The following is a 57,671-nucleotide window of genomic DNA, read 5'->3' on the forward strand; positions in this document are numbered from 1 at the left end:
GCTTCAAGGAACGCATGAGCTCGCCGCAATGGCAGACTCGCATGAAGGAATTGGTTCCCTCCTATGGCCAATCCCTGATCGATGACGCTGCGCTGCTGAAAACGGTCCGTGATCGCACGTTGAGCACACTCAATCTGCGCGGCGACTGATCCCAGCCGATAGCTACTGGCAGGCGGACTGCATTACCGCCTGCCTTGCAGCGAAACTACTGCTTCGTCACATCCAGTTCGACTCCCTGCGCCCGTAAACGGTCAAACGCAGCGTCCAGATCAGTCTGTAACTGTTCAGCAAAGCCCGAATGACGGGATAGCACCAGACGCATGGGTTGCATCGCGACCTCAATATGCTCCAGCCTGACCCCGTCCAGCTCCTCCAGCACGACATCCACCTGCGCCCGATAATCCAGCAGGTAGTCCCCGCGCCCGCGCCGCAACATCTCCACCGCTCCCCTGTGCGAGTTGCTTTTATATAGAGTCAGGTCCAGCTCCGGATTCTGCACGGTATCGTTCAGGGCATTGGTATAGGTGAAGTTGGTGATCATGATGACACTACGGCCGCGCAGCCCCTCCGGCCAATCGGGCGCGGGCTGGCCCGGCAGGTAATACAGATTGATATTCACCTGCCCCAGGTCCCGACCGGTCAGCAGCGTATGCTCGTCGAGCCCAGGCTTATTCAATACCCCAGGCCAGAGATGCACGTCGCCGCTCTCGAGCCCCAACCAGATGCGCGCCGCAGGCAAAATCCGTATCCGGGCATCATAGCCAGCTTCATTCAGCAACTTGCGCACCAGCTCGACCGCCTTGCCTGTGGCCCGGCCGGACTCGTCCAGCTGCGAATATCCGGGAAAGTCCATGAAGGCAACCTGCACCACCGGCTTGCTGTTGGCCAGCATCGCGCTGCTCCAGCACATCAATAGCAAGATCAACCACCTCGCCGTTCCTTTGATCAGCATCACTCCCTCCCCTCGCCTGGGTAATTGGCAACCAGCGTAATGACCTACCGGCATAATGCAATAAAAAACCCCTTGCCGGACATCCGGCAAGGGGTTCGATTACCACATGCAACTCTCAGTCACGATAGACCGGCAGGCGGGCGCAAATGGCCTTGACCTGTTCACGGACACGATCGATGACCGACTCGTCGCCCATGTTGTCCAGAATGTCACAGATCCAGCCGGCCAGTTCGCGGCACTCGGTTTCCTGGAAGCCGCGGGTGGTCACCGCCGGAGTGCCCAGGCGCAGGCCGGAGGTCACGAATGGCGAGCGCGGATCGTTCGGCACCGCATTCTTGTTCACGGTAATGAAGGCGCGACCCAACGCAGCATCCGCGTCCTTGCCGGTGATGTCCTGCTTGATCAGCGACAGCAGGAACAGGTGGTTCTGAGTGCCACCGGAAACCACGTCGAAGCCGCGCTCGATGAACACACCGGCCATGGCCTGAGCATTCTTCACCACTTGCTGCTGGTAGGCCTTGAACTCGTCGCTCATGGCTTCCTTGAAGCAGATTGCCTTGGCGGCGATCACGTGCATCAGCGGGCCGCCCTGACCACCGGGGAATACCGCTGAATTCAGCTTCTTCTCCAGTTCTTCGTTGGCACGGGCCAGGATCAGACCACCGCGCGGACCACGCAGGGTCTTGTGGGTAGTGGTGGTGACCACGTCAGCGTAGGGTACCGGGTTCGGATAGACGCCAGCGGCGACCAGACCGGCAACGTGGGCCATGTCGACGAACAGATAGGCACCGACCTTATCGGCAATCTCGCGAAAACGCGGGAAGTCCAGGATCTGAGAGTAGGCGGAGAAACCGGCAACGATCATTTTCGGCTTGTGCTCGACAGCCAGACGCTCCAGCTCATCGTAGTCGATCAGCCCGGTCGCGGTGTCGATGCCATACTGCACGGCGTTGTACATCTTGCCGGAGAAGTTGACCGAAGCGCCGTGAGTCAGGTGGCCGCCGTGGGCCAGACTCATACCCAACACGGTGTCACCGGGCTTTACCAGCGCCTGGAATACCGCGCTGTTGGCCTGGGAACCAGCGTGCGGCTGAACGTTGGCGTAACCGGCACCGAACAGTTCCTTGGCGCGGTCGATGGCCAGTTGCTCGGCCACATCGACGAATTCGCAGCCGCCATAGTAACGCTTGCCCGGGTAACCTTCAGCATACTTGTTGGTGAGCACCGAACCTTGAGCCTGCATGACCGCAGGACTGGTGTAGTTCTCGGATGCGATCAACTCGATGTGCTCTTCCTGACGCTGTGCTTCCTGCTGCATCGCTGCCCACAGCTCGGCGTCGAAAGTGGCAATATCGTTGGAACGGCTAAACATGTCACGGCCCTCTGCCAGAGATGTACAAATAAAAAAGAGGCCGCATTTTACCTCAACCGGGGCAAACTGGCACATGAAAAGCATTCAGCCGGTCGGATCGGAGATTTCAAGTGCCTGAGCTGGGACCTGCCAAGTGCTGCTGGCGCCGGTGCGCACCGCTCACATGGACTACGCATGCCCAATTGCAGCAGCTGCGAGACCAGCCAGCCGCCAGGTTTGCCCTAACCCACACTTTGGGCTAGCCTTGCCCCCCATTCCGCACCCGTTCCAGGTGCCATTTCCTCTATTCAATTATCAAGGTTGTATCCACATGGCCCAATACGTTTACAGCATGCACCGGGTGAGCAAGGTTGTGCCCCCGAAGCGGCAGATCCTCAAGGACATCTCCCTGTCATTTTTCCCTGGCGCCAAGATCGGCGTGCTGGGTCTGAACGGCGCAGGTAAATCCACCCTGCTGCGCATCATGGCCGGTGTAGACAAGGAATTTGACGGCGAAGCCCGGCCCATGCCCGGCATCAATGTCGGCTACCTGCCTCAGGAGCCGCAGCTGGACGCAGATAAAACCGTCCGCGAGATCGTGGAAGAAGCGGTCAGCAATATCAAGGACGCTCAGGCTCGCCTGGACGAGGTCTATGCTGCCTACGCCGAGCCGGATGCCGACTTCGACGCGCTGGCCGCCGAGCAGGCCAAACTGGAGGCCATCCTGCAGGCCGCCGATGGTCACAACCTGGACCGCCAGCTGGAAGTCGCCGCCGATGCGCTGCGCCTGCCGCCATGGGATGCGCAGATCGGCCATTTGTCTGGCGGCGAAAAGCGCCGGGTTGCCCTGTGCCGCCTGCTGCTGTCGGCCCCCGACATGCTGCTGCTGGACGAGCCGACCAACCATCTGGATGCCGACTCGGTAGCCTGGCTGGAGCGCTTCCTGCATGACTTCCCCGGCACCGTGGTGGCCATCACCCACGACCGCTATTTCCTCGACAATGTCGCCGGCTGGATTCTGGAACTGGACCGCGGTCACGGCATCCCGTTCGAGGGCAACTATTCGCAGTGGCTGGAATCCAAGGCCAACCGCCTGGCTACCGAAGCCAAGCAGGAAGCCTCCCATGCGAAAGCAATGAAGGCCGAACTGGAGTGGGTTCGCCAGGGTGCCAAGGGCCGCCAGGCAAAATCCAAGGCGCGTCTGCAGCGTTTCGAGGAAATGCAATCCCAGGAATTCCAGAAACGCAGTGAAACCAACGAGATCTACATCCCGGCCGGCCAGCGCCTGGGTGACCAGGTTATCGAACTGCATAATGTCGCCAAGGGCTATGGTGACAGGGTCCTGATCGACGATTTGTCGCTGACCATTCCCAAGGGCGCCATCGTTGGTGTCATCGGCGGCAACGGCGCGGGCAAGTCCACGCTGTTCCGCATGCTGACCGGCAAGGAGCAACCTGACAGCGGCAAGATCGTCATCGGCGAAAGCGTGCAGATCGCCAGTGTCGACCAGAGCCGTGATGACCTGGATGGGAACAAGACTGTCTGGGAGCAGGTGTCCGACGGCTTCGACATGATCAAGGTCGGCAACTATGAAGTCCCTTCGCGCGGCTATGTTGGCCGTTTCAACTTCAAGGGCGCGGATCAGCAGAAGTTCGTCAAGGACCTGTCCGGCGGTGAGCGTGGCCGTCTGCACCTGGCGCTGACGCTGAAACAGGGCGCCAACGTACTGCTGCTCGACGAACCGTCCAACGACCTCGACGTCGAAACGCTGCGCGCCCTGGAGGAAGCCTTGCTGGACTTCCCTGGCTCGGCCATTGTGATTTCCCACGATCGCTGGTTCCTGGACCGCATCGCCACCCACATTCTGTCTTATGAGGATGATGCAAAGGTGGTATTCTTCGAGGGCAATTACACCGAGTTTGAAGCAGACCGCAAGAAACGCCTGGGCGAAGCCGCAGCTCAGCCGCACCGTGTCCGCTATAAAAAACTGGCTTGAGTCAAAAAAGTCACATTTTTCTGGAACTTTTTCGACCCGCTGCATGCGACCAAAGCGCGCATGCAGCGGAGCCTCGAACAAAGTCCATAAAACGCTTTAAAATCAATCATCTACAACAGAACTTTGCGCACCTGCGCGATGCCCGTTGCGGTGCTGCAAAGTGCCTTTCACCTTCATTCCCGCGCGTTTTTTTTTGTGAAACGCTATTTCAGAGCGTGCTCACCTCTGATAAATTTGCGCCATTACGTCTTAAACTTGCAAAAAAGAGACTTCCATGACTGATACTCTGACCTCCTGCCTGGCGCATCTCAAACTGCGCGATCCAGAGCAACCCGAATTCCACCAGGCAGCCGAAGAAGTGCTGAGCACGCTGTGGCCCTTTCTGCAGGAGAACCCGAAGTATCTCAAGGCCGGCATCATTGAACGCCTGATCGAGCCCGAGCGGGTGATCATGTTCCGCGTGCCGTGGATGGACGATAACGGCCAGGTCCATGTGAACCGCGGCTTCCGCGTACAGATGAACAGCGCCATTGGCCCCTACAAGGGCGGCCTGCGCTTCCACCCCTCGGTCAATCTGGGCGTGCTCAAGTTCCTGGCCTTCGAACAGGTGTTCAAGAACGCGCTCACCACCCTGCCCATGGGCGGCGGCAAAGGCGGTTCCGATTTCGATCCCAAGGGCAAGAGCAACGCTGAAGTGATGCGCTTCTGCCAATCCTTCATGACCGAACTGTCCCGCCATATCGGCGAGAACCTGGATATCCCCGCTGGTGATATCGGTGTCGGTGCGCGGGAAATAGGCTACATGTATGGCCAGTACAAGCGCCTGCGCAACGAGTTCACCTCGGTGCTGACCGGCAAGGGCCTGACCTACGGCGGCAGCCTGATCCGCCCTGAAGCTACCGGCTACGGTTGCGTCTACTTCACCGAAGAAATGCTCAAGGAACGCGGCCGCAGCCTGGAAGGTCAGCGCGTTGCTGTATCCGGCTCCGGCAATGTGGCTCAGTATGCTGCGCTCAAGGCGATGGATCTGGGCGCCGTGGTGATCTCGGTTTCCGATTCCGGCGGCACCCTGTACTTCCCCGAGGGCATGACCACTGAACAGTGGCATTACCTGATGGACCTGAAGAACGAGCGTCGCGGCCGCCTGCAGGAAATGGCTACCGAGTTCAATCTGGAAATGCTGACCAACCGCACGCCGTGGCACCTGCCCTGCGATATCGCGCTGCCCTGCGCAACCCAGAATGAGCTTAACGGCGACGATGCCCGCACGCTGATCGCCAATGGCTGCTACTGCGTGGCCGAAGGTGCCAACATGCCGTCCACTCTGGAAGCCCTGGACGTGTTCCTGGAGAACCGCGTCCTGTTCGCTCCGGGCAAAGCAGCCAATGCCGGTGGCGTCGCGGTGAGCGGGCTGGAGATGAGCCAGAACGCCATGCGTATGCAGTGGACCGATGGCGAGGTAGACACCAAACTGCACGCCATCATGCAGTCGATCCACTCTGCCTGCGAACGCTACGGCAAAGAAGAAGACGGCTATATCAACTACGTCAAGGGCGCCAACATCGCCGGCTTCGTCAAGGTCGCCGACGCCATGCTCGCCCAAGGCGTGGTCTGAGTTGACGATTCGATCTGCCGCAGGTCAACCTGCGGCAGATCGCCCTCAGTAGAGTCTTCGCGCAGCAGCTATAATGATGGCATCTTGAACCCGACCTATCGGGGGCCGTCATGTCAGACCATCACTTCTCTTCCCCTGCCCTTTTCGACGCGACCGTCAGGCTCCAGCAGGATGCCTGGACCCACTCTGCCCCGTTGCTGGATATCTCCCTGGCAGGCCTGTTGATCAGCCGACCGGACACCTGGTCACTGGCCGACGCTGATGCCCACTTGGAAACGATCATCGAGCTGACTAGCGGCGATCACATCCGCCTGGAAGCACAACTGGCCTTCAGCCGTGGCGACGTGCTCGCTCTGGCCTGTCGGCATCTCGATCTGGATTCCATCGCCCAGTTGAAAGCATTGATCAGCGCGACGCTGGGCGACCCGTCGCTGGCAGAACGCGAGCTGACCGAACTGGGTCGCTGACGCCTGAGCAGACAACGGAGCGCAGCTCACTCGAACAGCATGCCCAGGGCTTCATCCAGCCGGGTCACCGGCACTACCTGCATGCCCTTGGGTGATTCCTTGGGCGCGTTGGCCTTGGGTACGATGGCGCGGGTAAAGCCATGCTTGGCGGCTTCCTTCAGCCGCTCCTGACCGCTGGGTACCGGGCGAATCTCGCCCGACAGACCGAGTTCGCCGAACACCATCAGGTCCATCGGCAGCGGGCGGTTGCGCAGGCTGGAGATCACCGCGGCCAGCAGCGCCAGATCGGCCGCGGTTTCCAGCACCTTGACCCCGCCGACCACGTTGACGAACACGTCCTGGTCATAGGTGGGCACGCCTCCATGACGATGCAGTACCGCCAGCAGCATAGCCAGACGGTTCTGATCCAACCCCAGGGTTACCCGCCGGGGATTGCCCAGGTGGCTGGTGTCTACCAGCGCCTGCACTTCCACCAGCATCGGCCTCGACCCTTCCCAGGTAGACATCACCACACTGCCGGGAATGGGTGCGTCATAACGTGACAGGAAAATCGCCGAGGGGTTGGCGACTTCCTTGAGGCCCTTGTCGGTCATGGCGAATACGCCAAGCTCGTTGACCGCACCAAAACGGTTCTTCACCGCTCGCAGCATGCGCAGCCGGCCATCGGACTCACCTTCGAAATACAACACGGTGTCGACCATATGTTCGAGTACCCGCGGCCCGGCCAGCGAACCCTCCTTGGTCACATGGCCAACCAGGAAAATGGCGGTACCGCTCTGCTTGGCAAAACGCACCAGGAGCGCGGCGCTTTCCCGTACCTGGGCGACACCGCCGGGGGCTGATTGCAGTTGCTCGGTGAAGATGGTCTGAATGGAGTCCACCACCATTACCTTGGGTTGCTCCCGCCGGGCAGTGGCAACGATGCTTTCAATGCAGGTTTCAGTCATGACCTTGAGCTGGTCCTTCGGCAGGCCAAGCCGGTCGGCACGCATCGCTACCTGCTGCTGGGACTCTTCACCGGTGATATACAGCGCGGGCATGTTCTGCGCCAGTCGGCACAGGGTCTGCAGCAGAATGGTGGATTTGCCGATACCCGGATCACCGCCGATCAAGACTACTGAGCCGCTGACCAGCCCACCACCCAATACCCGGTCCAGCTCCGACGAACCGCTGGGCTGGCGGGGCATTTCTTCAGTGGATACCTCGGCGAGGGTTTTTACCTGGGCCATTTCTCCTGCCCAGTTGCTGCTGCGCGAACCGCCACCGCTGCCGCCCGTCGGGGTGGTATCTATCACGGTTTCAATCAGGGTGTTCCAGGCCTGGCATTCACCACACTGCCCTGCCCATTTGGTGAAGGTAGCGCCGCACTCAGTGCAGCCATAGAGTCGTTTGTTCTTCGCCATTGCGATCCCATGAAACTGAAGAAATTCTCAAGCAGTTACTATACTGATCGAGCGCGGATAAATCCTGACGGAACAATGAAAGTGCCCGAACACAGCACCAACAAAAAAAGCTATAAACGGCAGCGACGGAAACTCACCGAGGCTCTGCTCGAAGCCCAGTATGCCCTGCGCAAAGCGAAGAAGGGGCCGGTGCTGGTGCTGATCAGCGGTAATGACGAGGCCGGCAAGGCCGAGGCTATTTATGGCTTCTACAATACGCTGGACAACCGCTACCTGAATACCCGAGCCTTTGCCCTGCCCCAGGGCGTCGAGCAGCAGATGCCTCACCTCTGGCGCTACTGGATCAGCCTGCCCAAACCAGCCCGGCTCGGTTTCTACCTGGGCTCCTGGTATCACCAACCACAGATCCGCTATTGCCGGGGCGAGATCGACCTGCCGGCGCTGCGCAGGCAGATGGAGGAAGTTGCCCGCTTCGAACGCCTGCTGACCGGTGAGGGCATAGCCCTGGTCAAGCTGTGGCTGCAGGTCGAGGGTCCGGTAAAACCAGCAGGAAGATTTGCCAGCGGCGAACAGACCGTCGCCATGCGTGAATGGGGTAGTTTCAGCGACGCCGACTATGCCTGCGTCCAGGATTCATTTCAGTTGATCAGCACCCTGACCTCGACCGAGGCAGCCCCCTGGATCACCGTATCCGGCGACGATGAGCATGAGCGGGATATCCGCGTCGGCCAGATCGTGCTGCAGCGGACCCAGCAGTTGCTGGAGGCCGGCCCCGGCAAGATGCCGACCGCCTCCTGGCAACCCGCCCCGCTGACCCAGTTGCAACAACTGGATTACGACCGCAAGCTGGACAAGGCCCGCTACAAGGAGCGGCTCGCGCACTACCAGGCCCGGTTGCGCGAGCTGGTACGCCATCCAGCGTTTGCCGGGCGCAGCCTGCTGCTGGTCTTCGAAGGGACCGATGCCGCTGGCAAGGGCGGGGCCATCCGCCGTATCAGCCAATGTCTGGACCCGCGCTATATGCGCGTTCATGGCACCCGCGCGCCGACCAGCGAAGAACGCCGTCAGCCTTATCTGCTGCGGTTCTGGAAACGCGTGCCATTGCCCGGGCGTGTCGCCATCTTCGACCGCAGCTACTATGGCCGCGTTCTGGTCGAGCGGGTCGAAGGCTTCTGCACCCGCCGGGAATGGCAGCGCGCCTATGATGAAATCAATGATTTCGAGGCGCAATTACAGGCCGCCGGCACCCTGGTGCTGAAGTTCTGGCTGGCAATTACCCCCGAGGAACAACTACGGCGATTTCAGGCTCGCGCCGAATCGCCGCTCAAACGCCACAAGCTTTCCGATGAGGACTGGCGAAATCGGGATCAATGGCCACAATATGAGCAGGCGCTGAACGATATGGTCGAACGCACCAGCACCGCCACTGCGCCCTGGCATGTCATTCCCGCAGAAGACAAGCGCCATGCGCGCATCCAGACTCTGGAGATCGTCTGCACGGAATTGCAGAATGCGTTGAAATAAAAAGTAAAAAAATATCAAATAAGCTCGCCATTCGGGCATACAGGAGTAGGTAGAACATGAGTCTGATTCAGGAATTCAAGTCATTCGCCATGCGCGGCAATGTCATCGACATGGCTGTGGGTATCATTATCGGTGCTGCCTTCGGCAAGGTGGTGTCCTCCTTTGTGGATAACATCGTCATGCCCCCCCTGGGGCTCGCTATCGGGGGCGTGGATTTCAGCGATCTGGCCGTGGTGCTCCGCGAGGCGCAGGGCGATCTGGCAGCGGTTACCCTGGGCTACGGCGCCTTCATCCAGAGCATCGTGGATTTCCTGATCATTGCCGCGGCCATTTTTGTTGCTATCAAGGTGATGAACAATCTCAAGCGCAAGGAAGAAGAAGCTCCCGCCGCGCCGCCAGCGCCGAGCAAGGAAGAAGTGCTGCTGACCGATATCCGCGACCTGCTCAAGCAGCAGGCCGAGAAGTAAGCAGCAGGACCGCACTCTGCGCTCCCCGGGTCCTGCGAACGACAGCTCGCTCGCAGGGCCTCACCAGAGAACCTGAACCGCCGGACCGGCTGCGCTATACTGCCCGCCCTGACTCGTTTTCCGGCCCGCCCATGCAACGTTGCGATACCTCTTTCGGTAGTCTCCGACTCGACCGCTACCCGCCAACCCGTAATCCGACACTGCAACCTTTCGATGCAGCTGACCTGTATCTGCTGCAGGAGCAGGCGCGCCTGTCGGAAGGCTCGGCCACGGGTTCGGTACTGGTGGTCAACGATCAATTCGGTACCCTGGCCTGCGCCTTGGCCCTGACGGGCATCCCGGTGATGAGCTGGGGCGACTCGCATCTGGCCGAGCGCGCGCTGCAGGATAATCTTCGCCATAATCAGCTATCAGCGCAGGCGGTCACCTTTGTCGATAGCCAGCGCTTGCCCAACGGCCCGATAAGCCACGTGCTGCTGCGCATCCCGAAAAGCCTGGCACTGCTCGAAGACCAGCTCAGTCGTCTGCGGCCGCTGCTATCAGCCGACGCCGTCGTAATCGCCGGCGCCATGCTCAAGCACCTGCCGCCCAGCGCTGGGGATCTATTGGCCAGGTATGTGGGCCCATACCAGGCGTCCCTCGCCTGGAAGAAGGCCCGTTTGCTGACCGCACGATTCGACTCCGACCTGACACCGGCGATACCGCAGCTCGACACCCGCTATGCCCTGCCCGAAAGCGGCCCTCAACTGACCAACTTGCCCGGCGTGTTCTCACGGGATCGCCTGGATATTGGTACCCGGGTCATGCTGCCCTGCATCCCGCCGACCGCAGGTCCTGCGCGCATTGTTGACCTGGGTTGCGGCAACGGCGCCCTGGGCATCCAGGCGGCACTGCTCAACTCCCAGGCGCAGCTGAGCTTCATTGATGAGTCTTACGCAGCGGTCACCTCGGCACGGCAGAATTTCACCGCTGCCTGCCCCGGACGCGACGCCTGCTTCACCGTCAGCGACGGCCTGGTTGATGCCGAGGCCGCCAGCGCTGATCTGGTGCTGTGCAATCCGCCGTTTCATCAGCAACAGGTGATCGGCGACGAGATTGCCCTGCGCCTGTTTCAGCAGAGCCGCACTGCTCTGGCACCCAATGGCGCCCTGCTGGTGGTCGGCAACCGCCACCTGGCTTACCACGTCAAGTTACGGCGCTTCTTCAGCCAGGTGGAGCAGGTCGGTGGCAACAGCAAGTTTGTGGTGTTGCGGGCCAGCCAGTAATAAAACCGGTTGTACACACATTCTGTGGATAACTCTGTGTACAGGCTTGTGGCAAATGCCGCTGGGCCATATCGCCTCAGGTACTGGCGCAAATAGTTCAAAAAACGACCAACGTGACCAACGGGTCATTTTTTGGCAGACCACCGCCCTGTAGGTGGCATGATGCCGCACCTTCGGCCTTGACGCAGGGGATAAATTGTTATCCGGTCAGCATTCCCGAAAACGGGTTATTGACAATGCCTTGGGATAATGAATCGTGGAAAGTCCTCCACACATTCTGTGGATAACTCTGTAGACAATACCGGGAAAGCTCGCTCAAGGGCATGCCGGACCTGGGGTCCGGCATGCTGTTCATTGTTTGACCAGCGGCGCGGCCTCTTCCTCATCGCCCGACCCGGCCCGCGTATCAGAGTCGTCGTTGTGCTGGCCACGGTTATTGATGGTCTTCAGCCGCTGCACTGCCCGGGCATTGATCGACCCTTCAGGAAAGTTGCCTGCGGCATCCGGTGTGCCGGCATCCTCACCGGCCAGCAGACTCAACGCCTGGTCGACATTCTCCACCGCATAGATATGGAACAGACCAGCCTTGGCTGCATCCAGCACCGTCTGGTGCAGCATCAGGTTGGGCACATTGGAACGGGGAATGATCACGCCCTGCTCCCCGGTCAGGCCACGCGCTTCACATAGCCGAAAGAACCCCTCGATCTTCACGTTGACCCCACCGACCGCCTGCACTTCGCCGAACTGGTTGATCGAGCCGGTGATCGCAAAACCCTGTTTCAGCGGCACCCGCGACAGGGCGGAGATCAGTGCACAGACCTCACCCAGCGAGGCGCTATCGCCATCGATATAGCCATAGGACTGTTCCAGAGCGATGCTGGCGGAAATCTCCAGCTGATGGTCCTGCGCATACCGACTGCCGAGATAGCCAGTGAGGATCATCACGCCCTTGGAGTGGATCGACTGACCCAGACTGACCTCACGTTCGATATCCACGATGCCGCTGCTGCCGGGATAGACAGTGGCGCTGATCCGCGCCGGCACCCCAAATACCGAATCGCCGATAGCCAGCACCGTCAGCCCGTTGCACTTACCGACCGCCGCACCGGCGGTATCGATCAGGATCACCCCCGACAGCATATCCTCACGGATACGCGCGCTGGCGCGGCCGGTGCGCGCCTCCTTGGCCTGCAAGGCACGCTCGATGTGGCCGGTGTCGGTCACTCTGTCACCGGCCAGCTGACGAGTGAGGTCAGCCTCGGCAACCAGCTGGAAGATATCACTGATACTGGCGGACAGATGCTGCTGATGCTCGGCCAGGCGCGCGCTGTAGGTCAGTATCCGCGCCACGGCGGCGACACTCAGCGGCGCCATGCCCTCCTCATCGACCCGGGTCTTGAGCAACTGCGCCATGCCATCGATGCTGTCCGGCGTGCGCGGCAGGTAATCGTCGAAATCCACCAGTACGCGAAACAATTCCTGGAAGTCAGGATCATGGTCCTGCAAGGTGTAATAGATCCGGCGCGAACCGATCAACACCACTTTGACCGACAGCGGAATGACCTCCGGCGTCAGCGTTACCGTGGTCAGCCGGCCGAGGTCAGCCCAGGGCGATTCGATTTTCAGCTCACGCGACTGCAGGGCGCGTTTGAGCGCCTCCCAGACGAAAGGCTCGCTCAACAGTTTTTCCGCCTCCAGCACCAGGTAGCCATGGTTGGCGCGGTGCAGCGCACCGGAGCGGATATGGCGGTAGCTGGTGAGCAGAGCGCCCTGTTCGGAGCTGTATTCCACTCGCCCGAACAGGTTGTCGTAGGAAGGATGCGGTTCATGCACCACGGGCGCGCCCCGGGAGCCCGGATGTTCAATGACGGGGTTGGGGCTGTACCGTTCGATCAGCGCTGCCTTCTTGACCGCCTCGGGGCGTGCATCGGTAGCGCGCTCATCGGCGATCAGCTCGATCACGATCTTCAGTAGATCCTGATGCATCGCCTGGATGTACTGGCATACGCCGGGGTTGTCGCAGTAACGCTCGGTCAACGGTTGCAGCAGCGGCTGCAGCGCATCGGTGATGGTCTGCTCGTTCAGCTCGCGCAATTCGTTGCTGGACTCGCGCTTCCATTGCGGCAGGCTGGACAGCGCCTCGTTGAGCACCTCTTCCAGATCCGAGATATCAGCATGGAAGCGCTCGCGTTCGGCTTCCGGCAGCCGGGTAAACTCCGCCTCATCCAGCCCCTTACCGTCGCGCATGGGGGTAAAGGCCAGATTCTGTCCCTCCCGGTACAGTGCAATGTTGCGCTCCAGCGCCTTGCGTTCGACGGTATCGATGGCGCTGTCATAACGCTTATTGAAGCGCCGATCGATCGCACTCTTCTTCTGCTGGAAGGCCGGATGTTCGAATACCGCCGGGAAGGTCGCCAGCAGGTTGTCGATCAGATGGTCAATGTCTTCGATGAAGGCGGCTGCTATGCCCGGTGCCATGTGCAGCGCTCTGGGCTCGCGGGGCTCATCGAAATTATTGACGTAGATGCAGTCCTGCGGGGTCGCCATGCGTTTGGCCTCGGCCTGCAGATAGCGCATGGCATAGGAGAATCGCCCCGTGCCCGGCTCGCCCATGACGAACATGTTGTAGCCGGGCCGGCGCATGGCGACACCAAAATGCATCGCCTCGACGGCCCGGTCCTGGCCCAGGATGCCCTTGAACGGTTCCAGATCATCCGTAGACGTGAATCCCAGACTTTCGAGGTCAATCGGGACGGTCAGTTGTTCTGGCGACAGCGGTGTCGGGCCGGCTTTGCTCATCAAACTTGCCTTGTGAAACAGTGAAAATTCAGTGTAAACCATTGCCCGGGCTTGTGCCCCCGAACTCCCGGACCAGTTCGCGCACCAGCGGCTTCATGAAGAAACTGCTCGGCGGCATCAAGTCGACCCGCAGACCACGCTCCTGCAATTCGCCGGCAACCACCGGCCCCACGGCGGCGATCTTGAGGCCCGCGAGAATCTCTTTCAGCCGCTGCTCCCCTACCGAGCGCCGGCCGATCTGAAACAGCCGCCGCACCTGGGTGCCACTGGTAAAGGCAATGGCATCCAGCCGGCCGGCGGCCAGCTCGGCAATCAGCGCATCAACCTGGGCATTCTCGACATCGTCGGCATAGACATAGGGCCATACCGGGGCCACTTGCGCCCCGGCCTGCTGCAAGAAACTCATCAGCAATTGGTTTGGATCGGTGCCATAGAGTTGCACGGCGATCCGCCGGCCGCGCAGGTCCTCGGCCTGCAGGGTGCTGATGATACCGGCCGTGGTCGGCTCTACAGCAGTCACTTCGGCTTTGAGGCCAACGGCACGGAGGGCCGCGCCCGGCTTGGGTCCGCGAACGATCTTGCGTACCTGTCCGAGTCGGGTGATGAAATCCTCTCGTACTGTGCCTCCGGCCCGTTCAGCAGCCGTGAGGAGCCGGCGCATGCCTTCGCCGGTCAGCATGATGAAGTCGTCCCAGGGCTGACTGATAAAAGCCTCCAGCCAATCCCGTATCGGTTGCTGGTCCGGCGCGTCATGGATGGCCACCAACGGGCAGCGCAGTACTTCTGCGCCGCGCTTGAGGAGCATGTCCGCAAACAAATCCAGTTCGCGGCTTTCAGGCAAGGCGATACGGCGGCCCACCAAGGGAAGATCAGACATGGGAGGACCCTTTACCAGAGGAAAGCCGCATTGTGCGGCCAGATCCCGCCGAGCTTCAAGCGCGCCGGGCCTGGCGCCAGCTCACTACTGGTGTTGAACAAGCGCCGGGGCGGGCGTATCGAGGTGGGGCGCCAGCACTGGCGCCATGCTTTTCAATACCTGCGCCGGCAGCGCTGAGGTGAAGTGAAAGGCACCGGCATCGGCGCCCGGCACGAATGCCGTCAGGGTGCCGAAGTGGTTGGGACCAAGGAAGAATACAAAGGTCGCCGTGCGGTTCAACACCTCGCTGGAAAGGATTCGGCCATCAGCGGCCATGATATGGCTGCGGTTGTCGCCGGTTCCGGTCTTGCCCCCAACCGCCAGCGGCTCGCCGGCAGCAGTGATGAATACGCCCTGCAGCCGCCGGCCGGTGCCGTCGAGTACCACGGCCGACAGCGCATTGCGCAGCGCCGTCGCCACCTCGGGCTGGAGCACTTGGCGCGCCTCTACTGACAGCGGCTCGAAGCGGGTTTCCCAGGGGGTCGCCGCAGCAAAATGCAGGTTGTTGATGCGCCGTACCGGCTGTCGCTTGCCGTCGTTGAGGATGATGCCCATCAACTCGGCCAAGGCGCTGGGCCGATCGCCGGAGCTGCCCAGCGCCGTCCCCAGAGATGGCACCAGGTGCGGAAAGGGATAACCGACCCGCTGCCAGCGCTGATGCAGATCGTCGAAGGCCTCGCGTTCGAGCATGCTGCGGATGCGCACATTGCGTGCACCGGCGTGCCGGGTGCGGAACAGCCAGCCGTAGACTTCCTGCCGCTGAACCGCGCTGGCTGAAAGCACCTCGTTTAGCGTGGCCTGGGGATGGCGGCGCAAGTATTCCAGCAGCCACAACTCCAGCGGATGCACCTGGGCGATATAACCCTGGTCGGTCAGGTCATACTTGCCCGGGCGGTAGGTGTGGTACAGACGTTCGATGCGATCCGGTTTCTGCGGCACCCGCACCCATTCCTGCAGAAAGGCACTGAAATTGTCGAAATCGGCTTCGGGGTAGAGCATGCGATAGACCACCGAAAGCCGGGCAGCAATAGGTTGCACATGCTGCAGCAGACGCTCGAAGCGCTGCTGCTCATCCATCCCGGCATAACGGCGCCAGAAGCGCTGCAGGTAGACTCGCCCTTCCCGGTCGGCAAACGTTTGCAGCCAGGCCTGGCGGCGCGGATCGCGATCATTGGTCAACAGGCTGCTGGCGTCCTCCACGCTGTGGTGCAGGCTGTAGCGGACAACATCACGCAATAGACGGACGAAAGGCAGGTTGATGGATTCCTGCAGCGCCTCCTGAACGGTTGGTCGCCGACGGTCATCCTCCTTGCGGTAGTTGGAAAAGCGCTGTAGTCCACCCCCGGTTGGAAACCGCTCCCAGGGCGAAGCGGAATAGCGCCGCTGCAAAGCCGCTTCAAGCATGGCTGGCAAGTCGCTGTCGGGGTGGGTGCGCAGGTAGCCTGCTGCCCATTGGCTGAGCGGATCCTGCGCCTGGGCCTCGGCAGCGCGCAGAGCGACCGCGTCGGTATCGGCCAGCGCGGCGTGCAGTTCGGCGATGATTTCAAGATAGCTGGTCAGCACCCGCAGCTTGGCGGTGGACCCCAGCTCCAGCTTGCTGCCCTGGTTCAGGTCGAACGGCTGGCCAGTGGTATCGGTCTGCACCCGCACCTGGTTGCCGGTCGCGGTGCGCTCCATGAGCGTGAAGCTGTAATGCACCTCCGGCGCCTGTTTGCCGGACAGCAGCGTCTCGCCCAGCAATCCGTTCTGGCGAGCGATCCCCTCGTCGGCCAGACTGTGCAAAAACGCGCTGACGGAACGCTGCAACTCCACATCCAGACTGCTGCTGGCACTCAGATCAAGTCGATCCAGATCATAGATCGACTGGCCAAGCAGCGATGCCAACTGGCTGCGGGTCACCCGGATCGCCTTATCCATGTCGATGGTCTCGTCCAGAGGCTGAGTCTGCCAGTCCCGGAATACCAGCGGGCTGGCCAACGCCGCCTCGGCCAACGGCAGATCGATGCGCTGCTCGCTCGCCAACAGCCGCAAATGACTGTCGACCAGTTCCTGCAGCTCAGCCCGACCGTTCAACAGGTACCAGCTGGGCCGCCGCTGGGCGATGATCAGCGATAAGCCCTGGCGCAGCGCCACTGCCTGCGCCTGCAATCCGCGTTCGCCGTTGAGGCTGGCGCTGAAGCCGGCGATATCCGTGGCAAACCAGACCCACAAGGCATCACCGAAACCATGTACTTCGCCATGCCCGGGCGCGGCCGTCAGTGGCACGCTGTTGAGATAATCCAGCACCAGCTGGCGGCGGGCAGTCATGGTCTGCGGTCCACCGCTGTAGGCTCTGATGCTGGCCGACGCCATCTGCCGCAGCTTGTCCATGGGAGATTGGGTGCGGCCTTGCAGGGAGTGGCGGTATTTTTCGATCTGGGTCGCCAGCGTGCTGGCGCCATGGCTATACCCCTCCCCGCCCAGAGTGCCGACGACCATGGCCAGTGAAGCGTTGACCAGCCGTGGCCAATCCACGGCGGGGTTGGCATGTTCCAGGCTCGGGTCCAGCAAGTGGCGGTTCTCGATGAAGAGCAACGCCTCCACCAGTAATGGCGGAATATCGTCAAACTCAGCAAAACCGAAGCGGGGATAGGTAAACCGATAGATGGGCTGGCCGTGATGATCGGCTATCTGCAGGCCCGCCTGGGTTTTCTCCCGATAGGGCAAGAACAAACCATGATCGGCAAAATTCACCAGTTCATCGGAAAAGCGCACCTGTTGACTGATACCGTAGCCGCGCTGTTGCAGCCGTGTTTGCAAGTCGGGAATCAGACTGTACCCCAGACGCTGATTGAAAGGACCCGCCTCGGGAAAGCGGATCGCCTCACTCGCGCCCTCATCGAGCTGGTAATGAAGTCTGCTGGCGTAATCGCTGAACCACTGCGACTGTAGCCAGGCGTAACGAAACTCAAAGCCTGCGACACAGAGCAGTATCAGCGACACGACGCCCGTCACAATCCATATCCGCAGCCTCATAGCCCCCTCGTTCACTGGTTCGCTTTCAGTCTAGTTCAGGGCTGGCATTCCATCAGTGGATGCAGGGTATTTTTCGAATGGGTTTGGTCAGATCAAGAAAAAGGCCGGGGTTTTCCCGGCCTTCATCGCGCGCCACGGCGATCAGCCGCCGGCACCCGCGCCAGCGCCACTGGCGCCTCCAGATCCGGCACCGCCGGTTCCAGCGCCAGTGCTGCCAGCACCACCACTGGTGCCGGTGCCGGCACCGCTGCCAGTACCTGTGCCGGTGCCACTACCGGTGCCAGACCCTTCTGGGCCAGACGGATTATCCGGGCTGGTAGGCGGTGCATCGCCATTGTCACCAGTCGCGTTGTAGGCACCTGAGTCCTGACGTTGCTCCTGCATGCGGTCATCGTCGTCATGCTTGTCGCCGGCGGCCACCGCCAGCGGGGCAGCAGAGCCCAAAGCAAAGGTAAATAATGCCGTATAGATCAATTGCTGTTTCATGTTTTCCACCTCCGGCTGTATTTGGGGGGACTACATGGAAATAGAATTGCACCGGCGCCAATGGTTCAAACAGAAAAATGTGTCAACGGTAACGACTGGCATCGGTGCGTCACCGCCAACCGAGGGTGGTGGCGCCGTGATTTGTCATCAGCATCGGTCAAGCCAGGTGGCTGACCAGATCCCGATGCAGTGCGGCAATCACGTCGGTCTGGGTTACCAACCCGACCAGACGGCCATTGTCGAGCACCGGCAGACAATGCAGTCCCTGGTTCGACATCAGCGGAATCATGTCCACCACATGGGTCTGCCCGTCCACGGTAACCACTGGCGTGGTCATCACTTTGTGCAAGGGCTGGTCGCGCCACAAGTTGATACGCGTCGGCAGGATACGACCCAGCGGCAGGTCCAGCTGCGCCAGCAGATCACTCAGGCTGGTGATGCCCTGCACCACCCCATCGCTGTCCACCACCGGCAGGGTCTTGACGTGATGATGACGGAACAGGCGGACGGCCTGCATCACCGTGGTATCCGGGCCGACGGTGCGGATATCCCGTGACATGATCTGCTCGGCGCGGATATCACCCATCTTGCGCCGCAAGGCCGAGCTTTCGGTATCGCGGATAATCTGTTCCAGGTCGTGCCGGGTGATGTCGACGAAGGCGCCGTGCTTCTCCAGGGCCCGATCCAGATCCTCTTCGGTGAAGCCGACCCGCTGCCCCGGAAGAATGTCCCGGGTGTGGTGCAGATCGCCCCGCGGCGCCTGCTTCGGATAACGCACACCGGTGAGGTTGTTGTACAGCGTGGCGCAGAACAGCAGACAGCAGGCGTTGAGCATGACCGGCAATACCAGCCAGCCGCCCAGCGGCGATAACAGGTCACCGGCCAGCAGTATCACCACTACCATGGCGCTCGCCGGTGGGTGCAGGCAGCGCAGCACCGACATGCCCAGCACTACCGCGCCCACGCCGGTCACAAGGTGCCAGCCGAGAATCATCTCGGGTAACGGCAAATGCAGCATGGCCAGGCCAACCAGTGCTGCCAGCAGGTAACTGCCCAGTACCGGCCAGGGTTGTGCCAGCGCACCCGAGGAAACGACAAACAACAGCACCGCCGAAGCCCCAGCCGGACCCAGCAGAATCATCGCCGTGGTTGACCCATAGAGCAGGCTGGACAACCAGAAGGTGCAGGCCACCGCGCCGGCAACACCCATGGCGGCACGCAGCCACTCACCGGGCCGGGTTTGCACCGTGCGCGGCAACCAACCGAATAACAGATGGGCAAGGGCCAGCAACTGACCGGACATAATATGCTCCTGCCGGCAGTAGGTGACGGCCAGGTAAAGCACATCAGAAACCGGAACTTTGCAAAAGGGGAAATCAAGGGCCAGCTATTCTGACCCTCGAAACCACAACAGACAATTCAATAATTATTGATATCTGGTGCAATTATTTTTATGCAACTCAATGACTTGAGATAACGACCGACGCTCAGGAAGGGGCCCCTATCAGCTCGCCCCCGCGTGCCGTCTCCCCTGCCCCACGGATGGTCATCGCGCAATTGAAGGCCATCAGCACCATCCCCGCAGCGAAGATGCCGCCCCCGATCATCCGCACGATATAACCCGGATGGCTGGCCTCCAGTGCCTCGACGAAGGCGTAGGTCAGAGTGCCATCGACGTTGACCGCGCGCCACATCAGGCCCTGGGTGATGCCATTGACCCACATGGCAACGATATAGAGCACGGTCCCCATGCTGGCCATCCAGAAATGCAGGTTGATCAACTGGATGCTGTACATGCCGTCACGCCCCCAGAGTCGCGGCACCATGTGATAGAGCGCACCGATGCTGATCATCGCCACCCAGCCCAAGGCCCCGGCATGCACGTGGCCGATGGTCCAGTCGGTGTAGTGCGACAGGGCATTCACCGTCTTGATCGCCATCATCGGGCCTTCGAAAGTGGACATGCCGTAGAACGCCAGCGCCACCACCAGAAAACGCAGGACCGGGTCGGTGCGCAGTTTGTGCCAGGCGCCGGACAGGGTCATCATGCCGTTGATCATGCCGCCCCAGCTCGGCGCCAGCAGGATGATCGACATCACCATGCCCAGGGTCTGCGCCCAATCCGGTAGCGCGGTGTAATGCAGGTGGTGCGGACCGGCCCAGATATACAACGCGATCACCGCCCAGAAATGCACGATCGACAGGCGGTAGGAATAGATCGGCCGCCCCGCCTGCTTGGGTACGTAGTAGTACATCAGACCGAGAAAGCCGACCGACAGGATGAAGCCCACCACGCTGTGCCCATACCACCACTGGATCATGGCATCGGCGGCGCCGGCATAGATGGGGTAGGACTTGAACAGCGAGACCGGCACATCAACGTGGTTCACCACATGCACCAGTCCGGTCACTATGATGAAGGCGCCGTAGAACCAGTTACCCACATAGATGTGTTTGACCTTGCGCCGGGCGATGGTGCCGAAGAACAGGTAGCCGTAGGCGAGCCAGGCTACCGTGATCAGCGTGGCGATCGGCCAGATCATCTCGGCGTATTCCTTGCTGGTGGTGAGGCCATTGGCATAGCTGAGAATGATCGCGACGATGATCGTTTGCCAGCCCCAGAACACGAAGTCCGCCAGCTTGTCCGACACCAAGCGTACCCGGCTGGTGCGCTGTACCACGTACAGCGAGGTGGCGAACAGGGCGCCGCCACCGAAGGCGAAAATCACCAGGTTGGTATGGATAGGACGGATGCGCCCGAAGCTGAACCAGGGCAGATCGAAATTCAGCGCCGGCCAGACCAATTGCGCGGCCAGGACCACGCCCATGGCCATACCCAGCACACCCCAGACCAATGTCATGATGGTGAATTTGCGGACCACGTCATAGTTGTAGCTGGGCTCCGAAGAGCCCGCAGAAGCAGAGGGAAGATGCATGATGACTCCGAGATGCAAGGCGGGCGAAAACGTAAATAGTGTGCGCCTCACATTGAATATAGACAAACCGATAATAACTAACACTTAATTCAATATTATTTATTATAAGACCCGCTTCATGCGCCTGTATTGCCCGCTCATTGACAGCCCGCCGGCCCCTGCTAGTTTGAACATAGTCACAGAACAGAATAACAAGGTGACATATGAATCAATCCGGTCTGAATTTTGCCTTGGGGGATACCCTCAACCTGCTGCGCGAGCAGGTGCGTGGCTTCGTCGATCGCGAGCTGGCACCCCGTGCCGCGGCCATCGACAGTGACAATCAGTTTCCCATGGACATGTGGCGCAAATTGGGCGACATGGGCCTGCTCGGCATCACCGCCGGAGAAGAGTACGGCGGGGCCGGTCAGGGCTACCTGGCCCATGCCCTGGTGATGGAAGAGATCAGCCGCGCCTCGGCGTCCGTGGCTCTGTCCTACGGCGCCCACTCCAATCTTTGTGTCAATCAGATCAGCCGCAACGGCAGCGACGAACAGAAAGCGCGCTACCTGCCCGGGCTGATTTCCGGTGAACGCGTCGGCGCCCTGGCGATGAGCGAGCCCAACGCCGGCTCGGACGTTGTCAGCATGCAACTGCGCGCCGAACGGCGCGGCGATCACTTTGTGCTCAATGGCAGCAAGATGTGGATCACCAACGGTCCGGATGCAGATGTCTATGTGATCTATGGCAAGACCGAACCTGACCGCGGCGCCCACGGGCTGACTGCGTTCATTCTCGAAGGTGACAGCCCCGGCTTCTCCCGCGGGCCGAAGCTCGACAAGCTGGGCATGCGCGGCTCCAATACTTGTGCGCTGTTCTTTGATGATGTGCAGGTACCGCTGGGTAATGTGCTGGGCGAGGTCAACGGCGGGGCCCGGGTGCTGATGAGCGGCCTGGATTATGAACGGGTGGTGCTGGCCGCCGGTCCGGTGGGCATCATGCAGGCCTGCCTGGATGTGGTACTGCCCTACATTCATGACCGGCGCCAGTTCGGCCGCAGCATCGGCGAATTCCAACTGATCCAGGGCAAGGTCGCCGACCTGTACACCAGCCTGAATGCCAGCCGCGCCTATCTCTATGCGGTAGCGCGCAGCTGTGATCTGGGACAGGCCAGCCGCCAGGACGCCGCTGGGGTAATCCTGTACACCGCCGAACAGGCCACCCGCGCCGCGCTGGACGCCATCCAGATTCTCGGCGGCAACGGCTATATCAACGACTACCCCACCGGCCGGCTACTGCGTGACGCCAAGCTCTATGAGATCGGCGCCGGCACCAGTGAAATCCGCCGGATGCTGATCGGCCGGGAATTGTTCGAGCAGAGCCGCTAACGTCAGCAGACAAACTGTTTCGTGGGAGCGGCCAAGGCCGCTCCCACAGGAAGTTCCTGCCAGCATGGGCACAGCGAGCGGTAATTGAAGCGTCAAGCCGGAACGGAAGGAGAAAATGGCCATATTCAACACCGAGATCAACACCCACTCGCCGGAGTTCACCACCAATCGCAGCGCCATGCTCCAGCAACTGGCAGAACTGAGAACCTTGTTGGTGCAGATCGCCCAGGGAGGCGGCGAACAGGCCCAGGCGCGCCATTGCGCCCGGGGCAAACTGCTGCCACGCGAGCGCATCGATACCCTGCTGGATATCGGTTCGCCGTTTCTGGAAATCAGCCCATTGGCAGCCCATGCCGTGTATGACGAAGAAGTGCCCGCCGCCGGGTTGATTGCCGGAATCGGCCGGGTAGCAGGCGTCGAATGCATGATCATCGCCAACGATGCCACGGTGAAGGGCGGCAGCTACTACCCGCTGACGGTAAAGAAACACCTGCGCGCCCAGGCCATCGCCGAGCAGAACCGCCTGCCCTGCCTGTATCTGGTGGATTCCGGCGGAGCCAACCTGCCGCGTCAGGACGAAGTCTTCCCCGACCGCGAACATTTCGGGCGCATCTTCTTCAATCAGGCGCGGATGAGCGCCCAGGGTATCGCCCAGATCGCGGTGGTGATGGGCTCCTGTACCGCCGGTGGCGCCTATGTGCCGGCCATGGCCGAGGAAACCATCATGGTGCGTAACCAGGCGACCATTTTTCTCGCCGGGCCGCCACTGGTACGGGCCGCCACCGGCGAGGTGGTCAGTGCCGAGGAACTGGGCGGCGCCGATGTGCATTGCCGCACCTCGGGCGTGGCCGATCATTATGCCGAGAATGACGAGCATGCCCTGGCGCTGGCCCGGCGCTGCGTCGCCAATCTCAACTGGCGCAAACTGGGCCAGGTGCAGACCCGCCCGCCGCAGCCACCGCGCTACCCCACCGAGGAGTTGTACGGCATCATTCCGGCACAGGCGAAACAGCCTTATGACGTGCGCGAAGTGATCGCCCGGCTGGTGGACGGCAGTGAGTTCGATGAATTCAAGGCGCTGTTCGGTACCACCCTGGTATGTGGATTCGCCCATCTGCACGGCTATCCGCTGGCGATTCTCGCCAACAACGGCATCCTGTTTTCCGAAGCAGCGCAGAAAGGCGCCCACTTCATCGAGTTGGCCTGCCAGCGCGGCATTCCCCTGCTGTTTCTGCAGAACATTACCGGCTTCATGGTTGGCCAGAAATACGAAGCTGGCGGCATCGCCAAGCACGGCTCCAAGCTGGTGACCGCCGTGGCGTGCGCCCGGGTACCCAAGTTCACCGTGATCATCGGCGGCAGTTTCGGCGCCGGCAACTACGGCATGTGCGGGCGCGCCTATGACCCGCATTTTCTGTGGATGTGGCCCAATGCACGTATCGGGGTCATGGGCGGCGAGCAGGCCGCAGGCGTACTGGTGCAGGTCAAGCGCGAACAGGCCGAACGCCGCGGTGAGGTCTTTTCGGAGCAGGACGAGCAACAGCTCAGGCAGCCAATACTGGATCAGTATGAACACCAGGGCCACCCCTGGTATTCCAGTGCGCGTCTGTGGGATGACGGGGTGATCGATCCGGCACAGACCCGGGATATTCTGGGTCTGGCAATGTCAGCCAGTCTGAATGCACCGATGAAGGAGACGCGGTTTGGGGTGTTCAGGATGTAAGAAATCCCCCTCTCCCGTTGCGGGAGAGGGGCAGAGGGGGAACATGCAGTGCATTTCAACACCATCGAACTGGAGCGCGACGCGAGGGGCTTCGCCACTCTCTGGCTGAACCGCCCGGATAAGAACAATGCCTTCAATGCCGGCATGATCCAGGAATTGTTGCAGGCCCTTGATCAACTGCAGGCGGACACCAACCTGCGCTTTGTCCTGCTGCGCGGCCGGGGGCGGCATTTTTCGGCGGGCGCTGATATCAACTGGATGCAGGAGTCGAGCAAGCTGGACTTCGATGCCAATCTGGTCGATGCCCAGGCGCTGGCGGAACTGATGTACCGCCTCTATGCCCTGCCCCAACCGACCCTGGCGGTGGTACAGGGCGCCGCGTTCGGTGGTGCTATAGGACTGATCGCCTGCTGCGACATGGCCATCGGCACCGAGGACGTCCAGTTGGCATTGTCCGAAGTGCGTATCGGCCTGGTGCCAGCGGTGATCAGTCCGTTCGTGGTCAAGGCCATTGGCGAACGGGCGACCCGCCGCTATGCCATCAGCGGCGAACGATTCACCGGCACCCAGGCTCGAGAACTGGGGCTGCTGGCGGAGGTCTGCCCAGCAGCGGCACTGGCGGACCGGGTCGCTGGCTGGATCGACACCCTGCTGTTGAACAGCCCCCAAGCCATGCGCATCAGCAAGCAATTGGTACAGGAGGCAGCTCACCAGACCCTGAGCCCCGCCCTGCGCCAGCATACCGAACAGGCCATCGCCCAGATCCGCGTCAGCGCCGAAGGCCAGGAAGGACTGCGGGCCTTTCTGGATAAACGCCGCCCCAGCTGGTTACCGGAGCCCAGATCATGATCACCTCCCTGCTGGTTGCCAATCGCGGCGAGATCGCCTGCCGGGTCATGCGCACGGCCAAGGCCATGGGCCTGACCACCGTAGCCGTACACAGCGCCGTAGATCACGACGCCCGCCATGTTCACGCGGCGGACCGGCGCGTCGACCTGGGAGGCGCCAAGCCTGCCGACAGCTACCTGGCGATCGACAAGCTGATCGACGCCGCCTTGACCACCTGCGCCCAGGCGGTCCATCCAGGCTATGGCTTTCTTTCCGAGAATGCCGACTTCGCCCGCGCCGTCGAGGCCGCCGGACTGATCTTCATCGGCCCACCCGCCGCCGCCATTGAGGCGATGGGCAGCAAGTCCGCTGCCAAGGCGCTGATGGAGCAGGCCGGTGTGCCGCTGGTCCCCGGTTACCATGGCGCAGACCAGAGCCCGGAGAGTTTCCGCGTTGCCGCCCAGGGCATCGGTTATCCAGTGCTGCTCAAGGCGAGCGCCGGCGGTGGCGGCAAGGGCATGAAGGTGGTACAGCACGAGGCAGAGCTGACCGACGCGCTGCTATCGGCCCGGCGTGAGGCCCAGGCGGCCTTTGGTGATGACCGGCTGCTGCTGGAAAAGTACCTGCTCAAACCTCGCCATGTGGAGATCCAGATATTCGCCGATCAGCACGGCAACTGCCTGTACCTGCATGAGCGGGACTGCTCGATTCAGCGCCGGCACCAGAAGGTCGTCGAGGAGGCACCGGCGCCCGGACTGACGGACCAGACTCGCCGAGCCATGGGCGAGGCGGCCGTACGGGCCGCGCAGACGATCGGCTATGTCGGCGCTGGCACCGTGGAATTTCTGCTCGATGAGAGAGGCGAATTCTTCTTCATGGAGATGAATACCCGGCTGCAGGTGGAGCACCCGGTGACCGAGGCCATCACCGGCCTGGATCTGGTGGCATGGCAGATTCGCGTGGCCGGTGGCGAGCCGCTGCCGATCAGTCAATCACAGGTACCATTGCTCGGTCATGCCATCGAGGTACGGTTGTATGCCGAAGATCCGGACCAGGACTTTCTGCCCGCCAGTGGTCGGCTGGACCTCTATCGCGAGCCGGCGCTGACAGCAGGACAACGTATCGATAGTGGCGTGAACGAGGGCGACCTCATCTCCCCTTTCTACGATCCCATGCTGGGTAAACTGGTTGCCTGGGGCGAGAATCGGGAGCAGGCCCGGCTGCGGCTGCTGGATCTGCTGCGCAAGACTTTTGTTGGCGGCGTGCGCACCAACTGCGCCTTTCTATGCCGGATACTCGAGCATCCAGCTTTCGCCGCCGCCGAACTGGATACCGTTTTCATTCCACGCCACGCCGCGCATCTGCTGCGCCCGAGCAATCCCTTGCCCGATGAGTTCTGGCAGCAGGCTGCCATAGCGTTCTTGCACAGCGAGCCGGCGGAGCGGCGTGCAGACGATCCCGATTCGCCCTGGGCTGACCGCAGCGGCCAGCGCTTCGGCTTGCCGGCGAGCTGTCGTCTGCATTTGCACTGCAACGGTGAGCAGCGTGTCGTGCGGCTGGATCCGCGCCTGACCGTTGCGGATAACCGAGCAGCCATCCGCAACGGCGCCACACTGTATCTGTCCTGGGATGATGAGCTGCTGGAGGTAACCCGCTTCGACCCCATCGCCGCGGCCGATACTCGACCGCAGCCGGAAGGCGGTCTGATCGCACCCATGAATGGCAGTATCGTGCAGGTGCTGGTCAAACCCGGTCAGGCAGTGGCGGCCGGCACGCCACTCATTGTGCTCGAAGCCATGAAGATGGAACACAGCATCCGCGCCCGTCGATCCGGAGTGGTCAAACAGCTGTGCTGCAGCGAAGGCGATATGGTCAGCGAAGGCGCGGCGCTGGTGGAGATGGAGCCACACACCACCCTGGCTGGTGAGGCTGCCGAGAGGGGGTCAGTTCAATGAAACAAGCGGGTGCTCAGTTCCTTGCTCGCTTCCAGCAACACCGGCAGAAAACGGGTTTCCAGTTCTCCCCGCGTTATCCGGCTAACGGAGGTGCCGACATTGAGTGCAGCGAGCACCTGACCGGCAGGGTCGCGCAGCGGCACTGCCAGTGAGCGCAGGCCGAGTTCCAGCTCCTGATCGCTGACCACCCAACCGCGCTGACGAGTTTCCAGCAGTGCTTCACGCAGCGTTTCGGGTGTGCGCAGCGTTCGGCTGGTCCTGACCTGCAAATTGACCTGCGCCAGGTACTCCTCCAGCGCCGCATCATCCAGTGCGGCGAGCAGAATCTGTCCCATGGAAGTGCAGTAGGCCGGCAGACGGCTGCCGACACTGAGGTTGATGGATATCAGCCGCAGCGGTATGGAAGAGCGCGCCACATAGAGAATCTCGTCACCCTCCAGCGTGGCCATGGAAAAGGCTTCGCTCATCTGATCGCTGAGGCGATCAAGGATCGGTTGGGCGGCCACCGCCATCGGCGTCGAGGACAAGTAGGCATGCCCGAGCGTCAGTACCTTGGGCAGCAAGGAAAAAGTGCGCCCGTCGGTGGTGGCATAGCCGAGCTTGATCAGGGTGTGCAGGCAGCGGCGCACCGAGGCCCGTGGAATGCCGGTACGGTGAGCGATCTGGGCAATAGTCAGATGGCGCGTGCGCTCCTGGAAAGCATGAATCACTGCCAAACCGCGCGCCAGCGAGGTCATGAAGTCGGGATGCCCGGTGAAGGCCTCGATGCGCTTGGCCGGTGAGGCGATGATGGCCGGGGCCACCGGCACGCCGCCGGGGCGGGATTCGTCAGACATGGCAAGCAACCTTATTGCATACGCGGCGTTCGATCATCGCCCATTGACGCGCCGGGCGCAAAGGCGCGCGCAGCGCGCCGATGCAGGCTGACCTACAACAGGTTCCAGGTGTAATTGAAGATCAGCCGGTTCTCGTCGATATCGGTGCGGTAGTTGGAGCGTGCCGTGACGTTACGCACCCGGATGCCGAGATTCTTCAACACTCCGCTTTGCACGGTATAGCCGATATCCAGATCACGCTCCCACTCTCGGCCCTCATAGCCCAGCCCGGTGTCCACATTATCGCCGCGAATATAGCGCACCGTTGTCACCAGACCGGGCAGCCCCAGGGCGGCAAAATTGTAATCGTGTCGCAGCTGCCAGGAACGCTCATCGGCTCCGGCGAACTCGTAGGTGGGCACCTCGTTACCCAGTGGCGTGATGTTATTGAACACCCGCGGAAAGGCATCATCACCGAACATGGCCTGATATCCGAGCAGGAACGTGTGGCCTCCATGGCTGGCCGACAGCTGCGAAACAGCGGCCCGGTTATCAATACGCCCGAGCAACCGGTCACCGTCTTCCTTCGAATCGTAGAATGCCAGCTTCGCGCCCAATACCCAGTCGCCCACCGGCTCGCTGTGACTGAGGCGGTAGACGCGCTGCTGGTAGATATCCGCCAGCTGGGCGTACCAGGCGCCGACAGACGTGCGCTGCCCGTTGAACGCATAGTCGGCACCGGCGTAGTTGAAGCGGTCGCTCGCCGCGCCTTCCAGCAGTTGCGGTGCATGCCCAAGCTTGGCGTACATCTTGCCATCGCCCGCCTCGTTGAGCAGGCTGCCGGAGCGGAACTGGCCACCCTGCAGTGTCAGCCCGGCAAGCTCGCGGGAGACGATACTGGCGCCCTGGTAGGTTGGCGGCAACAGGCGGATATCGCTGAAGGTGAGCACCGGCAGGTCCGGGGTCAGCTCTCCCAATCTGAACTCGGTTTGCGACCAGCGCACCTTGAGGGCGGCTCCCAGGCGACTGTATTCATCCTGCGCCTTGCCATCGCTGCCAGTCGGCAGCAAGCCGGTGTTGACCCGACCGCCGCCACTGTCGAGCTTGATGCCGAGCATGCCAATGGCATCAACGCCGAAGCCGATCGCCCCCTGGGTGTAACCGGAATTGATTCTCAGGATAAAACCCTGCGCCCATTCTTCGGCCTTCGATTGCTGATTGGGGCCGACGATATCGGAGAAATTCCGACTGAAATAGTAGTTGCGCGCCTGCAGCGTCGCAGAGGCGCCCTCAACGAAACCCTTCGTTTCAGCAGTGCTGGTCGCCGGTATAACCAGGCCGGCAGCGATGAGCAGGTACGAAAAATATGATTTGTTTTGCATGCTATCTCACTCGTTTTTGTTGTTTTTCAGGTACAGGTTGCCCATCCGGGGGCGCATTGCCTCCCGGAGTGCAGTGTCAGATTCAGATATTTAGCGGCTGGTTTACTGCCCGGACTCCAGAGTCGATGGTTGAGGCTGCGGTGATGCGGCAGGTTTGCGCAAACCTAGCAACAAGTGCGCAGCGACACCGAAGATCAGCCCCCAGAAAGCAGCGGACAGGCCAAGAAAGGACATGCCCGACGCCGTTACCAGAAAGGTGATCAGCGCCGCTTCCCGATCCTGCGGCACCGCCATCGCCCCCTGTAGTGAGCTGGCAATCGCTGCCAATAGCGCCAAACCGGCCAGCGCCGCAATCAGCGCGGCGGGAAACGCCGTGAAGATCGATACCAGCGTCGCACCAAACAACCCCAGGACCAGATAGACGACACCGCCTGAAACCCCGGCGATATAGCGTTTGGCCGGATCTTCATGGGCTTCCCTGCCGGTGCAGATGGCGGCGGTGATGGCCGCCAGCGTCAGGCCGTGACTGCCGAATGGCGCCAGCAACAACGAACCCAGGCCGGTGCTGCTGAGCAATGGACTGGCCGGCGTGTCATAGCCATCGTTGCGCAGCACTGCCACCCCCGGTACAAACTGCCCCGTCAGTGCCAGCATCAGCAGCGGCAGTGCCACGTTGAGCGTCACCTGCCAGCTGAATTCCGGGCTGATCCAGACCGGTACGGCCAGCCCGACCACTAGCGCCTCGCTCTGCAGTTCGCCCAGCGCCATGGCAATACTCACTCCCACCACCAGCACCGCCAGTACTGCATAGCGCGGCGCCAGGCGCTTGCCCAGCAGGTAAGTGATGAACATGGCCAGCACCAACACCGGTTGATCCTGCAGCGAGACGAACAGGCCGGTGCCGAAGCTGAACAGGATACCGGCCAGCATGGCGGCGGCTATCGCCGACGGCAACTTGCTGACGATGCGATCGAAGGTGCCGGAAAGCCCGATCAACACAATGGCAGCGCTGCTGATCAGATAGGCTCCCACCGCCTCACCCATGCTCATGCCCGGCAGCAAACTGATCAGCAAGGCGGACCCGGCAGCATTCCAGGCGATGACGATCGGTACCTTGTAGCGCAGGCTGAGCACAATACCGAGTACGCCGCTGCCCATGGATATCGCCCAGACCCAGGATGACAGTATCTCGTGGGGCAACTGCGCCGCCTGGGCCACCTGGAAGATGATCACCAGGGGCCCGGCATAGGAAATGACCGTTGCAATGAATCCAGCGACTACTGCGGAAAGTGAAATGTCCTGGAGAAATACTTTCATATCGCCTCGCGTTGCAGAATCCGGGCCGACAGCAGGCCGTGGGCGGTCAAGGGTACCATCCACGGACCGGGCGGTGTCGTCGGACAATCCCGTTGGCGTCTGCATCAGTCTCCTCCCCCGTCCACAGCCACCGGGCTGCTCAGGCCCGTGCCGCCAGCAGCGACGCAGAGGCCAGGCGCTGTCGTTTGCCGGCCAGCACGAACAGCATCATGGCCAGCACGGCGATGACGCCCGGGATGGCAAAGGCGATGAAGTTCAGCTGCAGCGGCAAGTTGATACCCAGCAGCGCGCCGCCCAGCAGCGGGCCGACAATGGCGCCGTTACGACCGATACCCGAGGCCCAGCCCAGGCCGGTGGAACGGATCGACAGCCCATAGAATTGCGCGGCAGCGGCATACAGCAGGATCTGGGTGCCAATCACCGTGGCGCCGGCGATGGTGATAAGGGTGTAAAGCACGGGCATCGGCGTCTTGATGCCAAGCAGGCTGATAGAGGCCACGGCGACGATAAAGAACGCCACCACCACCTTGCCCAGATCAAAACGGTCACCCAGCCAACCACCGAGAATCGCTCCGAACATGCCACCGAAGTTCAGTGCTAGCAGGAAGGACAGGCTGGAGCCCAGGCTGTAGCCGGCATTGGCCATCAGTTTCGGCAACCAGGAACCCAGCGCATAGACCATCAGCAGGCAGCAGAAGAAGGCAACCCAGATCGACAGCGTGCCCACCAGGCGGCCATCGCGAAAGAGATCCAGCACCGAGTTTTTCTTGCCTGAGGTTTCCGCCATAACCAGCGGACTGTCCGGCGCCAACTCCAGCTCCGGCTGCACCCGCTTGAGCATGGCCCGGGCCTCGTCGTTGCGTCCCTGGCGGACCAGAAAACCAACCGATTCTGGCAGGTAGCGCAGAATCAGCGGCAACAGCAGCAGCGGTACTACCGCAGCGAAGAACATCATCTCCCAGCCGAAGCGTGGCAGTATCAGAATACCCAATCCAGCGGAGCACATACCGCCGAGGGAATAGCCGCTGAACATCAGCGCCACCAGGGTGCTGCGCAGCTTCTTCGGGGCATATTCGTTCATCAGTGCAACCACGTTGGGCATCAGCCCGCCGCAGCCCAGGCCAGCCAGAAAACGGTAGGTACCGAATTCGGTCGGTGAACTGGCGAAGCCGTTGAGCACCGTGGCAACACTGAACAGCAGAAAGCAGATGGTGATGCCCTTCTTGCGGCCGATACGATCGGCCAGGGTGCCGAACAGCAGCGCGCCGAACATCATGCCGAACAGGGCATAACTACCCAGTGCGCCGGCTTGCAGCGGAGTCAGGCCCCACTCTTCCATGATCACGGGCAACACCACACCGTAGATAAACAAGTCATAACCATCGAAGATCAGCAGCAGTGCGCACAATCCCATAATCAACCAATGGAAGCGGTTGAAGCGGGCGCCGTCTATGACCTCATGAACATCTATTGTTTGCATGGCATCAGTTCTCTTTTGTTGTTGTTGGCGAGTCGGCAAGCCAGGTATCGGCCTAGACCCGCCATCACTGGACGAGCGCAGCATAGGAGATCCACCTGCTGACCAACAGATGTGATGTTCGATAACCGCACACTTTCAATAGCCGCCCGGACCGCCGGGCGCCGCTATACTCTTCGACATGCTTGGCTGCCGGAGATAACGATGCCCCTACCCCACCACGTACGCCTGGTTGAAGTCGGCCCGCGGGACGGACTGCAGAATGAGCGCCACCCGATCAGCGTGACGGATCGCGTCCGGCTGGTGAACGATCTGACGGAGGCCGGCGTCAGCCATATCGAGACCGGCAGCTTCGTCTCGCCGAAGTGGGTGCCACAGATGGCTGATTCCGCAGCGGTGTTCGCCGGCATCATGCATAGTCCTGGCGTGCGTTACACCGCGCTGGTACCCAATCTGCAGGGTCTGCAGGCAGCTATCGGCGCCGGCGTGACGGAAGTGGCGGTATTCGCCGCCGCTTCGGAAGGTTTCTCCCAACGCAACATCAACTGCTCGATCAGCGAGAGCCTGCAGCGCTTCGCACCGGTCATGGCTGCAGCCGAGCGCCAGGACATCCGTGTACGCGGCTACATTTCCTGTGTGCTGGGTTGCCCGTATGACGGCGCCGTCGCTCCGAGCCAGGTCGCCAGCATCGCCGCCGAGCTGATCGCCATGGGCTGTTATGAAGTATCCCTCGGTGACACCATCGGCGTGGGAGTGGCCAGCGCCACCAGCCGACTGATCGACCGGGTCGCCGCACAGGTGCCCCCGGGGCAGCTGGCGGGGCATTTCCATGACACCTACGGGCAGGCATTGAGCAACATCTACGCCGCCTTGCTGGAAGGCGTCAGCGTATTCGACAGCTCGGTCGCTGGGCTCGGTGGTTGCCCCTATGCCCCTGGCGCCAGCGGTAATGTCGCCAGTGAGGATGTGCTGTACATGCTGCAGGGCATGGGTATCGACACTGGTGTCGATTTGCAACGACTGGTTGCGGCCGGCCAGCGCATTTGTGATGTGTTAGGCCGCCCCAACGGCTCCAAGGTAGCCCGTGCCCTGCTGGCCCACGAACAGGAATAAGGAGAAATGGCCATGCCACAACCGCTATGGTCACCGACCAGAGATGCCGTCGTTCGGAGCCGCATGGAAGCCTTCCGCATCCAGGTGAATCAGCGCTGCGGGCTGCATCTGGCGGGCTATGACGAGCTGCATGATTGGAGCATTCATGAGCGCGCCGACTTCTGGCAGGCGTTGGCGGATTTCTTTGCGGTCGAGTTCCACACCCCCGCCCAGCAGGTGCTTGAGGAAGGCCCTGCCATGCCGGATGCATGCTGGTTTCGCGGTGCCACACTGAATTATGCGGCCCATTTGTTACGACGCAAGGATGACCAGCCGGCATTGATCAGCATCAGCGAAGCTGGCGTGCGCGAGCAACTGAGTTTTGCCGAACTGAATGCCCATGTGGCTGGCTTGCAGCGCAGCCTGGTAGCTGCCGGCATCATGCCCGGCGACCGTGTTGCCGCCATCCTGCCCAACGGGTGGCAAGCGATAGTCGCCATGCTTGCCACCACCAGCCTGGGTGCGGTGTGGTCATCCTGCTCGCCGGACTTCGGCGCGCAGGGTGTTATTGACCGTTTTGGCCAGATCGAACCCAAGGTATTGATCGCCTGCAGCGGTTATCACTATGCCGGCAAGTCCAACGATCTGACCGACCGGCTCACCGAAGTGCTGCGCCAACTACCTACGGTCGAGCAACTGATCCTCGTGCCGGGCCCAGCCGGGACTCAGGGACCGCATCCCGACTGTATCCAGACGGTTCAGCATTGGGCGGAGTTCTATCAGCCCGGCGGCGCACCGCAGTTCCGCGCCCTGCCCTTCGATCACCCCTTGTATATCCTGTATTCCAGCGGCACCACCGGTGCGCCCAAATGCATTGTCCACCGCAGCGGCGGTGTCCTGTTGCAGCACCTCAAGGAGCTTGGCCTGCATACCGACCTGCAAACCAGTGACCGGCTGTTCTACTACACCACCTGCGGCTGGATGATGTGGAACTGGCTGGCCTCCGGCCTGGCGGTCGGCGCCACACTGGTGCTTTATGATGGCTCGCCGTTTCATCCGCATGAATCCCGGCTGGTCGACCTGATCGACGCCGAGGGTATCAATGTCTTCGGTGTCAGCGCCCGGTATCTCGCTGCCCTGGAAAAGGCCGGCATACAACCGGCATGCAGCCACCGCCTGGGCAGTCTGCGCAGCATTCTCTCCACCGGCTCGCCGCTATCCCCGGAGGGCTTCGACTATGTCTATCGCGACATCAAAAGCGATCTGCGCCTGTCCTCCATCTCCGGCGGTACCGATATCGTCTCCTGCTTCGCCCTCGGCAACCCACTGCTGCCAGTCTGGCGTGGCGAATTGCAGGGCCCGGGCCTGGGCATGGCCGTGGAGGTATGGAACGAGGCCGGCCAGCGGGTAGTCGGAGAGAAAGGCGAGCTGGTCTGTACCCGGCATTTTCCGTCCATGCCGTTGGGGTTCTGGAACGACAGCGACGGTAGCCGCTACCGCGCCGCCTACTTCGAACGTTTTCCCGGCATCTGGGCGCATGGGGACTATGCCGAGCAGACCGAGCATGGCGGGCTGATCATCCATGGCCGTTCGGATGCAGTGCTCAACCCGGGCGGCGTGCGCATCGGCACGGCGGAAATCTACCGGCAGGTGGAACGTATCGAGGAGGTGCTGGAATCGGTCGCCATCGGCCAGCAATGGCAGGACGATGTGCGGGTAGTGCTGTTCGTACTGTTACGCGGCAGCGTGGAACTGGATGAGGGGTTGCAACAGCGGATCAGATCGGCAATCCGCCAACACGCAACGCCACGCCATGTGCCGGCACGTATCCTGGCGGTGAAAGACATTCCGCGCACCCGCAGCGGCAAGATAGTCGAACTGGCCGTGCGCAATATCGTGCACGGCCAGCCGGTGAAGAACACTGAAGCCCTGGCCAACCCGGAAGCGTTGGATCACTTCCGCAACCGGGTCGAGCTGGAGCAATAACTTACTCGGCGCTGGCTTTTTCGCCGTTGCCGTTATTGGGCTGGTAGTAACCCACCGCCACCAGATAGTTGCCGACCTTGCGCGCGTAAGCGTGCTTGTGCTCGGTATCCCCGGTGATGGGATGCTTCCACTGGTAATCGAACTCAGCTGTTTCATTGGCCGCAAGCTGGTCCAGTGCTTCCTGGCCAAAGGGCTTGCCGACCCGATCCGCCAGCGAGCCGAAGTCCCGACCGACCAGCCGCAGGTTGGAGCCATGGGCGACGAAGCGCTGGCTGTCCAGCTCCACAACGAACACGTAGAGATCGTCCTTGTAGAAACGCTGGTCCAGTGCGTTGATAGCATTGAAGGTGTCCCGCGGATTGCTGTTCACCGCCTCGGCGGCAGTCTCCAGCAGTTGCAGCGCCTGCTCGGAACTGGCCCGCGGCTGGTAATAGCCCACCGCCAGAACGGTGTCGCCGACCCGCTGGAAGTACACATGCTTGGTGATCTTGCGGCCACCGGTATTCCAGTTGCCCCATGGGTAATCCGCTTCCAGGATCTCACCACTCTCCGGCTGGCTCAGTGCCTGCTCGAACTTGGGTTTGAGCTCGTCATCGATGGTATTCATGATGTCCCGCCCGATCAGCATCACCGACGGCCCGCCGCTGGCCAGCATGATGCCGTTGGTGTTGATCGCGAAGACATAGAGGTCGTCCTTGACGAAGGGCCCCTGCCGGCTGAACACGGCCAGCGCCTTGTCACCGTTTTCCTTGTAATAGTCGACGGCTTCGGTGAGCAGGGCACGGGCTTGCGCGCCTTCCTCCTCGGTCTGCGCCTGCGCCGCCCCGACTACCACCCCCGCCCATAGAAGCACGAATCCCACTGCCCACTTTCTTAGCATCGCGTTTATCCTCGGATCGCTGTCAGTTCGCTACACAGTATTAGCCAGAATAGGGGTAAAAACCACGTCCCGCCTTTCTGCCCAGATAGCCCGCTTCGACCATTTCCCGCAGCAGCGGTGCCGGTCGATACTTGCTGTCGCCAAAGCCGGTGTAGAACACCTCCATCACCTGCAGCAGGGTATCCAGGCCGATCAGATCCGCCAGCGCCAACGGGCCGATCGGATGGGCGCAGCCCAGGCGCATGCCCAGGTCAATGTCCTCGGCACTGGCGATGCCTTCCTGCAGCACGAAGATGGCTTCGTTGATCATCGGCACCAGAATGCGGTTGACCGCAAAGCCGGGACTGTTGCGCACGCTGACCGCGGTCTTGTTGATGCGGCTGACAAACTCGCTCGCCGCCGCGTGCGTCTCTTCGGAGGTCTGCAGCCCTGCGATCAGTTCCACCAGCAGCATCACTGGCACTGGATTGAAGAAATGCATGCCGATGCAGCGCTCGGGGCGGCTGCTGACGCTGGCGATCCGGGTGATGGAAATCGACGAGGTATTGGTGGCGATGATGGCGTCCGGCCGAACCACTTCATCTACCTGACGAATGATGGCTTCCTTGATCTGCAGCACTTCGGTGGCCGCCTCGATCACCAGGTCGGCATTGGCCAGATCTGCCATCGCGGTAGAGGTACGCACCCGCGCCAGGGTCTCTTCCTTCTGGCTTTCCGACAGCTGGTCCTTGCGCACCAGACGGTCCAGGCTGCTGGCCATGGTGCCCATGGCGCGGTCCAGCGCCTCGGCGGAAATATCCACTAGAGTCACCGACAGACCGGCTGCGGCGCAGACCTGGGCAATGCCGTTACCCATGGTGCCGGCGCCAATTACTCCCACTTGCTGAATTGTCATTGTTCTCGGTTCCTGTAAGACGTTGATCAGACTCGTTCGAAGATGGCGGCGATACCCTGACCGCCCCCGATGCACATGGTGACCAGCGCGTAGCGACCACCGGTACGCTGCAGCTCATGGATGGCCTTGACGCTGATGATCGCGCCGGTTGCGCCCACCGGATGACCGAGGGAGATGCCGGAGCCGTTGGGGTTCACTTTGGCCGGGTCAAGATCCAGCTCCTGGAGCACGGCGCAGGCCTGGGCGGCGAAGGCTTCATTGGCTTCGATGACATCGATGTCTTGCAGACTCAGACCAGTGCGCTGCAGTACCTGACGCACCGCCGGTACCGGGCCGATGCCCATATAGTCCGGGTCCACGCCAGCATGGGCATAGCCCACCAGCCGCGCCATCGGCGTCAACTGCAGCTCCTTCACTGCTTGCTCCGATGCCAGCATCAGAGCGGCAGCGCCATCATTCAGGCCGGAGGCATTGCCAGGAGTGACCGTACCGTTCTCAGCTTGGAATACCGGGCGCATGCCGGCCAGTTGCTCAGCGGTAACGCCGGCACGGACATGCTCATCGACCTGGAACAACTGGGTGCCTTTACGCGACTTGATCTCTACCGGCACGATCTGGGAGGAAAAATACCCCTGTTCAATGGCATTGGCGGCGCGGCGCTGGCTTTCGGCCGCCAGCTCGTCCTGGGCCTGGCGCGAGATGCCATAACGGCTGGCCACGTTTTCCGCGGTAACGCCCATATGCATGCGCTTCCAAGGGTCGTGCAGGATGCCATTCATGTAATCGAGGGCTGCGGCGTCGCCCAGACGGCCACCCCAGCGCATGGCCGGCAGGATATAAGGCCCGCGGCTCATGCTTTCCGCACCGCCACCCACTGCCACCTCGGCATCGCCGAGCATGATGCTCTGGGCCGCTGACACCACGGCCTGCAAACCGGAGCCACACAGACGGTTGACATTGAAGGCCGGCGTTTCCTTGGGAATGCCCGCATCCATGGCGGCGACGCGGCTGAGATAGGCGTCCTTGGGTTCGGTCGGAATGACGTTGCCCATGACCACATGGCCGATCTGGTCCGGCGCTACACCGGAGCGCTCCAACGCGGCTTTTACCGCAATGGTGGCCAGGCTGCTGAGCGCCGTATCCTTGAGGGTGCCACCAAAGGTTCCTATCGCCGTACGCGCCGCGCCGACCACGAATACTGTTCTTGTCATTCTTTTTCTCCCGATACAGATTTATCTTGCGAGCTAATCATGAGCGTGCAATAACCGTCAACACGGACTCTATTTTACAACCCCTCCTGCCCAACGCACCAGTATGGTTGCGCTGCACCCTCACCATTCTTCCACACTGCGGAAGATATGAGAATTTTTCCAGCGACTTGTTGCAAGCTCCGGAAATTCTGGTCACTATATTAAAAAAGCGGTATGGACTGTTTTATTTGTAGTCGTACCACGCCCAGCCAGAATAACAATGAGGTTCATGCATGTCGCATCGTTTGTCTGCTCTGCTCAGTCCTTCTTCGGTCGCACTTGTCGGTGCCAGCAATAACCCGGCCCGGATCGGCGGCATGCCCCTGGATCTGCTCCGGCATTTCGGTTATGCCGGCCAGGTATATCCGGTCAACCCCAAGTATGACGAGGTCTTCGGCTTCCCCTGCTATCCGGATATCGAATCCGTGCCGGCAGCACCGGAGCTGGCCGTCCTGGCCATCGGCGCCCAGGATGTCACCGGCATGTTGCGCCGTTGCCACGCCAAAGGGGTTAAAGCTGCCATCGTCTATGCGGCGGGCTTTGCCGAAATGGGCGGGGATGGTGAAAAGCTGCAGGCCGAGATGGAAGCCTTTGTCGCCGAAAGCGGCATGGTGGTCGCCGGCCCCAACTGCATGGGCTTCGCCAACCTCAACCTGAACCTGTATACCGCTTTCGCCTCGGTATTTCGCGCCGTGCCGCAGCAACAGACGCCCGGCCGTGTCAGCCTGGTCACCCAGAGCGGCAACGTCTGCTCCGCCGTATTCGCCCTGCTGCGCGAACAGGGGATTCCGGTCAGCCACTTCATCAATACCGGCAACGAAGCCTGTGTCGAATACTCCGAGTATCTGGAGTTCCTCGCCCAGGACCAGAACACCGATTGCGTGGTGGGCTATGTGGAACAACTGCGCAACGGCGAGCGCTTCATTGATGTGGCGCTGCAATTCGCCGAAGCGGACAAGCCGCTGATCCTCTACAAGGTCGGCGACACCGAGAAGGGTTCGGAAGCCGTGCGCTCGCACACCTCGGCCCTCGCCGGTAACCAGGCGCTGTACAAGGCCGGCCTGAAGCAATTGAACGTGATCCAAAGCAACGACTTCGCGCAGATGGCCGACCTCGCCATGCTCAGCGGTTTCCGCCATCGTGCGGGTGGCAAGCGGGTAGCGATCATGACGCTCTCCGGTGCCCTGGGCGCCATCCTGGCCGACAAGTTCATTGGAGCCGGCCTGGATGTTCCTACCCTGCCCGATGATGTGCAGCAGACCCTGCGCAACGGTATCCCCGACTATGGCATGGTGTCCAACCCCATCGATGTGACCGGCAACATCGTCAATAACCCGGATTTCGTACGCTCGGTGTTCGAAGCCCTGGCGGAAACCGACTCCATCGATACCGTGGTGGTCTACGCCTCCGGCTCGCTGCTGGATCGCATGGCTGATCCGCTGCTGGAGATCTGCGCCAGGTACCCCCGCCTGTTCGTGGCCATCGATACCGGCAAGGCCACCTGCCGTGACAAGCTGGCAGCCGGTGGTGTACCGGTATTCACCGATATCGGCCGTGCGGTGCAGGCGCTTTCCCCGTTCTGCCACTGGCTGGCCGGTCGCGAGCAGGTAGCCCGCTGGGCGGCACTGCGGCAGACCTCGGTGGCGGTCGAGTCCCACCAACTGGAGCGGCTCAACGAGTACCAGACCAAACAGCTGCTGGGTCGCTTCGGCGTACCGGCGGTGGCTGAACAACCTGCTGCCAGCGCCGAGGAAGCCGTCACCGCGGCCCAGGCCATTGGCTACCCGGTGGTGTTGAAGATTCTCAGTGCCGACATTGCCCACAAGACCGAAGCCGGCGGCGTCAAGCTGCGACTGCAGAACGATGATGAGGTGCGCAGCGCCTTCGCCGAGATCATGGAGTCCGCCGGTCGCTACGATCCCCAGGCGAAGCTCGACGGGGTGTTGGTCCAGAAGATGTCAGCCGGCATTGCCGAACTGATCGTCGGGGTCACCCATGACGACGTATTCGGCCCGGCGCTGACCGTCGGTCTCGGTGGTGTGCTCACCGAGCTCTATCGCGACGTCAGCCATCGCCTGCTGCCGGTGGATGAGTCCTTTGCCCGGGACATGCTCGGCGAGCTCAAGGCTTTCCCGCTGCTGGACGGCTTCCGCGGTCGACCAAAGGCAGATGTGGATGCCGCCTGCAAGGCAATTGCCGCCGTGTCCGCCGCTTCTGCCCGCCTGGGCAGCGCGGCCGATGAAATCGAAGTGAACCCGCTGCAGGTCAAGGCCGTCGGTGAAGGCGCCGCAGCGGTCGATGCACTGCTGCTCAGCAAGACCACTGGCTGACAGGGAGAATCATCATGTTGCTTGCCCCTACCGATTTGCAGGACATGATCGAGAGCAGCGTTCTCGATTACCTCAAGCATGAATACGACTTCATCGCGCGGGCCAATAGCCTGGCCGCGCCGAACGGCATCAACGCCACCGTCTGGCAGAACTTCGCCGATATGGGCTGGCTCGGCCTGCCGGTCGCCGAAGAAGACGGTGGTATCGGTGGCGGTCCGGTGGAGGCCGGCCTGCTGATGCGTGCCTTCGGCCAGCATCTGGTGGTGGAGCCCTACCTGGCGTGCGTGCTGCGGGCCACGCGCCTGCTGCAGCAGACCGCCAACGCGGCGCAGCAGGCCCAGTGGCTGCCGGCGCTGGTTGCCGGCGAGAAGCGTCTGGTACTGGCCCACGAAGAACGCTTCGAATCCAACCCCTGGGGGGCTCGCACCACGCGGGCAGCCCGTGACGCCGGTGGCTACGTGCTGACCGGGCAGAAGGTGCTGGTAGCCGGTGCGCCCGGCGCCGATGCGCTGATTGTCAGTGCCGAGCTGGAAGATGGCAGCTGTGGCCTGTTCCTGCTCGAGCCCGATACCCCCGGCCTGACGCTGACCACCCAGCGCACCCTGGACAGTGCCCACGCGGCGGATCTGAACCTGAATCAGGTGCGGGTCGTCGATGATGCGCTGCTGGGGGAACCGGCCAGCAACCAGGCGGTACTGGACGAAGTCATCGCCGCGGCCATCATCGCCGAATGCTGGGAGGCCACCGGTGCCATGCAGGCCGCGCTGGAACAGACCGCCGCCTATGTGCGCGAGCGCCAGCAATTCGGCAAGCCGCTGTCCAGCTTTCAGGTTGTGCAACACCGGCTGGCGGAAATGGCCGTTGCCTGCGAAGACAGCCTGTCGGCCTGCCAACTGGCGGCCCTGCGCAGCCAGGACGATCCCACCTGCGCCAGACAGATGGCCGCGCTGGCACGCTCCAAGGTGGGCCGCTGCGCCCGCGAGGTATCCCAGGCCGCGGTCCAGCTGCATGGCGCCATGGGTGTTTCAGAAGAGTTGATGGTTGCCAGCCTGTTCCGCAAGCTGCTGGCCTTCCATCAGCAGCACGGCACCACCGCCGCCTTCACCGCAGCCTACGGCAATCACATGCTCGAGACCGGCACCTGGCGCAGCAGCCAGGTCCTGCCGGCTCAGGCCACAGAATGACAAGGACAACACGATGAATCTGACACTGACTGCAGAAGAACAGGCTTTTCGTGAAGAAGTCCGGGCCTTCCTTCGGGACAACCTCACCGAGGAGCTGCGCCAGGGGCAACGTTTTACCAGCGGCGTCTATCCGGAGCCCGAGATCAGCGGCCCCTGGCAGCGCAAGCTGAACGAGCGAGGCTGGCTGGTGCCGCTGTGGCCCACCGAGCTGGGCGGTACCGACTGGACTGCCGTCCAGCGTTTCATCTTCGAGAGCGAATGCGCCCTGGCCGGCGCCCCGCTGGTGCATCCCATGGGCGTGCGCCTGGTCAGCCCGGTGATCATCCGCTTCGGCACCGAGCAGCAGAAGCAGCATTACCTGCCGCGCATCCTGTCCGGTGAAGATTACTGGTGCCAGGGTTTCTCCGAACCGGGCGCCGGCTCGGACCTGGCCTCGCTGAAAATGCGCGCCGTTGCCGACGTTGACGACTACGTGCTCAACGGCTCGAAGATCTGGACCACCCAGGCCCATCACGCCAACATGATGTTCGCCCTGGTGCGCACCAGCACCGAAGGTCGCCGTCAGGAAGGTATCAGCTTCCTGCTGATCGACATGAATACACCGGGTATCGAGGTCCGCCGCATCGACACCATCGGCGGCGACCATGATGTCAACGAGGTGTTCTTCACCGACGTTCGCGTGCCTCAGGCCAACCGGGTTGGCCCGGAGAATGCGGGCTGGGACTGCGCCAAGTATCTGCTCGAGTTCGAGCGGGGCGCCGGCATCTTCAGTGGCCGGCTGCGCTCGCAGCTCAAGCGTATCGGCGAAGTCATCGAGCAGTTGGCAGCCGAGGGCCAGGATATCCGCAACAACCCGCACCTGGTAAGCCGCTTTGGCGAGATCTGCGCCGATATCGACAGCTTTGAAATGATGGAGCTGCGCATCATGGGCGGCCTGCAACCCGGCCAGAATCCCGGCCCGGTCTCTTCCATTCTCAAGCTGCGCAACAGCCGCATGAAGCAGACCATCGCCGAGTTCGGTGCGGAGATTCTCGGCCACGAAGGCTTGCGCTGGCGGGCAGGCGAGATCGACACGTCCTCGACCATGTCGGTGCTGATCCCTGATTACCTCAACAGTCGTGCCTTCACCATCTTTGGCGGCGCCTCCGAGGTACAGCTGAGCATCATCGCCAAGTCGGTGGTGGGTGTCTGAACACTCTCCAACAACAAGAAGAAAGGTAAGCATATGAGCCATCTGCAAGGTAAACGCGCACTGATCATCGGCGCAGCCGGTCGCGACAACATGGGCCAGGTCATCGCCCGTCGGCTGGCCCGGGACGGCGCCAGGGTCTTCGTCAGTGGCCGCAACGAGGATGAGTTGGCGCGCCTGAGCGAAGAGCTCCAGGGCGGCTACGCTACCTGTGATATTACCCAGCGCCAGGACGTAGAGCGCCTGGCCAACGCCTGTGTCGAGCAACTGGGCGGCATCGATATTGCGGTCAATGCCACCGGCTGGGGGCTGCTCAAGCCGTTCGAGCTGACCAGCGATGAAGAGCTGGAGCGCATGTGCCAGCTGCAGTTCACCGGCCCGTTCAAGTTCTTCCAGGCCGTTCTGCCCCACATGGGCGAAGGCGGCTCACTGGTGCAGATATCCTCGGCTACCGCCACCATCATGCTGGAAAATCATGCGGCTTATATGGGCACCAAGGCGGGTTTCGATCATGTGATCCGCTGCCTGGCCAATGAATACGGCCATCGCGGCATCCGCGCCAACTCCATCTCCCCCGGCTTTACCGAAACCCCGATGACCGCTGCCGCCGCAGCCATTCCGGGGATCAAGGAGGTCTACCAGGCCTGCTACCCGCTGGGGCGCCTGGGTACCGCCGAGGATATCGCCGCCGCCGTCAGCTGGGTCAGCAGTGATGAGTGCTTCATGACCGGGCAGAACCTGCAGATCAATGGCGGGCTGACGCTGCGGCGCAATCCGATGCTGGCGGAAGTGGATGCGGCGGCGATCAAGGCCACCGGCAAACCACGACCGCGTCCGTGGGAAAGTAACAAATAACAACAATGTTAATGGTCATTAATCATTTCCACGGCCAGCCGCTTCATTGTATAAAGCAATCCGGACTGTTTTTTAGAAAATCATAATTACAACAAGAGGTTTTACTCTATGAGCGATGCAGACGATCGTATAGACCTGGGCCGCAGAAAGCTGCTGGCCGGCACCACAGTCACCGCCGTCGCCCTCGCCTCGGGTGTTGCCATCAGTGCCCCGGCCATGGCCGCCAGCAAAAAACGCGAGTGGGCCATGGAGGCCGACGTGATCTGCGTGGGCAGTGGCGCTGCCGCCTGCGCCGCGGCTGTTACCGCGACGCACCTGGGCGATCAGGTCATTCTGCTGGAGAAGTCACCGATTTTCGGTGGTACCACCCGCCGCTCCGGTGGTGTCGCCTGGATCCCCAACAACTTCACCCTGAAGCAGAACGGTCAGTCTGACGACGAAGCCAAGTGCCTGCAGTACATGGCCCGCTACGCTTACGCGGAGCGATTCCAGGCAGATAGTCCGACCCTCGGTCTGGAACCACGGGAGCTCGCCCTGCTCCAGGCTTTCTACCGTAACGGTGCCAAGGCGGTGAATACCTTCCAGAAGCTGGAAGCCAGCCATTTCATCCGATTCGAACTGCCCGGCGGCGTCGGCCCCTCGGCCGACTATGCACCCAGCCTGCCGGAAAACCACCTGCCCAAGGGCCGCTCCATCTGGCCTGATCCCGCCGTGAACGGCGGCCGCGGCTCGGCCATCGTCGACGGCATGATCGCCTGGGTCCAGGAACTGGGCGGCAAGACGCTGACCGACCACCCGGTGGTCGAGCTGATTCAGGAAGAAGGTCGCGTGATCGGCGTGGTCGCGGAGCATCAGGGCCAGCGCCTGAACATTCGTGCGCGTAAGGGTGTGATCTTTGGCACCGGCGGCTTTGCCCACAACCCGGAGCTGACTCGTCGTTATCAGCGCGCTCTGTATGGCGCCTGCGCGGCACCGGGCAGCACCGGGGACTTTATCGGCATGGCTGCGCAGGCTGGCGCCGCACTGGGCCGGATGGATAGCGCCTGGCGCAGCCAGGTGGTGCTGGAGTCAGCCCTGCAGAATTCCGTGGTCGGTGCGGCGGTCAATATCCCGCCAGCCGATTCGATGATCCTGGTCAACAAGCTTGGCCAGCGCGTGGTTAACGAAAAGCGCAACTACAACGACCGCACCCGCATCCATCAGGTATGGGATGCAGTCTCGGTCGACTATCCGAACCAGTTGCTGTTCATGGTCTTCGATCAGCGGGCAATGGACGTGTTCGGCGGCAACTACCCGATTCCGGCGGACATCCGTGAGGTCGGTTATGTGATCAGCGGCGCGACCCTGGCTGAACTGCAGGTCAAGGTGCAGCAACGCCTGGATTCGCTGACGGACAAGATTGCCATATCGCCGCTGGCCACCGATTTCGCTGATCGCCTGGGCCAGACCCTGGAGCGCTACAACGCGTTCGCCCGCAACGGCAAGGATGACGACTTCAACCGCGGCGGCCACCCCGCCGAGATCGAGTGGCAGGCGTATTTCTCCCGCCCCCGCGCCGGTATGGAAGATCAGGTCGGCGACATGCCCAACGCCACCATGCACCCCTTTGCTGACAAAGGTCCCTACTATGCCGTGATCATTGCTCCGGGTGCGCTGGACACCAACACCGGCCCACTGACCGATGAACATGCCCAGGTACTGGACGGCAATGGCCAACCGATTCCCGGTCTGTTTGGGGCGGGCAACTGCATTGCCAGCCCGACCGGTGAGGCGTACATGGGTGCGGGTGGCACCATCGGGCCGGCGCTGACCTTCGGTTATATCGCGGCGACCACCGCGCATAAAGGCTGATCAACGTCCCACTCAACCTATACAACTTATAACAACAACACCCGGCCACCGGCCGGGGAGGCCAAGCCGATGACCCTGCAACTATTGAAAACCCAACTGGCCCTGGGACTGTTCGTGTTCACCTGCCTGGGTGAAGTCCGTGCAGACGAGCCCGCCTTCGGCAAGGACATCCTGCCGCTGTTCCAGCAGAACTGTGTCAGTTGCCATATCACTGGGGAAGAGCTGGGCGGGCTGGGACTTGCCCCCTCCCTTGCCTATAACCAGTTGGTGAATGCCGACGCTCTGCAGAGCCCCATGGTACGGGTAAAACCAGGCGCGCCCGATGAGAGCTACCTGCTGCACAAGCTGGCTGGGACCCATCTGGACCAGGGCGGAACCGGTGGGCGGATGCCGCTGGGCTTCCCTGCCCTGGCCGACGCCCAGGTCGAACTGATCACCCGCTGGATCGCCGCGGGCGCACCCAACAACTGAAACAACCAATAACTCGCTCCGCGGTCCGTTGACCATGGGGCCGGGGTCAACCAACAAGTCCAACATGCCGAGCCCACGATGAACACCATACTGACCAGTGCCACGCCCACTCGCGGCAACGTTATCCGTCAGGACAGCCACTACGCATGGTATGTGGTATTCCTGCTGACCTTCGCCTATACCGTCGCCTTCATCGACCGCCAGGTGCTCAACCTGCTGGTGGATCCCATCAAGCTGGATCTGCTGCTGAGCGATGTCGATATCAGCTTCCTGCAGGGCTTCGCCTTCATGTCGGCCTACATCATCTGCGGCCCGCTGTTCGGGCGCTGGGCTGACTCAGGGCATCGCCGCAACATTCTGGTGTTCGGTGTGACCATGTGGAGTATCTGTACCGTGCTCTGCGGCATGGCAGACAGTTTCTGGGAACTGTTCTTTGCCCGCGCCGGGGTCGGTGCCGCCGAGGCCAGCCTGGCACCCGTGGCCTGGTCGCTGATCGCCGACTACTTCACCAAGCCCCGCCTGCCCCGCGCGATGAGCATCTTCCTGCTCGGCCCCTCCCTGGGAGCCGGCCTGGCGCTGGTTGCCGGCGGCCTGGTTATTGCCTTTGCCGCGGATCTGATCGAACTGATTCCGATCTTTTCCAACATGTCCACCTGGCAGGTGACCTTCATGATGGTCGGTTTCCCCGGCCTGCTGCTGGCCATGCTGCTGTTTACCGTACGCGAGCCGCAGCGAACCTCTTTCAGCAGCGAACCGAGCACCGACGATCGCGCCTTCACCATCCCCGAGATCGCCCAGTACATCTGGCAGGATCGCGCCTTCTTCCTGCGCGTGTTCATCGGCATGGGCATGCTGGCCATCGTCATCTACGGCCTGCCCACCTGGATGCCCAGCTACCTGATCCGCCATTTCGATGCCAACCCGGCCACCGTCGGCCTGCAGTACGGAGTCCTGGTATTGACCTGCGGGGCACTGGGTATCGTGCTTGGCCCCTCCTTCGGTCGTTTGCTGCAGCGCATGGGCTATCAGGACAGCGCCCTGCGCTCGGCAGCTATCTGCTGTGGGGTGGTCACTGTCGGTTGCGCGCTGCTGCCGTTCGCCAACAGCTATGCCGTTACTCTGTGCATCGCGGCCGTGATCACCTTCTTCTACGCCCTGCCCCAGGCGATGGTCGCCTCCTCGCTGCAGTTCGCCTCGCCGAACCGGTTACGCGGCATCATCTCTACCCTGTATCTGTTCATGATCTCGGTCTGTGGCCTGGGCCTGGCGCCCAGTGTCATTGCCTTCGTCACCGACAAGATTCTCGGTGGCCCCGAACACGTAGGCACCTCGCTGGCGATCGTCTGTACCTTCAGCGCCGCGGTTGCCTGCTGGTTGTATGTGCGCGCACTGAAGCCCTACCGGGCGAAGCTGGCGCAAATGGAACAAGAAAACTAATCAATCTGTCGGGAGTCTTACCATGCCGCAAATATCCTCACCCACCCGCGCGGACACCGTGGCCCAATGGGCCTACCAGTGTGACGTGCTGGTTGTCGGTGCCGGCGTAGCCGGTGTCTGCGCCGCGCTGGAAGCCCACCGGGCCGGTGCCAAGGTACTGGTCGTCGAACGTGCCAGTGGGGGTGGCGGCGCCAGCGCCACCTCCGAAGGCATCTTCTACCTGGGCGGTGGCACCGATGTGCAGAACGCCTGCGGTTACCAGGACAGCGCCGAGGAAATGTATCGGTTCATGCGCGCCAGCACGTCCACCGGGGACGATGACAAGCTGCGCTTCTATTGCGATAACAGCGTCGAGCATTGCCAGTGGCTGGAAGCCCAAGGCGTGCCCTTCGAACGCCGCGCCTTCGAGGGCAAGGCCGTGGCTGTTTATACCGGCGAAGGTCTGCTCTACACCGGCAATGAAAAAGCCTGGCCCTACAACGAGCAGGCCAAGCCGGCGCCCCGTGGTCACCAGGCCCGCGGCTCGGTGGAAAAGCACGGTGGTGCCTCCGCCATGGAAGCCCTGCTGGCGACCATGGACCAGGAACAGGTGCCGGCCATCTATGACACCGGCGTCATCGGTCTGGTAACCGATGGCGCCGGGCGTGTAGTGGGCGTGCAAGCCAGGCAAGGCGGCAAGACCATCCATATCCAGGCGCATAAGGGGGTAATTCTGGCAGCCGGCAGTTTCAACCTGAACCATGACATGGTGAGTGAGTATCTGCCGCTGCTGGCCGAGCATGGCGAGCCGCTGGGTATTCCCTCCAATGACGGCGCCGGGATTCTGCTGGGCCAGTCCGTGGGTGCGTCGACCCGGCATATGGACGGCGCCATTGCCACCGCCTCGATCTATCCTCCGGAAAAACTGATCAAGGGCATCGTCGTCAACAAGGAAGGCAAGCGCTTCGTGGCCGAGGATGTCTACCACGGCAAATTGTCATGGATGATCCAGTGCCAGACCGACCACACCGCTTACCTGATTCTGGATGGCGAGACCTTCGACTATCCGCAACGGGTCAAGCATCGGTTTATCGATGGCTGGGAAACCATCAGTGAAATGGAGGAGGCTCTTGGTGTGCCTACCGGCTCACTGCAGGAGACCCTGGACAAATACAATGCCGATGCCGCGCAGGGCATGGACAGCGAGTTTCACAAGAAAGCCGAGTGGATCACCCCGCTGGATAACGCGCCCTGGGCTGCCTTCGATATCTCCACCACCAGCTCCACCTATCGCTTTATCGCGCTGGGCGGCCTGGCCTGCGATATCAAGTCGCAAGTGCTGGACGAGGCAGGCAAGCCCATCCCGGGACTGTATGCTGCGGGCGCCAACTGCGAGCATTTCCCCACCAACGGCGGTGAGTATGCCAGTGGCATGAGCCTGGGACCGGGCTCGTTCTTCGGACGTATCGCCGGTCAGCACGCAGCGGCTGAGTAAACTCCTCTCTGCCGTAAACAACGCCCAGGCCGCTCCAGCCTGGGCGTTGTCATTTCAATTGCAGGTCATCTGCTGCCGCGGTTCCGTCAGCAGTTGCGCCGCAATAAAACACAGCAACGCGAGCCCACCGCAGCCCACCATGACCAGCGCCATTGCAACGGGCGTCCCGTCATACACATCAGCATGACGACCATGCTGACCGGCACGGTAGTTTTTGACATGGTCCCCCCTGGAATCACACCAGTTTGGCAAGTTCGTAAGCCTGCCTGGTGGCAAAGGAGATGCGGCGTGGTGCATAGGCGTCTCCCAGCAGGTGCAGCTCCGGAACCTTGCCCTGCAAGACGTGGTACAGGCTGTTTTCCGCAGAGCCACCGCAGGCCAGTACCAGATTGTCGACACCCTCGATGATCCGCTCGCAGCCGGAATAGATATTGCGCGTCACCACCCGGCCCGGCTGCACGCTGACGATGCGCTCCATCACGCGCACCTGAGCGCCGGCAGCAGAGAGTTTGGCCAGCGGCGCACCTATCGAATACTTGCCTATCAGCGGCGCGATGGACGGTGTCGGGTAGATGACTTCGACATCGCGCCCCTGATCTGCAAGAAATCCGGCGATGGTCAGTGGCTGCATATGATCCTCCATCGCCAGCACCACCACGCGCTGACCTGACTCCACCTTGCCCAACAACAGATCACGACCTTCCAGTACCATGCTCTGCCCAATGCCCGGAATGTCCGGACGCCGCGGCGCTGCACCGGTGGCCACCACCACGACATCCGCGCCGGTAGCCATGACGCTGTCCGCACTGGCCTCCTGCTGCAGGCAGACTTCCACGTTCAGCTGTTGCAGGCGGCGCATCTGGTAATCCAGGAAAGCATGGTACGCCTGATTCTCCCGGGCCATCGCGGCAACGCGCATCTGCCCGCCCACTGCCGCATCGCGCTCCCACAATGTCACGCGGTGGCCGCGCTCGGCCAGCAGTGCGGCAGCCTCCATACCCGCCGGTCCGGCGCCAATGACCAGTACCTGCTTCGGCATGGCTGCAGCTTCTGGCAGGCCTTCATGCTCATATCCGGTACGCGGGTTGATCGAGCAACCGAACTTGAAACCTTCCACGAGAATACGATGCAGGCAGTCATTGGTGCCGATGCAGGGACGAATATCGGCAAAGCGCCCGGCACGCCCCTTGGACGTCATCTGCCCATCCGCAAACATGGCCCGGGCGATGCCAACGACATCGGCATGCCCCTGGGCAATGATCTCCTCAGCCACTTGCATGCTGCTGACCCGCCCGGTGTATACCACCGGAATATCGAGCGCGGCCTTGTAAAGGCCTGCGGTGCTGGCCCACTGGCCGGGCTGGTAATTATGCGGCTGGATGTAGCTGGGTGCGCCCCAGTTGTTGCCCATCACCCCGTGGAGATAATCCACATGGCCGGTCGCCTCAAGGGAGCGGGCGATCTCAATACCTTCGTCGACGTCATAGCCGCCGTCGAACAGCTCGTCCATGTTCATGCGGATACCGATGCAGAAATCCGGGCCGGTCTTGTGCCGAATGGCCTGCAGAATCTCCTTGAGGAAACGCAGCCGCCCTTCCCGGTCACCACCGTACTCATCTTCGCGTTTGTTGGTAGCCGGCGAAATGAACAGCTCCAGCAGGTCTTCATGGTTGGCATGCAGCTCAACGCCGTCCAGACCGGCTGCCTGCAACTCCCCGGCCGAGAAAGCATACTCCTCGACAAACCAGTTGATCTCATTGCGATCCAGGATATGCGGAACCTGGTTGTAGGTGTAGTTGGCCAGCACCCCTGACGGGCTGTGCGGCAACCCGCCCTGCATGATGATCTGCCCGGTGGCGCAGGCACCCGCCGCATGGCACATGTCGGCATAGCGCTTGGCCCGCTCGCGAAAATGCGGCAGCCGGAATACCCCATCCCGGGTTGCACCCAGTCCCCAGGGCTCGAAACCGGGGATCATCACCGAGTTGCCAAGGAAGCAATTCAGCCCGTCGATCCAGGCCACGCCATCTTCCGCCCGGGTGCGCCAGTAGGCGAGAAACCGCTCGCATTCCTCTTCGGTGCCGAAGGGATTGCCTGTTACCCGCCCATGCGGTGGCAACATGATGCGATTGCGTAGGCGCATCTTGCCGATCTGCAGGGGAGTAAAAAGATGTTCAAGAAACTGTATATCTGCCATCACGGACCTCTTCATTATTTTTATATTGAAACGAAACAGCCTTTTCGTATGTGACCCTCAATTCCAGACACCATGAAAGTCGTCCTTGACTTTCGGAAACCATCACCAGCCCAGAGATCGGCCCCGCAGCCTGACGGCATCCAGATTGCACAGCGCCGTCCCCAGCAGTACCGCCAGCATCGCGACGAAGTGCCATACCGTCAGCGGCTCCTTCAAAACCAGAGCGCCAAAGGCGACACCCAGCACCGGTACCCAGGACATGTACACGGCGGCCCGCCCGGCACCGATAATGGCGACCCCTCGCCCCCAGGCGATCGCCCCTAGCGCTGTTACCCCAGCCCCGGAAAACAGCAGGATCAACCAGACCCGAGCCGGCTGCTCCGCCATGGCAATGAGCGGCATCTCACCCAGCAGGCAGATATGCAGCAGCAACGCCACCGAGCCCACCGTATAGATGAAGGTATTCAGGGAGATCTGCCCCGGGTGCTCGACGTTACGCTGCGACAGGTACTGCAAGATCACCACACCCAGACAAAATGCCAACATCGAGCCCAGCACCAGCAAATCGCCGGCCGCCGGCGCTCCCCAGGCGGCGTTGGGGTTGTTGAAGATCACCAGACACACGCCGCCCAGCGTGATGGCCAGCCCCAACAGATAGTGCGGGCGTAGGCGTTTGCGGAAGAACAACGCTTCCATCACCCCATTGAGCAACGGGTTCAACGCCAGCAGCAACGCCGCATTACTGGCCGTGGTGCGGGTCATCGCCGAGACAAACAGCATCTGATTGGCATACACCATCAACAGCGCGCTGCAGCAGGCCAGTAGCAACACGCGCCCACGGAACAACGGCAGTCGCTGGCGCCCGACATACACCAGGATCAGCAACGTCAGGGCAGCGAAGCCCATGCGCAGCGTGGCCGACTGCATGGCGTCCATGATGGTCACCGACCATTTGATCAGGGTGACGTTCAGCGCCCAGATCACCATGGTAGCCATCAGCGCCAGGTGCATGCTCCATAACGCCGGCGAGCTCTCCACCTCCGCTACGCCTTCCTTCATTTCGCTCCACGCTTGGCAAAGAACCCTTCCACCGCCTGGGTGAAGGCCGGTTGCCTGGCGCAGTCGACAAAGGCGTCATATTCCTGTTGCAACTGCTCGGTCAGCGGCTGCTCGAAGGAGCTGCGCATGAGTCGCTTGATCTGGCCCAGCGCGTGGGTATGGCGGCCAGCCAGCTGGGCGGCCAGTGCGTCGGCCCGCGCCGCCAGGTCGTCGATCGGTACCACCTCGCTGATCAGCCCCCACTGCAATGCCTGGTCGGCGGATATGGGCTGCCCCAACATGGCGATATGCAGCGCCTTGCGCAGGCCCACCAGACGCGGCAAGGTCCAGCTGATGCCACCGTCGCCGCTGGCGGCAATATCCGAGTAGGCGAAGCTCAGGCGAGCGCTGTCCGCCGCCACCACAAAATCCGCCGCCAGGGCGATGCTCAGGCCGGCGCCTGCAGCCGCTCCATGCACCATCGCCACGACGGGTTTGGGCATGCCGGTCAGCAGCTCGACCGCTTCGTGCACCGGCGGAATCAACTGATGCAGCGCCTCCACCGGCGACTCGCGCATGGCATTCAGGTCACCACCAGCCATGAAGGCGCGCCCGGCGCCCTTGAGCAGCACCACCTTGACCTCGGGGTCTTCGGCCAGGCGCTGGCAGGCATCACGCAAGGCTACGGCAAGCTCCACATCGAGGGCGTTGTAGGCCTCAGGGCGATTGAAAGTGACGGTGGCAACCTGGTCTGCCAGCTCGACCGTCAATACAGTGTTGTCCATTGTTTTCCTCAGCGACAAAGGGGACCAGCTCCCCACAAAATTTGATCCGAGCTGTCATCCACAGCCGGGATTTCGATAGTGTTCTCCGATCAGGCGGCCGGCGCGGCGCTGGCCCGGTCGAGCAGCGCAAGCTGCTGCGCATCGAGCTTCAGGCGCATGGCGCCCAGCAACTCCGCCACCTGCACGGTCGAGGTAGCACTGGCAATGGGCGCCGTGACGCCCGGCTGTGCCATCAGCCAGGCCAGGGCCAGCTGTGCCTGACTCGCTCCGGTTTGCCCGGCCAGGGTATCGAGCGCCTCCAGCACGCCCAGACCGAAAGCATCGAGATATTTCGCCACTTCGGCACCGCGCTGGCGTTCGGACAAGTCGTCCAGATGGCGATACTTGCCGGTCAGAAAGCCGCTGGCCAGGGCATAGAAGGGCACCACGCCGATATCCTGCTCCGCGCACAGTTGCTGGAGCGGGCCTTCGAATTCACTACGTGACATCAGGTTGTAACGCGGCTGCAGCACCTCATAGGCAGCCACCCCCAGCGCTTCACTGACTGCGCGCGCTTGAAGCAGCCGCTCCGCGCTGTAATGCGAGGCGCCCAAGGCCCGCACCTTGCCGGCCTTGATCAGCTCATCGAAGGCGCACAGTGATTCCTCCAGCGGCGTCCTGTCATCGTCCAGATGGGCAAAATACAGATCGATATAGTCAGTACGCAGGCGCCGCAAGGACGCTTCGACGGCCTTGATGATGGTGGTGCGCGACAGCCCAGCCAACTCGCCATTGCCACGCCCGACCTTGGTGGCAATCAGGATATGCTGCCGACATCCTCGGCTTGCTTGCCATTCGCCAATGATGCTTTCGGACTCGCCACCCACCAGCCCCGGAATCCAGTTGCTATACATATCGGCGGTGTCGATCAGGGTGCCACCACCCGCGACGAAGGCATCGAGCACAGCAAAGCTGGTACCACGATCCGCCGTCCAACCGAATACGTTCCCGCCCAGCATCAGGGGCGGGGTCACCAGTCCGCTGCGCCCGAGCGGGCGTTCTGTCATGCACACTGTCGCTGCTCCTTGATGATCAGGTCAGCCGCATGCCAAGCCAGCGCCATCGCCGGCGCATTGGTATTGCCCGAGACCAGTTCCGGCATCACCGAACAATCCACTACCCGCACCCCAGTCACCCCCCGCACCCGCAGTTGCGGGTCGCAGACATCCTCCTCGCTGCCGCCCATGCGGCATGTGCCCACCGCATGAGTGCCACAGCGCGACAAGCGGCGGAATGTGTCGAGCACCTCGGCGTCACTGTCCACCGCCGATCCCGGAAACTTTTCGTGACTGATAAACCCCGCGATAGCTGGCTGCGCCATCAATTCACGGACATAGCGCACCGCCGCAATGGCGGCCTGCTGATCGGCCTTACTGGTCAGCCAGTTGGGCGCAATCGACAGCGGTGCCTGGGGATCCCGCGCGCTGATATTGAGACTGCCTTCACTGTCCAGATGCAGCAGCTGTGAATAGACGGTAAAACCGGGCTCACGCTCGACCGTGCCCTGCTGAACGGGAAAGTTGGGATTGCTGTTACGCTTGGGCTGGAAGGTGAAGGCGCTGCCAAACAGCTGCAGGTCCGGCCGGTCACCGGCAGGGTCCAGGCGGACAAAGCCACCCACCTCGAAGGGACCGGTCGCCAACGGCCCGCTGCGCGACAACGCATAGCGCAGGCTGTTTTTCACCAGCCCCAGACCGCGAAATTCACGGTTATTACCCGCACTGCCCTGCAGCCGATAGGTCATGGAGAAGCCCAGATGATCCTGCAGGTGCCGCCCCACGCCGGGCCGGCCAGCCACCAGCGGAATGCCCAGCCTGGTCAGCAGCTCACCCGGGCCCACACCGGAACGTTGCAGAATCGCTGGCGAAGCCATGGCGCCGGCGGAAAGAATGACCTCGCCGCGCACCGCGAACCGCTGCGGCTGCCCGCGCACCTGGGCCTCGACCGCTACCGCCCGGCCGTCCTCGAAGACAATGCGATCAACCAGCACCTGGGTGCGGATTTCCAGATTGCGCCGCTGGCGCGCGGGCCGGAGGAAAGCCACCGCGGCGCTTTGCCGCCGGCCACGGAGAATATTATGCGCGTAGTAACCGATCCCCTCGGTTCCGCCCCCGTTGAGGTCTTCCTTGCGTGGCAGCCCCATGCTCTGCCCTGCGGCAATCATGGCTTCCGCCAGCGGGTAGCGATAGGTGCCGGTACTGATAGGCACCGGACCGCCAACACCCCGTCCGTCGCCCGCTCCCAGCTCATGGTCCTCGATCGCCTGGAAGGCAGCAGTCATCGCACTGCCGCCCCAACCGACGCAGCCGCGCTGCTCCCAGCGGTCATAATCCTCGGGCCGACCGCGTACCCAGATCATGCCATTGATCGAGGATGAGCCACCCAACCCCTTGCCGCGCACCCAGGCTTCGCTGGCCGGCAGATCCGGCAGGCGCGGCTGATCGACCGGGAATACCCAGGCATGTCGGGGATCGGACGCCAGTTTGCCGATGCCCTTTGGCATATGGATCAGCGGGCTGGTGTCGGGGCCGCCAGCCTCTAGCAACAGCACACGCTTGCTCGGGTCCGACGACAGGCGCTCGGCCATGACGCAACCGGACGAGCCGGCGCCAATCACCACATAATCCCAGCCCTCACGCATGGCACTGCTCCGGCTGCGACGGCGCTGGCGCCTCGACCGCAGTGGACAGATGATTGGCGGCGATATAGGCCAGCGTCATGCCCGGACCCAGGGTGGCGCCAGCACCGGCATAGGCTCCCGACAGGAAGCTGAGCGCATCGTTACCCGCCGCATACAGACCTGGAATCGGCGCGTCATCAGCACCCAACACCCGTGCATTGCCGTCAGTACGGATACCGGAGAAGGTGCCGATGTCGCCCGGCAGCAGCCGCAGCGCATAGAACGGCCCGGTTTCGATCGGCCCCAGGTTGGGGTTCGGCTTGTGCTCGGGATCACCCTGGGAGTGGTCATACACGTCGCCACCGCGGCCGAAATCAGGATCGACGCCCTGCCGCGCATTGACATTGAAGCGCTGTACCGTCTGTTCGAGGGCAGCGGCATCGATGCCGGCCTTGTGCGCCAGTTCAGCCAGGGTGTCGGCGCTGAGGATATAGCCGGAGCGGATATGCTTGCCCCGTGGCACCGGCGCCGGCTTGACGAAGCCCAGGCCGTAACGGCGGATGGTGGTGTGGTCACACAGCAGATAGCAGCTGGTATCGGGCAGATGGGCGCAAGCCTTGCTCAGCGCCGGGATGAAGTCATGGTAGGGAGCCGACTCGTCGAAGAAGCGCTTGCCCTCGACGGTGACAGCAATAAAGCCGGGCTTCTGGCGGTCGACGATATGCGGCCACAGCGCCTTGGGGCCATGATGGCCGGGGATCACCGACACCGGCATCCAGGCCGCCGGCTGCTGTACCGCGGTGTCGACCGAGCCGCCGACAGATTCAGCCATACGGGCGCCATCGCCGGTATTGCCGGGTGCGCCCAGGCTGTGGTGCGCCCGGCCAGCCGCCTTGTGCGGATAGATCGCAGTGGTGCGCTGGGCGTCGTGCGGAAAGCCGCCACTGGCGAGTATCACGCCCTTGCGGGCCAAGACCCGCACGCTGCCATTGGCGGTCTGGATATCGGCGCCTGCCACCTTGCCATCCACCTGAACCAGTTGTTTGGCCGGTGCGTTCAACCAGAGTTCGACGCCGCAGTCGAACGCCGTGCGCGCCAGGCGGGCGATCAGCGCGCGCCCGCGGGTGCAGGGATCGGGCTTGCCATAGCGCAGCACATCCTTGAGCACGGCACCGAACTTGCCGAGCACAAACATCAGGCCCGCCATCGAACGGCCGGCGTTCATCAGCTGTTTCATCTCCACGTTGGAGCCGACGGCCAGGCCCATGAAATTGGTCTGGGTCAGACCTTCACGCAGCAACTTGCGATGTTTTCCCAGGCGCCCGACCGGATAGTCGTTGACCCCGAGTGAGCGCACGCTGGCATGGCCCGGGTAAGGCGGGTGGTAGTCGGGGTAAGCAAAAGGGTAGCACTCGACTTCGGTTTCACGCTCCAGGAAGTCGATCATGGCCGGGCCATTGGCAAGGAAAGCCTCGACCCGCGCGGCGTCGTAGTATTCGCCCGCCTCATGCTGGATATAGGTGCGCGCATTGTCGATCGAATCAGGCCCCAGCGCAGCCGAATGGCGATTGCCCGGAATCCACATCACGCCACCCGAGAAGCAGGAGGTGCCGCCGAATACGCCCTCTTTCTCGACCATCAACACGTCCAGCCCCGCCTTGCGTGCGGTGATGGCCGCGGTGAACGCGGAAGCCCCGCTGCCGATGACCAGTACATCAATTTGCCGCTCGCCTGTCGGCGGCACGGTTAATACGGGCATGCCTGTCTCCTTTTTATTATTTGCTGGGACAACCCTTGAATGCTTGCACATATAACAATCAAGATAAACTGTTTTATCATTAAATGGAAAAACAGGGGTTGATTTACCAGCCACAAACCCTCTATATATCAGACAAGCAGCGAGAACCATAAAAACGGAGCGGACCATCAATGAACAGTCCGACTGGCTTTAAATACCGCAAGAACAGCGTCGACATCGCTTTTCTCGACCATGCCCTGGCAACGCCGGTGGTGCAGACCCGCCTGCGGCCACCGCAGGACCT

Annotated in this window: 44 protein-coding genes (2 of these 44 cut by a window edge); 22 read left to right on the forward strand and 22 right to left on the reverse strand. The window is 61.9% G+C overall.

Annotated features, from left to right (window positions below):
• Positions 1-149, forward strand: the 3' portion of a protein-coding gene (gene mqo / locus DHB74_RS09555) for a malate dehydrogenase (quinone) (protein WP_036990735.1). It extends 1,339 nt beyond the left edge of the window; the window shows 149 of its 1,488 coding nt (coding positions 1,340-1,488); its start codon lies beyond the left edge, outside the window; it ends in the stop codon at positions 147-149.
• A 56-nt stretch (positions 150-205) separates the two neighbouring features.
• Here the strand turns inward: mqo and DHB74_RS09560 are convergent, their stop codons facing one another.
• Both DHB74_RS09560 and glyA read right to left on the reverse strand, forming a co-directional pair.
• Entirely contained in the window at positions 206-952 is a 747-nt protein-coding gene (locus DHB74_RS09560) for a substrate-binding periplasmic protein (protein ID WP_143063075.1), read from the reverse strand.
• 115 nt (positions 953-1,067) lie between these two features.
• Entirely contained in the window at positions 1,068-2,324 is a 1,257-nt protein-coding gene (gene glyA, locus DHB74_RS09565; protein ID WP_499161286.1) for a serine hydroxymethyltransferase, read from the reverse strand.
• A 310-nt stretch (positions 2,325-2,634) separates the two neighbouring features.
• Between glyA and ettA the strand changes: the two genes are divergently transcribed.
• From ettA to DHB74_RS09580, 3 genes are all read left to right on the forward strand, one after another.
• Positions 2,635-4,299, forward strand: a complete 1,665-nt coding sequence (gene ettA / locus DHB74_RS09570) for an energy-dependent translational throttle protein EttA (RefSeq protein ID WP_036990738.1) — start codon at positions 2,635-2,637, stop codon at positions 4,297-4,299.
• Between the two features lie 274 nt (positions 4,300-4,573).
• On the forward strand, positions 4,574-5,914 hold the full coding sequence (gene gdhA / locus DHB74_RS09575; protein ID WP_036990740.1) for an NADP-specific glutamate dehydrogenase: 1,341 nt from the start codon (positions 4,574-4,576) through the stop codon (positions 5,912-5,914).
• Between the two features lie 110 nt (positions 5,915-6,024).
• Entirely contained in the window at positions 6,025-6,381 is a 357-nt protein-coding gene (locus DHB74_RS09580) for a PilZ domain-containing protein (RefSeq protein ID WP_036990741.1), read from the forward strand.
• A gap of 26 nt (positions 6,382-6,407) precedes the next feature.
• Here DHB74_RS09580 and radA read toward each other — a convergent pair whose 3' ends face one another.
• A complete protein-coding gene (radA, locus tag DHB74_RS09585) occupies positions 6,408-7,784 on the reverse strand; it encodes a DNA repair protein RadA (RefSeq protein ID WP_036990744.1) in 1,377 nt (458 codons plus the stop codon).
• Positions 7,785-7,859: 75 nt separating this feature from the next.
• Between radA and DHB74_RS09590 the strand changes: the two genes are divergently transcribed.
• The 3 genes from DHB74_RS09590 to DHB74_RS09600 all read left to right on the forward strand — a co-directional run bounded on the left by DHB74_RS09590 (position 7,860) and on the right by DHB74_RS09600 (position 11,040).
• The gene (locus DHB74_RS09590; protein ID WP_499161287.1) at positions 7,860-9,308 is read left to right on the forward strand and encodes a polyphosphate kinase; all 1,449 of its coding nucleotides are present in this window, start codon (positions 7,860-7,862) and stop codon (positions 9,306-9,308) included.
• 56 nt (positions 9,309-9,364) lie between these two features.
• Positions 9,365-9,775, forward strand: a complete 411-nt coding sequence (gene mscL / locus DHB74_RS09595) for a large-conductance mechanosensitive channel protein MscL (RefSeq protein ID WP_036990747.1) — start codon at positions 9,365-9,367, stop codon at positions 9,773-9,775.
• 131 nt (positions 9,776-9,906) lie between these two features.
• Positions 9,907-11,040, forward strand: a complete 1,134-nt coding sequence (locus DHB74_RS09600) for a methyltransferase (protein WP_499161288.1) — start codon at positions 9,907-9,909, stop codon at positions 11,038-11,040.
• Between the two features lie 351 nt (positions 11,041-11,391).
• On the opposite strand, the gene DHB74_RS09605 is transcribed toward DHB74_RS09600, so the two are convergent.
• The 6 genes from DHB74_RS09605 to ccoN form a co-directional block, all read right to left on the reverse strand.
• Complete coding sequence (locus DHB74_RS09605; protein ID WP_499161289.1) at positions 11,392-13,839, reverse strand: Lon protease family protein; 2,448 nt, start codon at positions 13,837-13,839, stop codon at positions 11,392-11,394.
• A 28-nt stretch (positions 13,840-13,867) separates the two neighbouring features.
• Positions 13,868-14,716 carry a uroporphyrinogen-III synthase gene (locus tag DHB74_RS09610; protein WP_074780778.1) on the reverse strand — a complete coding sequence of 283 codons (849 nt, stop codon included), beginning with the start codon at positions 14,714-14,716 and terminating at the stop codon, positions 13,868-13,870.
• A gap of 84 nt (positions 14,717-14,800) precedes the next feature.
• Complete coding sequence (locus tag DHB74_RS09615) at positions 14,801-17,749, reverse strand: transglycosylase domain-containing protein (RefSeq protein WP_499161290.1); 2,949 nt, start codon at positions 17,747-17,749, stop codon at positions 14,801-14,803.
• 143 nt (positions 17,750-17,892) lie between these two features.
• A complete protein-coding gene (locus DHB74_RS09620; RefSeq protein WP_499161291.1) occupies positions 17,893-18,099 on the reverse strand; it encodes a hypothetical protein in 207 nt (68 codons plus the stop codon).
• Between the two features lie 314 nt (positions 18,100-18,413).
• Positions 18,414-19,559 carry an HPP family protein gene (locus DHB74_RS09625; protein ID WP_499161292.1) on the reverse strand — a complete coding sequence of 382 codons (1,146 nt, stop codon included), beginning with the start codon at positions 19,557-19,559 and terminating at the stop codon, positions 18,414-18,416.
• Positions 19,560-19,743: 184 nt separating this feature from the next.
• Positions 19,744-21,192, reverse strand: a complete 1,449-nt coding sequence (ccoN, locus tag DHB74_RS09630) for a cytochrome-c oxidase, cbb3-type subunit I (RefSeq protein ID WP_499161293.1) — start codon at positions 21,190-21,192, stop codon at positions 19,744-19,746.
• A 203-nt stretch (positions 21,193-21,395) separates the two neighbouring features.
• On the opposite strand from ccoN, the gene DHB74_RS09635 reads away from it, so the two are divergent.
• The 4 genes from DHB74_RS09635 (at position 21,396) to DHB74_RS09650 (ending at position 27,065) form a co-directional block, all read left to right on the forward strand.
• Complete coding sequence (locus DHB74_RS09635; protein WP_499161294.1) at positions 21,396-22,559, forward strand: isovaleryl-CoA dehydrogenase; 1,164 nt, start codon at positions 21,396-21,398, stop codon at positions 22,557-22,559.
• 115 nt (positions 22,560-22,674) lie between these two features.
• Entirely contained in the window at positions 22,675-24,282 is a 1,608-nt protein-coding gene (locus tag DHB74_RS09640; RefSeq protein WP_499161295.1) for a carboxyl transferase domain-containing protein, read from the forward strand.
• 48 nt (positions 24,283-24,330) lie between these two features.
• Entirely contained in the window at positions 24,331-25,131 is an 801-nt protein-coding gene (locus DHB74_RS09645; protein WP_499161296.1) for a gamma-carboxygeranoyl-CoA hydratase, read from the forward strand.
• Complete coding sequence (locus DHB74_RS09650; RefSeq protein ID WP_499161297.1) at positions 25,128-27,065, forward strand: acetyl/propionyl/methylcrotonyl-CoA carboxylase subunit alpha; 1,938 nt, start codon at positions 25,128-25,130, stop codon at positions 27,063-27,065. Before DHB74_RS09645 ends, DHB74_RS09650 begins: the two co-directional genes overlap by 4 nt.
• Here the strand turns inward: DHB74_RS09650 and DHB74_RS09655 are convergent.
• The 4 genes from DHB74_RS09655 to DHB74_RS09670 form a co-directional block, all read right to left on the reverse strand.
• On the reverse strand, positions 27,059-27,901 hold the full coding sequence (locus tag DHB74_RS09655; protein ID WP_036990759.1) for an IclR family transcriptional regulator domain-containing protein: 843 nt from the start codon (positions 27,899-27,901) through the stop codon (positions 27,059-27,061). The genes DHB74_RS09650 and DHB74_RS09655 overlap by 7 nt on opposite strands.
• A 92-nt stretch (positions 27,902-27,993) precedes the next feature.
• Positions 27,994-29,262, reverse strand: coding sequence for an OprD family porin (locus tag DHB74_RS09660; protein WP_499161298.1), 1,269 nt, complete (start codon positions 29,260-29,262; stop codon positions 27,994-27,996).
• Between the two features lie 102 nt (positions 29,263-29,364).
• The gene (locus DHB74_RS09665) at positions 29,365-30,579 is read right to left on the reverse strand and encodes a benzoate/H(+) symporter BenE family transporter (protein WP_036990761.1); all 1,215 of its coding nucleotides are present in this window, start codon (positions 30,577-30,579) and stop codon (positions 29,365-29,367) included.
• A gap of 139 nt (positions 30,580-30,718) precedes the next feature.
• Positions 30,719-32,059 (reverse strand): MFS transporter, encoded by a 1,341-nt coding sequence (locus DHB74_RS09670; protein ID WP_074780802.1) that lies wholly within the window; start codon positions 32,057-32,059, stop codon positions 30,719-30,721.
• A gap of 201 nt (positions 32,060-32,260) precedes the next feature.
• On the opposite strand from DHB74_RS09670, the gene DHB74_RS09675 reads away from it, so the two are divergent.
• Together DHB74_RS09675 and DHB74_RS09680 are read left to right on the forward strand one after the other, a co-directional pair.
• Positions 32,261-33,169 carry a hydroxymethylglutaryl-CoA lyase gene (locus DHB74_RS09675; protein ID WP_074780805.1) on the forward strand — a complete coding sequence of 303 codons (909 nt, stop codon included), beginning with the start codon at positions 32,261-32,263 and terminating at the stop codon, positions 33,167-33,169.
• A 12-nt stretch (positions 33,170-33,181) separates the two neighbouring features.
• Positions 33,182-35,134: an acetoacetate--CoA ligase gene (locus DHB74_RS09680; protein ID WP_499161299.1), complete on the forward strand. Its 1,953-nt coding sequence runs from the start codon at positions 33,182-33,184 to the stop codon at positions 35,132-35,134.
• Between the two features lies 1 nt (position 35,135).
• Here DHB74_RS09680 and DHB74_RS09685 read toward each other — a convergent pair whose 3' ends face one another.
• The 3 genes from DHB74_RS09685 to DHB74_RS09695 are packed head-to-tail and all read right to left on the reverse strand — an operon-like array spanning position 35,136 to position 38,120.
• Positions 35,136-36,014, reverse strand: coding sequence for a cache domain-containing protein (locus tag DHB74_RS09685; RefSeq protein WP_499161300.1), 879 nt, complete (start codon positions 36,012-36,014; stop codon positions 35,136-35,138).
• Positions 36,015-36,054: 40 nt separating this feature from the next.
• Entirely contained in the window at positions 36,055-36,909 is an 855-nt protein-coding gene (locus tag DHB74_RS09690; protein ID WP_499161301.1) for a 3-hydroxybutyryl-CoA dehydrogenase, read from the reverse strand.
• A 26-nt stretch (positions 36,910-36,935) separates the two neighbouring features.
• On the reverse strand, positions 36,936-38,120 hold the full coding sequence (locus DHB74_RS09695; protein WP_499161302.1) for an acetyl-CoA C-acyltransferase family protein: 1,185 nt from the start codon (positions 38,118-38,120) through the stop codon (positions 36,936-36,938).
• A gap of 272 nt (positions 38,121-38,392) precedes the next feature.
• Here DHB74_RS09695 and DHB74_RS09700 point away from each other — a divergent pair, with 272 nt between their 5' ends.
• From DHB74_RS09700 to DHB74_RS09735, 8 genes are all read left to right on the forward strand, one after another.
• Positions 38,393-40,489, forward strand: a complete 2,097-nt coding sequence (locus DHB74_RS09700) for an acetate--CoA ligase family protein (protein WP_499161303.1) — start codon at positions 38,393-38,395, stop codon at positions 40,487-40,489.
• A gap of 14 nt (positions 40,490-40,503) precedes the next feature.
• Positions 40,504-41,673 carry an acyl-CoA dehydrogenase family protein gene (locus DHB74_RS09705; RefSeq protein WP_499161304.1) on the forward strand — a complete coding sequence of 390 codons (1,170 nt, stop codon included), beginning with the start codon at positions 40,504-40,506 and terminating at the stop codon, positions 41,671-41,673.
• 13 nt (positions 41,674-41,686) lie between these two features.
• Entirely contained in the window at positions 41,687-42,865 is a 1,179-nt protein-coding gene (locus tag DHB74_RS09710) for an acyl-CoA dehydrogenase family protein (RefSeq protein WP_499161305.1), read from the forward strand.
• A gap of 33 nt (positions 42,866-42,898) precedes the next feature.
• Positions 42,899-43,717, forward strand: a complete 819-nt coding sequence (locus tag DHB74_RS09715; RefSeq protein ID WP_499161306.1) for an SDR family NAD(P)-dependent oxidoreductase — start codon at positions 42,899-42,901, stop codon at positions 43,715-43,717.
• A 108-nt stretch (positions 43,718-43,825) separates the two neighbouring features.
• A complete protein-coding gene (locus tag DHB74_RS09720) occupies positions 43,826-45,568 on the forward strand; it encodes an FAD-dependent oxidoreductase (RefSeq protein WP_499161307.1) in 1,743 nt (580 codons plus the stop codon).
• A gap of 69 nt (positions 45,569-45,637) precedes the next feature.
• Positions 45,638-46,039, forward strand: a complete 402-nt coding sequence (locus DHB74_RS09725) for a c-type cytochrome (RefSeq protein WP_499161308.1) — start codon at positions 45,638-45,640, stop codon at positions 46,037-46,039.
• A 78-nt stretch (positions 46,040-46,117) separates the two neighbouring features.
• Positions 46,118-47,476 (forward strand): spinster family MFS transporter, encoded by a 1,359-nt coding sequence (locus DHB74_RS09730; RefSeq protein WP_499161309.1) that lies wholly within the window; start codon positions 46,118-46,120, stop codon positions 47,474-47,476.
• A 22-nt stretch (positions 47,477-47,498) separates the two neighbouring features.
• Complete coding sequence (locus DHB74_RS09735) at positions 47,499-48,950, forward strand: FAD-dependent oxidoreductase (protein ID WP_499161310.1); 1,452 nt, start codon at positions 47,499-47,501, stop codon at positions 48,948-48,950.
• 235 nt (positions 48,951-49,185) lie between these two features.
• Here the strand turns inward: DHB74_RS09735 and DHB74_RS09740 are convergent, their stop codons facing one another.
• The 6 genes from DHB74_RS09740 to DHB74_RS09765 all read right to left on the reverse strand — a co-directional run bounded on the left by DHB74_RS09740 (position 49,186) and on the right by DHB74_RS09765 (position 57,388).
• On the reverse strand, positions 49,186-51,147 hold the full coding sequence (locus DHB74_RS09740; RefSeq protein WP_499161311.1) for an oxidoreductase: 1,962 nt from the start codon (positions 51,145-51,147) through the stop codon (positions 49,186-49,188).
• Between the two features lie 102 nt (positions 51,148-51,249).
• On the reverse strand, positions 51,250-52,206 hold the full coding sequence (locus DHB74_RS09745; RefSeq protein ID WP_499161312.1) for a DMT family transporter: 957 nt from the start codon (positions 52,204-52,206) through the stop codon (positions 51,250-51,252).
• Positions 52,203-52,970 carry an enoyl-CoA hydratase/isomerase family protein gene (locus tag DHB74_RS09750; RefSeq protein WP_499161313.1) on the reverse strand — a complete coding sequence of 256 codons (768 nt, stop codon included), beginning with the start codon at positions 52,968-52,970 and terminating at the stop codon, positions 52,203-52,205. The genes DHB74_RS09745 and DHB74_RS09750 overlap by 4 nt, the downstream gene beginning before the upstream one ends.
• An 89-nt stretch (positions 52,971-53,059) precedes the next feature.
• Positions 53,060-54,016 (reverse strand): aldo/keto reductase, encoded by a 957-nt coding sequence (locus DHB74_RS09755; protein WP_499161314.1) that lies wholly within the window; start codon positions 54,014-54,016, stop codon positions 53,060-53,062.
• Positions 54,013-55,650: a GMC family oxidoreductase gene (locus tag DHB74_RS09760; protein WP_499161315.1), complete on the reverse strand. Its 1,638-nt coding sequence runs from the start codon at positions 55,648-55,650 to the stop codon at positions 54,013-54,015. The genes DHB74_RS09755 and DHB74_RS09760 overlap by 4 nt, the downstream gene beginning before the upstream one ends.
• Positions 55,643-57,388 carry an FAD-binding protein gene (locus tag DHB74_RS09765; protein WP_499161316.1) on the reverse strand — a complete coding sequence of 582 codons (1,746 nt, stop codon included), beginning with the start codon at positions 57,386-57,388 and terminating at the stop codon, positions 55,643-55,645. Before DHB74_RS09765 ends, DHB74_RS09760 begins: the two co-directional genes overlap by 8 nt.
• Positions 57,389-57,558: 170 nt before the next feature.
• On the opposite strand from DHB74_RS09765, the gene DHB74_RS09770 reads away from it, so the two are divergent.
• On the forward strand, positions 57,559-57,671 hold the start of the coding sequence (locus DHB74_RS09770) for a winged helix-turn-helix domain-containing protein (RefSeq protein WP_499161317.1). Its footprint extends 2,713 nt past the window's final position; 113 of the gene's 2,826 nt are visible here — the first part of the coding sequence; it begins with the start codon at positions 57,559-57,561; the stop codon falls past the right edge of the window.

The sequence above is a fragment of the Pseudomonas sp. G11-1 genome, from assembly GCF_024031555.1.
Lineage (GTDB): Bacteria > Pseudomonadota > Gammaproteobacteria > Pseudomonadales > Pseudomonadaceae > Halopseudomonas > Halopseudomonas bauzanensis.

Bases quoted from the DNA above. Each gene is read 5' to 3' on its own strand.
- DHB74_RS09560 (WP_143063075.1), bottom strand. From the start codon at position 952: ATGCTGATCAAAGGAACGGCGAGGTGGTTGATCTTGCTATTGATGTGC.
- glyA (WP_499161286.1), bottom strand. From the start codon at position 2,324: ATGTTTAGCCGTTCCAACGATATTGCCACTTTCGACGCCGAGCTGTGG.
- ettA (WP_036990738.1), top strand. From the start codon at position 2,635: ATGGCCCAATACGTTTACAGCATGCACCGGGTGAGCAAGGTTGTGCCC.
- gdhA (WP_036990740.1), top strand. From the start codon at position 4,574: ATGACTGATACTCTGACCTCCTGCCTGGCGCATCTCAAACTGCGCGAT.
- DHB74_RS09580 (WP_036990741.1), top strand. From the start codon at position 6,025: ATGTCAGACCATCACTTCTCTTCCCCTGCCCTTTTCGACGCGACCGTC.
- radA (WP_036990744.1), bottom strand. From the start codon at position 7,784: ATGGCGAAGAACAAACGACTCTATGGCTGCACTGAGTGCGGCGCTACC.
- DHB74_RS09590 (WP_499161287.1), top strand. From the start codon at position 7,860: ATGAAAGTGCCCGAACACAGCACCAACAAAAAAAGCTATAAACGGCAG.
- mscL (WP_036990747.1), top strand. From the start codon at position 9,365: ATGAGTCTGATTCAGGAATTCAAGTCATTCGCCATGCGCGGCAATGTC.
- DHB74_RS09600 (WP_499161288.1), top strand. From the start codon at position 9,907: ATGCAACGTTGCGATACCTCTTTCGGTAGTCTCCGACTCGACCGCTAC.
- DHB74_RS09605 (WP_499161289.1), bottom strand. From the start codon at position 13,839: ATGAGCAAAGCCGGCCCGACACCGCTGTCGCCAGAACAACTGACCGTC.
- DHB74_RS09610 (WP_074780778.1), bottom strand. From the start codon at position 14,716: ATGTCTGATCTTCCCTTGGTGGGCCGCCGTATCGCCTTGCCTGAAAGC.
- DHB74_RS09620 (WP_499161291.1), bottom strand. From the start codon at position 18,099: ATGCACCGCCTACCAGCCCGGATAATCCGTCTGGCCCAGAAGGGTCTG.
- DHB74_RS09625 (WP_499161292.1), bottom strand. From the start codon at position 19,559: ATGTCCGGTCAGTTGCTGGCCCTTGCCCATCTGTTATTCGGTTGGTTG.
- ccoN (WP_499161293.1), bottom strand. From the start codon at position 21,192: ATGCATCTTCCCTCTGCTTCTGCGGGCTCTTCGGAGCCCAGCTACAAC.
- DHB74_RS09635 (WP_499161294.1), top strand. From the start codon at position 21,396: ATGAATCAATCCGGTCTGAATTTTGCCTTGGGGGATACCCTCAACCTG.
- DHB74_RS09640 (WP_499161295.1), top strand. From the start codon at position 22,675: ATGGCCATATTCAACACCGAGATCAACACCCACTCGCCGGAGTTCACC.
- DHB74_RS09650 (WP_499161297.1), top strand. From the start codon at position 25,128: ATGATCACCTCCCTGCTGGTTGCCAATCGCGGCGAGATCGCCTGCCGG.
- DHB74_RS09655 (WP_036990759.1), bottom strand. From the start codon at position 27,901: ATGTCTGACGAATCCCGCCCCGGCGGCGTGCCGGTGGCCCCGGCCATC.
- DHB74_RS09660 (WP_499161298.1), bottom strand. From the start codon at position 29,262: ATGCAAAACAAATCATATTTTTCGTACCTGCTCATCGCTGCCGGCCTG.
- DHB74_RS09665 (WP_036990761.1), bottom strand. From the start codon at position 30,579: ATGAAAGTATTTCTCCAGGACATTTCACTTTCCGCAGTAGTCGCTGGA.
- DHB74_RS09670 (WP_074780802.1), bottom strand. From the start codon at position 32,059: ATGCAAACAATAGATGTTCATGAGGTCATAGACGGCGCCCGCTTCAAC.
- DHB74_RS09675 (WP_074780805.1), top strand. From the start codon at position 32,261: ATGCCCCTACCCCACCACGTACGCCTGGTTGAAGTCGGCCCGCGGGAC.
- DHB74_RS09680 (WP_499161299.1), top strand. From the start codon at position 33,182: ATGCCACAACCGCTATGGTCACCGACCAGAGATGCCGTCGTTCGGAGC.
- DHB74_RS09685 (WP_499161300.1), bottom strand. From the start codon at position 36,014: ATGCTAAGAAAGTGGGCAGTGGGATTCGTGCTTCTATGGGCGGGGGTG.
- DHB74_RS09690 (WP_499161301.1), bottom strand. From the start codon at position 36,909: ATGACAATTCAGCAAGTGGGAGTAATTGGCGCCGGCACCATGGGTAAC.
- DHB74_RS09695 (WP_499161302.1), bottom strand. From the start codon at position 38,120: ATGACAAGAACAGTATTCGTGGTCGGCGCGGCGCGTACGGCGATAGGA.
- DHB74_RS09700 (WP_499161303.1), top strand. From the start codon at position 38,393: ATGTCGCATCGTTTGTCTGCTCTGCTCAGTCCTTCTTCGGTCGCACTT.
- DHB74_RS09705 (WP_499161304.1), top strand. From the start codon at position 40,504: ATGTTGCTTGCCCCTACCGATTTGCAGGACATGATCGAGAGCAGCGTT.
- DHB74_RS09710 (WP_499161305.1), top strand. From the start codon at position 41,687: ATGAATCTGACACTGACTGCAGAAGAACAGGCTTTTCGTGAAGAAGTC.
- DHB74_RS09715 (WP_499161306.1), top strand. From the start codon at position 42,899: ATGAGCCATCTGCAAGGTAAACGCGCACTGATCATCGGCGCAGCCGGT.
- DHB74_RS09720 (WP_499161307.1), top strand. From the start codon at position 43,826: ATGAGCGATGCAGACGATCGTATAGACCTGGGCCGCAGAAAGCTGCTG.
- DHB74_RS09725 (WP_499161308.1), top strand. From the start codon at position 45,638: ATGACCCTGCAACTATTGAAAACCCAACTGGCCCTGGGACTGTTCGTG.
- DHB74_RS09730 (WP_499161309.1), top strand. From the start codon at position 46,118: ATGAACACCATACTGACCAGTGCCACGCCCACTCGCGGCAACGTTATC.
- DHB74_RS09735 (WP_499161310.1), top strand. From the start codon at position 47,499: ATGCCGCAAATATCCTCACCCACCCGCGCGGACACCGTGGCCCAATGG.
- DHB74_RS09740 (WP_499161311.1), bottom strand. From the start codon at position 51,147: ATGGCAGATATACAGTTTCTTGAACATCTTTTTACTCCCCTGCAGATC.
- DHB74_RS09745 (WP_499161312.1), bottom strand. From the start codon at position 52,206: ATGAAGGAAGGCGTAGCGGAGGTGGAGAGCTCGCCGGCGTTATGGAGC.
- DHB74_RS09750 (WP_499161313.1), bottom strand. From the start codon at position 52,970: ATGGACAACACTGTATTGACGGTCGAGCTGGCAGACCAGGTTGCCACC.
- DHB74_RS09755 (WP_499161314.1), bottom strand. From the start codon at position 54,016: ATGACAGAACGCCCGCTCGGGCGCAGCGGACTGGTGACCCCGCCCCTG.
- DHB74_RS09760 (WP_499161315.1), bottom strand. From the start codon at position 55,650: ATGCGTGAGGGCTGGGATTATGTGGTGATTGGCGCCGGCTCGTCCGGT.
- DHB74_RS09765 (WP_499161316.1), bottom strand. From the start codon at position 57,388: ATGCCCGTATTAACCGTGCCGCCGACAGGCGAGCGGCAAATTGATGTA.